The following is a 54,024-nucleotide window of genomic DNA, read 5'->3' on the forward strand; positions in this document are numbered from 1 at the left end:
TTTGGCTGATGTTATTATTACGTATTTACCTTTTATAATATAAAAAAAATATTTGTCGTGCAGCAATATGTATACTGCCTCCGTTACCTCTTTGTTGACAATGTTGATAGAAATCTTCTTATGCGTATCAACAACCTTCGGATTGTACGAAAACTCGACACCCGTCTGTTGGGTTATAAGTTTCATGGCCACACCTATTCTCTCATTCTGCAATTTTATGTTTACCATATTTTGAGAGCGCAAGCTAGCAGTGATAAGGATAAATAATGATATAAATATTATTCTTTTCATTCGACTTTAATTATGATCTTTCCCTATTCGATTGTATAGCCATCGCCTATGTGGTCTACTTTCAGGTTTAATGTAATAGCCACTACATCGAGTATGGTAGACAAATCTTCTTTTGTGAATGTTACTGTAATCGGAAGATCTTGGATACTTTTATCTTTTAGCTCTATCTGTTGCCCATAGAATGTATTTAGTTGGGTGATAACTTCGCCTAGAGGTGTTCCTTTAAACTGGAAATTACCTCTCATTGTTTCCGTATAGAATTTATTGTTTTTAGACAAGTAATATCCGCTTTGGTTCATCTTAAGATTTATGCCGGTGTTGTTGTCCGAATAAAACAATACTTCGCCTTCGGTAACACTCACAAAAACTGAGTCGGGAGTATTTGCTTCAACTGTAAACTTTGTACCGATATCTTTTACATATACATTCCCTGCTTTTACAATTTTGCTTTCTGCTTTTTCCGATTGCATTTCAAAAGAAGCCTTTCCTTTTAGATAAATAGTATCTCTTATTCCGTTTTTGCAAAAAGAGATTTCACCTTCTATCAAATTAATTTTAGTACTGTCGGAAAAAGAATACAACCCTTTCTCTGTAATGTTAGTAATTGGATTGTCTTGCTTGCTGTTGAAGATAAAAAATAGTATCGCTACAGCAGCAGCTGCACCGATTATCCAAGCTAGAGGCTTTCTTTTGTTCCTTTTGTGAGATACCGTCTTTAGAGAGGTTTTATTTATATGTTCCTCTAGTATTTCAATCGCTTTTTGTACATCGAAGGAAGGGTATTCGCCCGTTCCCATATTTTGATAAAGCGAAGTGAGCTCAAAGAAATAGTCTTCATGCTCCTGCGACTCGGCAAGCCACTTCTCCAAGCGTATTCTATCTTGAGGAGATAACTCTCCTGCAAAATATCGTGCTAATAATCTGTCAGTGTCATTCGTTACCATAGCCCAATCAGTTTTATTAAGTAATATAACACTACTACGGAAATAAATTCTTTCAGGTTTTCTCTCAAGATCTTCAGTGCTTTAGCTATTTGGTTTTCTACAGTATTTGGAGAGATTGCCAGTTCTTGAGCAATCTCCTTATAGCTCATCATTTCGAATCGGCTAAGTTCAAATACCTCTCTGCATCGGGGCGGTAATTGAGCTATCGCCATCGTGATTTTATAATTCAGTTCTTTTTCTACTATGCCTTCATATACCTCGTTATGCTCAACCGGTTCGTCTAAGGCTATTTGTTGATTGTGCTTCTGTTGCACCTTCATCTGTTTAATTCGGTTTAGACAGATATTATGCACAGCCATATACAGATAAAACTTTATCGACACGGTTATACTCGTATTGAGGCGGTCGTCCCATAGTTTAAAAAATACTTTCTGAACAGCATCTTCTGCCTCGAACTGATCTTTGAGAATACTATAAGCGTATTTACATAAAGGCTCATACCACCTTTTGAACAGGGCTTCGTGAGTTTCTTTATCTGTTAACCTCACTGTCTCTTGAATAAGCTCCACTTTTTTACACTGCTTTTGATAGGGTCGTTTCGGGTTAATTCGACTTCCCTATATGATATATGATAATTTTGTCCGGGTCTTCCACTATGTGAAAAGCAAATATATTCCTTTTTCTGATAAATACCTGCCTTTTTGTTGTTTGAATAGAATAAGATTATTAACATTGTTTGATATTCAATGCATAACGTTGTATATATCTAACTCACAGAACTAAAAATCTATTTTTGCATTCCGGGTATAAGTTTTCCTATAATTCGTATATTTGTGCTTCATTGTAAAATTGTATAAATAATATATTCGATTATGCCAAGTATCTCGCAACGAGGAATAGATATGCCAAATTCGCCAATCAGAAAATTGGCTCCCTTATCAGACTCTGCAAAGGCTAGAGGTCTAAAAGTTTACCATCTGAATATCGGACAACCCGACCTACCGACACCGGAAGAAGCTCTCGAAGCGATTCGGAATATAGACCGCACGATCTTAGAATATAGTCCAAGCGATGGTTACCGTTCTTATCGTGAAAAGTTGATAGGATATTACGCAAAATATAATATTAATGTATCTCCCGATGATATTATTATTACTACGGGTGGCTCAGAAGCGGTATTATTCGCTTTCTTGGCTTGTCTCGATCCGGGAGATGAAATCATAGTTCCCGAACCTGCTTATGCCAACTACATGGCGTTCGCAGCATCGGCAGGAGCAGTTATCCGTACGGTGTCTTCTACCATCGATGAGGGGTTTGCACTACCTCCTGTAGAGAAATTCGAAGAGCTTATTAATGAGCGGACTAAAGGTATCCTTATTTGTAACCCGAATAATCCGACTGGCTACCTGTATTCTCGTACAGAAATGAACCAGATAAAACATTTGGTTCAAAAATATGATCTCTATCTGTTTTCAGACGAAGTATATCGTGACTTTATATATACCAACTCACCTTATGTTTCGGCTTGTCACCTTGTTGGAATTGAGGAGAATGTCGTACTAATTGACTCTGTGTCGAAACGATATAGCGAATGTGGTATCCGCATCGGTGCTTTGATTACCAAGAACAAGGAACTTCGCAAAACTGTAATGAAGTTGTGTCAAGCTCGTCTTAGTCCGCCACTTATCGGTCAGATAGCAGCGGAAGCCTCTCTGGATGCTTCTTTGGAATATATCCGCGACATATACGAAGAGTATGTAGAGAGACGGAAATTCTTAATAGATAGGCTAAACCGTATTCCGGGAGTATATTCTCCTATACCTATGGGCGCATTCTATACTGTTGCCCGATTGCCGGTTGAAGATTCTGACGACTTTTGCGCATGGTGTTTGTCCGATTTCGAATACGAAGGACAAACTATATTCATGGCTCCCGCTTCAGGCTTTTACACTACACCGGGACTTGGGAAAAATGAAGTGCGTATTGCTTATGTACTTAATAAAGAAGATTTAGCGAAGGCGCTTACTGTATTAGAAAAAGCTTTAGAGGCCTATAATTCAAAAGATAAAAAATGAGAAGAAAATTAGTTTTTGCTACCAACAACAGCCATAAGCTCGAAGAAGTAAAAGCAGTTGTTGGAAGCAGTTTTGATATACTCAGCCTAAAAGATATCGGCTGCCACGAAGATATTGAAGAACCGGGAGAGGCATTACAGGAAAATGCTCTGATAAAAGCCCGCTACGTAAAAGATAAATACGGCTATGACTGCTTCGGAGATGATACAGGACTGGAAGTCGAAGCCTTGAACGGTGCTCCGGGAGTATACTCTGCCCGTTATGCGGGAGGAGATCATGACTCGAAGGCAAATATGAAAAAGCTGCTCAAAGAGCTTGATGGTACTACTAACAGGAAAGCGCAGTTCAGAACTGTGATCGCACTGATATTGGATGGTAAAGAATATCTGTTCGAAGGAAAGGTGAAGGGTAGTATTATCACCGAAGAAAGGGGAGACGCAGGATTTGGATATGACCCTGTTTTTCAACCTGATGGATACGATCAAACATTTGCCCAATTAGGGTCAGAGGTGAAGAATAGCGTAAGTCACAGAGCATTAGCTACAAAGGCTTTGTGTGAGTTCTTAAAAAATATTTGAACAATTAGATACTAAGTAGAACTGGCTGAAAGGAAGTAAATAACTTACTCTTCTTTGTCATCCTGAACGAAGCGAAACATCTCGTGTTTTAAAAGGTAAAATCCTTTCAGGCAGTTCTATTTATCCTTACTTACTTTTGTGCTCCTTTTTGAACAGTAGCCATTACCCTAAGGAAATTCCCTCCCCATATCTTAGCGATATCTTCATCCGTATAACCTTTCTCTAAAAGCTTCATCGTAATATTAATCATATCATTGCTACCATTGCACCCAATAAGCCCGCCACCGCCGTCAAAATCGGAAGCAATGCCTACATGATCTATTCCGGCGACCTTTACGGCATAATCGATATGCTCTATACCATCAGATAGGGATGCTTTTTTACGATCTTTATTCACAAAGAGATCAACCAAGCATATTTGCACAACTCCTCCGTTCTTGGCTAAAGCTTGCATTTGCTTGTCTGTAAGGTTTCGGTCATGGTAGCATAGTGCTTGTACCGACGAATGAGAAGCGATAACAGGATGAGTAGAGAGTTTGATAACATCCCAAAAAGTCTTTTCACTCGCATGTGATATGTCAATCATCACTCCCTGTCTGTTCATTTCTTTTATTACCTCTTTGCCAAAGGGGCTTAACCCATTCCATTCACGTGTAGTATCACTCGATGTATCACATATATCATTGTCTTTAGTATGGCAAAGCGTAATATAATTCACACCCATTTTCTTGAATCGGGCAATATTTTCAATATCTTTCCCTATTCCATAACCATTTTCTATTCCTATGAAAATAGCTTTTTTTCCTGCGTTTTTTATTCTAGCAAGATCATCTGTCGTATAAGCTATTTCGCAGATATCGTTATTTTTCTCTACCTGCGAATGGATACCCTTTATCAATCCGTATATTTTGTCGACGGCAGCCTGCGATGAAACTTTATCCCGTTTCCCTTGAGCCGTATAAGCAGCAAAGAAAATAGCATCTAGCATGCCTTCTTCCATCTTCGGAATATTCACCTGATTGTTTTCTCTTTTTCCGATATCGAATCCTGCTTTTTTGAATTCTAAAGGAGTGTCGCAATGGGTATCAATAGAAAATATATGTTTATGCAGTTCTTTTGCCTTTCTGAAAGTTTCGGCTTCAGAAACTATGAATTTAAAGAATTTCAGCATCGTAGTATCTCCCCCGGCCACATGTCCTTCGGGATGCCATTGTACACCGATTATTCTTCTGTCGGGATAGGCTTCTATCGCTTCCACAATGCCATCCTGTGCTGTTGCTGCCAATTTGAATCCGGGAGCCACATCTTTTACACCCTGATGATGGAAGCTGTTGACAAATACTTCTGTTTTTCCAAGTATCTTGCTCAACTGAGACTCTTCTGCAATAGAGACTTTATGTGTTCCGACTTCCTTAGGCTCACTTTGCCTATGTTTTACGCTTTTATTCTGATGCTGTGTGGGAATGTCTTGATAGAGTGTTCCTCCAAAAGCAACATTGATCGCCTGCTCTCCTCTACATATCCCCAACACAGGGATGTTGCGGTCTGTCGCTAACTTTAAAAGTACCAAATCGTAAATGTCACGGATAGAATCTATGTCATTCATATCCGGGATCGCCTGCTCTTTATAGTATAGCGGGTTGAAATCTTCACCGCCGGTCATTACTAATCCGTCAAGATCCTTTACAATATCTCTCAGTACTGTTCCTTTTGTCATCACAGGGATAATAAGAGGTCGTCCTCCGGCTTTGAGAATAGCTTCTATATATGTTCCGGGCACGCTCGATCCACCATTGCTTGTGCGGCTTGCAGAGACTCCGATCAATGGTTGCTGTTTTGCTCTCAGATCAACAAAGTGCGAGTCTGTATATTCATACAATTTTTGCAAATCGGGGACTATCGACTCTTGTCCTCTTAGCGAAAGGATATTCAGAAAGAATAATATAATGAGTATATTATATGTAGTTCTTTTCATTGTTGATCTCTTATTTTTTGTTAATCGTTCTAAGTGCCTTCTTGATTATATATTTCGTCTCCTTTGTCGGATTATTGCTTTCCCATTTGCTTGTAACTTCAATTACAAAATCGGGACGGGTTTTACTTGCGTCATTCAACCAGTTGCCTACGCTATCTTGTACATACTTTTCAGAGTCCGACTTCAACGCTTCTAGAATTGGCAAAGCAATTTCGGGCTGTTGCTTAAGTTTTTCGATATGTTTGCTCCATACCCCATTCGGACGTATAGCTTCTGATGCAAATCTGCGAATATTATGATCTTTGTCTCTAGTCCATCCTAATAATATTGGTATAGCATTTTCTATATTGCGATTCATATCTTCACGAACGGCCATCCATGCAATCTCTCTTACCCCAAAATTACCATCGGCTGCAAAATCTTTGATCGCTTCCAATTTATCGGCAAAAGATATTGATTTGTCTAGACCTATCATATAAGCAGCCCAACAGCGTACATTATCGGATATGTGACTTTTTAGTTCTTTCAACAGCTTCTTATCTGTTTCTTGAAGTGTTTCTCTCAAAAGCGTTTCTCCGATTCTGCGTATTGTTTGCATTGTGCTTGCTTTTTCCAACACTTCAAGGTCTGATAAACAGGCCGTCGCATATTTCTCCGGCAGAACGTTTTTCAAAAGCTCTTTTTGGTCAACAGCCAGCCACTCTGTCAGATTAACAGACTCTATCGTACCCAGATTCAGTTGTTGCAATACTTCGGCCGGTATATCTTTTAAGGATTTTGCTCCTTTTCTCTTAACTTCCATATATAAAATAAATTAAACAGAAAAAGTAACAAAAGTAACACTTTTAAGTATATTATTTGTTGTCACCTTTTTCTTTATTCAATAATGCTAACGATCTTTAATATAAGACAATTTAATAATTAGAAAATACAAGGTTCTGATATCTGTAGTCAAACGTCAGAGCTCAATGTTATTGCCTATAAATAAAAACAGAGGTCTCTTTGTAGGAAAACCTCTGTTGATTTATTCTTTAATATTGGATATGCTAATTTGCTATAAATTTAAACTCAGGAGTAATTTGATATTTCACAAAAGCAGTATCTGATTTTTCCACTTGGTCATCATCGTTGTCGCTATAGGTGAAATTTATAGTCTGAACAATAATCTCTTTGCTATTTATCTTTGATGATACTTCGCTGTAATACTCTACCATATCTTCGTAAGCGACAAGCAAATTATCTTGCAGGTTTCCGCTTTTGTCGTAGCTTAACAAATATTCGGTTATTTCACCATCTGTTATCACTAGGACGGTTAATATTTTACCATTCTCATTCGCCAGTAAAATGCGCCCCATCGATAAATCTTCGGCACTGTAACCTTCTAAACCTTTAACATTGAACAACTGCAGATCGGTATACTCTTTTTCAGTCAGTCTGGCGATATCCGTCAGATCCATGCTGTCTGCCTTATTGCTTAACTGGGTTTCTGAAAGCTCAACATTTAATGTATCCAACTGAGCTTGCTTATTTTCAGACTGTTTATTCTGACAGGATACGATTGTGACCAAAAATATAAAACTGAAAAGATAAATCTTTTTCATTTTAGTAGCTAGAATGTGATTGTAAATTAACTAAGTTCAAATAGATAACAATTCTTTGATGCAATTGTTTAAACTTTCTTCCCATTTAGGGATAGTAAGGTTGAATGTAGATTTTATCTTGGTTTTGTCCAGTACACTATATTTAGGTCTTGTGGCTTTTACCGGATATTGTTCGGTCGTTATAGGGTTCACCTTGCATGTATTGATACCCGCTTCTTTGTGGATTGCTAATGTGAAATCGTACCAGGTAGTAGCTCCCTCATTGGAGTAATGGTATATACCGGGTTTAAATCCGTTAGCTTCACTGAAATCAAGTATTTTTACAATTGTTTTGGCCAGATCTGTCCCATTGGTAGGTGTGCCGTTCTGATCGGCTACAACGTTTAGTGTTTCGCGCTCTTTGCCTAGCTTTATCATTGTCTTCACAAAGTTGTTCCCAAAAATGGAATACAACCATGCTGTTCGTATGATAATACTATCAGCACAAGCTTTCAATAATTCAGCTTCGCCTTCTTGCTTCGATTTGCCATATACAGACTGAGGGTTTACCGTATCAGTCTCAACATAAGGTTTGTTTGCTGTTCCATCATACACATAGTCTGTGGATATATGTATAACTTTAGCATTGTTGTTTGTTGCTGCCAATCCTAAATTGGCAACAGCATCACGGTTGATTCTATAACATAAATCTACATCATCCTCTGCTTTGTCCACAGCTGTATAAGCTGCGCAGTTGATAATATACTTTATATTATTTTCTTTTATAAAGGAATCTACAGCCCTAAGATCGGTGATATCAAGCTCCGCTACATCTGTAAAGAAGAAACGGAAGTTGTTTTCATGATTAGCCGATATTCGTCTTATCTCATTTCCCAACTGTCCGTTAGATCCTGTAACAAGAATATTTTTCTGAACGAGTTCGAACAGAAAAATATTCTTCGCTGTTTCATCTTGATCGTCGGCTTGTTTATTTCCTGAAAAAAAAGCCATTTTGATTTATTTTTTAAATGCAGCTAACCAATTGTTGCTTGCCTGTTGCAGATACCTGTGGTGCTATTTTCTTTACAAGACCTTGTAAAACATTACCCGGTCCAAGTTCCACAAATTCAACAGCTCCATCTGCAACCATATGTTCTACAGATTGAGTCCATTTTACAGGTGCTGTTAATTGTGCTATCAAATTGTCCTTTATAACGGCAGGATCTGTTTCTCCTACTGTAGACACATTCTGATATACAGGACATGTAGGGACTGTGATAATTGTATTGTTTATAGCTTCCGACAATTTTACTTTTGCAGGCTCCATCAATGGAGAGTGGAATGCTCCTCCTACTTTCAGCTTAAGAGCTCTTTTTGCTCCGGCAGCAAGTAACAATTCGCATGCAGCATCAATACCTGCATTAGAACCTGATATTACCACCTGTCCGGGACAATTATAATTAGCCGGTACAACTACTTCATTCTTGATAGATGCACATATTTCTTCTACTTTAGCGTCTGGCAATCCTAACACTGCTGCCATTGTAGAAGGATTCATTTCGCATGCTTCCTGCATAGCAAGAGCACGTTTATAAACAAGATTTAAACCATCTTCGAAAGACATGGCGCCGGCAGCAACCAAAGCAGAGAACTCTCCTAAAGAGTGACCCGCAACCATATCCGGCTTAAATTCATCGCCAATTGTTTTAGCCAATATTACCGAATGGAGGAAAATAGCCGGTTGAGTAACTTTAGTCTGACGGAGATCTTCGTCAGTACCGTTAAACATTAAATCTGTTATGCGGAAACCTAAAATCTCATTCGCTTTTTCGAACATTTCTTTAGCAACAGGAGATGTTTCGTAAAGGTCTTTACCCATTCCTACAAACTGAGCTCCCTGCCCTGGGAATACAAATGCTTTCATTTTCAATATTTATAATTTATATAAGCAATTCAATTCAGGGTGCAAAATTAGTAAAAAAATGAGATATAAGACACTGATAATGCACAAATAAAAAAAGTATGAGTTAAAAAGACATACTTTACTTCTTAATTCACTTTTCAATATTATTATTTTGGATTGATGTAGATAATGCTTTTGCTGCCTCTTGCAAAGGTTATAGAATTACTAAAAAGAAAGGCTAATGATCATATTCTATCATTAGCCTCTCATATATAATTGCATTTATTACTCTGCGCTTTCTTCTTCGTTTACCGGAGCTATCAGTTTGTAACCTTTACCGTGTATATTGATGATCTCAATACTTGGGTCAGGTTTCAATAGCTTACGTAATTTAGTGATGTAAACATCCATGCTACGAGCGTTGAAGTAGTTATCGTCCACCCAAATTTGCTTTAGGGCATGATTTCTTTCCAGAATGTCGTTGGCATGAGCACACAATAGAGCAAGAAGTTCTGCTTCTTTAGTTGTAAGTTTAGTGCTTTCTCCATTGATCGTCAAAATTTGTTTTTGAGTATCAAAGTTCATATTACCAAACTGATAAAGCTGTTGTTCTTTGCTTCTTTTACCTTTCACACGACGGAAGATTGCTTCGATACGAAGAACAAGTTCTTCCATGCTGAATGGTTTCGTGATATAATCATCTGCTCCGGCTTTGAATCCTTCCAGAATATCATCTTTCATATTTTTGGCTGTCAAGAATATGATAGGTATTTCTGTATTGATTGCTCTGATCTCTTTCACAAGAGTGATACCGTCTTTTTTAGGCATCATAACATCCAATATACACAAATCATACTTTTCTTTAACAAAGCCTTTGTATCCAACCTCACCATCGGTGTAGAGGTCTGTGTCGTACCCTTTGGCCTGAAGATATTCTCTTAGCAACATACCAAGATTTTCATCATCTTCACATAAAAACAGTTTCAATTTTTCTTCCATAACTTACTTATTTACAGTTTATTTTGCTTAACTAACTTTTACTCTTCATTATAGGCAGGCAAATTATAAATTTGGTGCCCTTCCCCAGCTCACTCTCGGCTTTTATTGTTCCTTTATGATCCTCTATTATTTTTTTTACGTATGCAAGTCCTAGTCCAAAACCTTTGACATCATGTCTGTTACCTGTTGATACCCGATAAAACCGTTCGAATATTTTCTTTACATATTCCTTTTTTATTCCGATACCATTGTCCTCTACAGCGATGTACAATTTATTATTGCTGTTCCACGTTCGAATCATCAGTTGCAAAGGAACATCTTCTTTTCTGTACTTCACGGCGTTATCGAGCAGATTGAACAATACATTTGTAATGTGCATCTTGTCTGCTTCGATTGCAGATTCGGTAGCCTCTAAATCGATATCGAGATTTCCTCCAAATTTTTCAACTTTGATTTGGAATGTGTTTGCAACCCCTACCACAATGTCATTGGCATCCAGTTCCTTGAGTTTTAGTGTAGCTCTTTGTTTTTCGAATAGCGACATCTGAAGAACTTTTTCTACCTGAAAACTCAATCGTTCCGTTTCGTCGTTTATTACCCCGGATATATGTTTAAATACCTCGGGTGATTTTGTAATAGCCCCGTCTTTTAACATCTGGGCGGCTAAAGATATAGTCGATACCGGTGTTTTCAATTCGTGGGTCATATTGTTCATAAAGTCATTCTTCATTTCCGATAAACGCTTTTGTCGGAATGTGATATATATTATTATTATAAATGTAACCAACAAGATAAAAGTAAATATTATGGCTGGATACAAGAATGATACCTCGCTTGATAGATAGTGCCCTTTATCGGGAAAGTAAACTTTCAGATAGGTAACTTTATTGGGCGGATCATTCGGAAATAGTACTTGTTGATATGCATATTTTTTGTCTCTATCCAGAAAACGTGGTTGCCTATAAACCGGCTTATCATTTTTATCTACAACTTCGTACTGGAAAAGTAACTCTATATTATTGTTTTTTAATTCATTCTTTATCTTAGTCTCCAGATCTTTAAAGTTTATCCTTTCTTCTATAGGCACATCACTTGCCGATTTGAAAATCCTGTTCAAGACATCATTCATGATATCTTTTTCATATAGGTATCTCTTTATCTGCTCTTCCTGTAGGTCGAAGAATGTTTTTGAGATCGCATTTGTGCCGCTTTTAGGCGACTGGAATACCTGTTTAGGCGGTGTTGTTTGTACCGTAGTCACATTGTGTTCCATATAAATGACTGTACCGTCGGGCGCGGTCATCTTTGTTCTTTGCTGCTGTGTAACAGTTTCTTCCTGTGGCTGATTTCTTAATGCCATAGAGCGATTGTAAGCCGCTGCATCCTTCTTCTGTGTTTCAATGAACGCTTCATCCAGATATTTTTTTGTTTGATCGAGTTCCAAATTTCTTGAAATTTGAGCCAAACTACGGTTTACCGCTTCATTAAACTGATCGCTCCTCAATCTTATTGATTCGCGTAAATAGGTTATTTGTAAATACAACAGACCAAAGAATGCTACAGCCATTATTGCTGCGAGTATCCAAATTGTCGATTTTTTCATTTTCTCTTAATATCCTCAGTCTTCTCTAGTCAATTAAATAATGCGATAATTATCAAACATTAACCTTTTGCACTGAACAACTATTTAACAATTGAGAGTAAGATATTGTTTAACATTTGAGGAAATAAACTTATATGATTTTTTTTTCTTATGCAAACTTATCAATATTTTTTATTGTACAAGTGTAAATTTTAAACTTATTCCAAAATTACTATTTGTTGTTGGATAAGAAGATGCTGAAATCAACGGTTTATTTAAAATCCTGTCATAGAATGCCCTTAGGGTGAGCGCACGGCTCAAAGTATAGTCGGCTGATATCTTTAATGTAAAAACTGTAACCCCACTGGTGGCTTGGGTAAAATATTCTTCTATTTTTCTCAACAAGGCTTCTGATGATTTGTAAGATACCTCTGTTTTTATATTCAGGTCGTTGTTGAAATTCTTCGGTGTTCTGGATGTTAATCCTATTACCCTATTAAATTCATTGATACGGTAACCGAATCCCAATACAAATTCTTTTTCGAGATATTCGATGATCTGATAAGACGACATGTTCAGCGTAAGTGTACGCCCACTATTGTACTGAGCGTTGATATTCATGTTGTTGTTGAGTATTCCTTCGGCTCCGATCAATGGTCTGAACAATTCCGTAATACCTACTGATGATATATTGTATGGCGATGATGGGATAGGGTTACCTCCGAGTACATCACGTATATACCCCAAGTCATCACCTCCGCCTATGGCTTGTTGCCAGCCGGAGAAAGAGCTGTAACTTCCTACCTGATAAAAGCAGCTATAGGAATGACTCAGCCTCAACGATCTGAACTTAGATTTAATAAGAGGTATATTGCTTAAGCCATCGTAGGTTATGTTCCAGTTCGGCAGGATAGACCATATAGATGGGAATGCCGACATGGAGATGTTGTTTACATCGCGCCCTGTATAGGCTGCTATAAAAGCAGGAATAAGTACGTCTCCCGAGTTTGCATTTACTGTTGCGGCATTTCCACTTGCCAAGCCATCGGGTAAGGTTACATTGTTGTACTGTTTTTGTAGCCTGTTTTTAATTATTTCCTTATAAGCTAAGAATTTGTCGAATGTATCGGATTGATAGTCATTTTTTGAGTTGCTGCCTCTAAGTGTTGTTTTTAAAGCAATAGTAGTCATAGAGAAGTTTCCGCCCAGTGTGCGTGGCATCCCTTTCGACATATATTGGATTTCAGTTCTCTTATTATTTTCGTAATTGGCATTAAGCTCTATTTTGAGATTCTTGATAGGTTCTATCTGAGCTCTTAGTTCCAACTTTTCGGCACTGTTATATACAGCAGGCGAGATATTCATAGTATCCATCACCAACCAATCTCTACTCAACGATTTGTTGATGAATTTTTCTCCACCTTCGAGACCGAATGCAAACCCCAGACCCGGAACAAGTCCGTACTCATTTGTGTCTTTCTGCCCAAACATGTCTCCAATGGTTGGAATAAATCCTGAAAGATGTGTTTCTCTTCGTTTCGAGTAATTAATATTCAGGGTGCGTAATGACATTAAGCCTCTAGCCGAATAATCTAAGATATCAGTCAGAAGCTGTGAGCTATTCGGATCATTGATCTTACTCTCGACGTTGATCAGGATATTTGCAGAGTCTTTATTCGTTATTAATATTGTATTTGTATCTGTCTTTTTGAATTTTACAGAATACGGTTTACCGTCTAGCTTTGCTGATACCTGTATATTTTTCGTATTCAGTCCGTGCCTTAGAGTATATGTTGTATCCTTTCGCAATGTAATATCCTGAGTAAAGCGCCTTCTTTCAGGCTGTCTCTTTTCTTGCTGTCTTTGAGTTGGAGACTGTCTTCTTCTCGAATCGAATCGATCGTTTACTTTTTTGAGAAATCCCCATTTATTGTATAGAGAAACCATGTCGATGCGATTGGTAAAGTCTAGGGTTACATTATTGCTTATGGTATTTCCTACCTCTATTCCTTCTACTTGTGCTCCTCGATCCCACTGATAGCCACTTGTGTAGCTGGCATTGGATGTGAGCCAGTCGGTAGCCGGAATGTTCTTGAATGGCAATTGATAAGTTACTCTGGCTATCTGGCGATAGGATAGGGGGCTGCCTAAGTTTCTGATACTGTGCATAACCGAATCTTTCCATATTTCGTAATGCTCTCGATTCAGCTTCTTATTCACCTGTAGGTATGGTTCTTCTATTTCGGCTCTGGTTCCCGATTGGAATGAGAATTTCAGATTTTTTGTAAAATCCCAATTGATATTAAAATCTCTGTCCCATAAGAAAGATTGGCTCCACGACAAGAACTCATTATTATTACTTCCGCCCAATGAGTAACTTTCTATGTCACGTAAGAGCGTCTCGCTATAATAACGGGTAATCCTTGAGTTGAGGGCAATGTTACTTGGCAGGTAGTTGAACCCGAGCGATTTGGCATACTTAGCCGCACCGGATTTACTTTTTGTATTCTTGAAAGGCTCCCACGTTTTCACTATCGGGCTATAATTGTAACCAAAAGTCAGATTGTAATTTTTGGTAACATCGTAGACTGTACTTGGATTTTTAATCTCAGTCTGATTAAATGAATATCCGATATTGAAATTGGCCGGGTCGTAAGGCATTGGTGTCTTACTTTGTATATTCACTTTTATATTGTTGAGGCTAATACTCTTTGTGGTAGACTTCTCTTGAGCAAGACTTTTTATCGAGTCTTTTTCGGCTTTAGTTTCTACCAAACTGAATGATTCTTTCAGCGTTACATCCTGATCGAACGGATCGTATTTAGGCGTTGTCGTCTGATTGGAGTATGAATAATATAGCGGCAAGCTAACCTTTGCCTTTTCGGGTAAAAAACGACCCAAATCTATGTTTGCAGCTATGCTGTATGTATGATAGTCATCTTGTCGTCTTTCCATCAGGCTTTGATCCAGAGCTCCGAATCCGGCCGTTTCCTTCCGTCCCGAAACACTGATGTTTCCGAGGTCCGAAAGAGCAACATTCAGACTTCCCTGAGCCGCCCATCCTCCTTCTTCGTCAAAATCGGTCAGGCGAAGCTCGTTGATCCATACCTCACCCGATTTGGTTAGTCTGGAGTTGTTGCGGACACCGATCATGATTACGTAAACATCAGATAAAGAGGGATTACCCATTACACTTACTTTATTGTTTGGCTTATCAGGGTCATACTCATGGTATAGGGTTGTATAAGAAACCGTTGAGCCCGACTTTCTTTTTTCTCTGTTTCTGTTCAGTTTTATATTTTTCAGTAACTCGAGAGGAAAATCAAACATATTATCTTTAGGCCATACCACAGCCCTGTCTCCGTTTCCATAATTGCCTTCGGGTGTTATTGTTAAAGGTATTTCATATTCATAGTAATTGTTCTTGTAGTCAGAACCTAAACGCATAAATACAGATATGTCTCCATTTGCCAACTCAGTTCTATTTATAAGATTTTCGGCATGTGTAAATAATTGTATGCGCTTATAGCGTCTCAGGTCGTAAGATGTATTCTTGTATATGGCTCGTGCATCTTCCGGATCGAGATTTGTCACGCGCATTGATAGCGATTGCTCGTTTTCTTTGGTCAATTGTGTTTGGTCAGGATCTAAAGATCTGCTTAGTCCTGGAGGCAATACATAATTTACGGGTTTTCTTTCAGAGTTTTCTTCGATATTTACTGTCGAAATATCAATAGACCCATTTCCCATCTTAGCCCCACTTGTTAAGTCCTGATCGTAAACACGCCAATCACCTCTAACAAGCTGTAAGGTTCCGAATCGCAGCACTGTCTGCTGTTCAAAATCAGTCAGGAACATTCTCATGAAACGGATGCTCTTGAAGTCGTTGATATTTCCAATTCGTTTTCCTTGGCGAATTGGAATTTTGAACTGATACCATCTTACCTTTTCTTCTTTTCCGTTTCGGAGTGGGACAGTAACCTCTCGTTCGTCTACAATATAGTTGCGGCCGACATTCATGCTGTCCGGCTTCAGCGATACCCTATATTGGTAATACGATTCATTTTCATTCAACGTGTAATCCTGATCTATATCTTCTACATCGGGAACTCCACGTGCTGCGGTAGAATACCTTTCTCCACTTTGATCTGTCGGTTTCGAATTTCCTTCTGTACCGTTATAGTATTTGTAGCGGTCGAGTATCCCTTTTCGCTCGCGGTCGTAGTCTGAGCCACGATAGAAATGGTATAAGTCTCTCGAAGGAGTATTGAGTGGAGAGAAAGGATCGTTTGCCATTTCATTCAGCGTGCTTTGAGGTAGCTTAGTCTTCAGATTGTCTAAGAAATCCTTATATACGCCGTATGTTTTTTCTTCCTCTTGATTCAATCCATTAAGCCCGACATCCTGTTTTTCGCGGGCAATAGCTCCCAAATTATCATCGAATGCATATACGGTAGATTGGCGTGTAGGTACTTTTCCCCACACAGTTTTTGTATATGCTGTAGGATCATCATTGACAGGTAGTCCGTTTTCGTAAAACTTTTTCCCATCTTTCAAAACATCCTCCGATATTTCTCCCAGATTGAAATAAAGGTCTCCTCCTTTGTGCGAGCTTGAAAAATCTTTAACAAATGGATCCATTAGCCAGAATTCAATGTATTCGATATTTGATGCTTCGAAGTCACGCACATCCATTTTACGTGTAATCCCCGCCCAGCGATCTCGTGGATTTAATAATTTCCCATCCGAATCTATTTTTTCTCCATCCAGATTGTAAGGCCCCCTTTCGTTAGGGTAGTACGATAAGTTTAATGTTGGTATTGTTGCCGATTCTGTTTGTCTGATATCCCGGTTCGGGTATATTTCGGTGATGCCAATTTCCCTGACATAGTGATCTGATAAAGAGTCACTATTTATATAACTTGGTGTAAGCGACGACCCTTTGCGTGTAAATAGCGGATCGATGGTAAACCAAGATAACATGGCTCTGTTTTTTGCATATTGGATACTGTCCGAAGGCTTATTCCCTGAAATTGTAGGTGGGTATAGAAATCTAGGCAGCTCTTTTGGTGTTGACGCAAGATTCCATGCATAAGGGCTTTTGAGCTCGATGCGTGATTGTGATGACTCAAAATCATCGAGATAAGAGAATCCTCCTGTATCTTTATTTTGGTAATGCCCCGGTATCATGTGTGCAAACTCTCCCATAAAACTGATTTGAGGAGGCTGTGTTGCATTTACAAATGGTATCTTGTCAATCAGGTTGGTGAGCCACATCGATTCGGTTTTATATGACGTATTCAATCCCCATAAGGTATTATTGACAGATTCTTCGCCGATAACTGTTTTAGTCGTAAGGGGCTTTTCGTATAGATGCATAATTGTACCGCCGATGTTGAAATTCTTTGAGATATCGTAGCTCAGATTCAGCCCCATCATTGTTTTTCGTTGCATACCTAGCGACCGTTCTTCTAACGAAGCCTGTATATTGGCATCAGAATCTATCAGGTTCTGATTTATGATAGTGACTATACCCGATGTGTAGTCAACTATATAGTCTGTTCCTTCGGTGAGGAGCATTCCATTGGCTGTAAGTTTGACTGATCCCTGTGGTATGTTTGTTGACATCAGGTCAATTTCAGCTTTGCTGTTCGATGATCCTCTGAATGAACCGTATATCTTGAATTTGTTTTTTTCTGCGATTTGTCTGGCTACGGTCAATGTCGAGTCATATAATTGCTGGTAAACATACTTTTCTGCAATAATAGGACTGCCTATTTTATTCGCCAGATGCTTTCCGAATGGTTCAACCACAGGGAATATAATGCGTCCGTTCTGAGACTGGACGGTATATCCTTCAAGATAGTCGAAAATACCATCGCCTTTTGTTCCGTCTTTTTGGGTAACTTCTTTATTCTGAGAGTTCAATCTGTCTAGGTTCATCACCTTTATCAGAAGTTGATTTTTAATGTTTCCCTCAGGCAGATAGTTTATGTATGTACCTAAAGTGTCTGATTGATAGGCTATGTTTAATCTAAAACGGTCTTGTTGTATATTACTTGCGCCAAGGGAATAAATGTTTTTCATCATCAAATCCCATGTATATGAGCGTGGAGACAGAGAGATGGGCTTTAATAACTTTACAAACAAAGCACCTGATTTGGGGTTGCTTGACTCATAATTGGCAGATATATCCGTTGATAGTTCTCCTACTTGATATGTAGTTCCATTTACTGTATACTGGTAAGCTACTGCAAGTACTTCGTCGGCTTGTAATGCAGAGTTTAGAGATAAGTACCCTAGTTGTGCGTTGTATGTATATTCCGAAGAACTAAGCATTCGCGCACTTTCTATTTTCTCATAGTCGAGTCCGCTTTCTATATAGCCATTAAACTCGCTGGTTACTTGAGAAATATCCCTAGCCCTGGTGTGTGCTGTGGTCATCGTACCATATAGGTTATTAGCGGCATTATATGGTGTCTTTACAGAGCCTGTCCCTATCCATTTTGGATTTTTAATATTGTCACGCTCTGCAATATCGGCAAAGGCAACAATATTTCTAGACTGCATAAAGTCGCTTCTCCTATTCGTAACCCACACTTCTATTTTAGTGATTGATACAGGTGAGTTGATATAAGGGATTCTACTCATTGCATTATCGTAACTATCACGGAAATAGTATCCCAAGAAGAAGTGTCTGTTTTCGTCGTATTGATCAGCCTTAAAAGAGAATTCGGTTGTTTGTATTCCTCCCTTTGTATTTACTGTCTGCGACTGAGACTCCTGTTGAGAGATAACTGTATTTATCCGTAGTTTTCCGAACTGAAGTTCTGCGTTGATCCCGAATAAGGCTGTTCCTCCGTTGATGAGCGAGTTTGTTGTACTCATGCTTACGTTTCCGGCCTCTATCTTCTTTATTATTTCGTCCTCCTTTCCATCGTACCCCAATTTCAGCTTTTTAGAGTCGAAATCAAATAAGGCCTTGGTGTCATAATTCATGCCGAAGTTGATTTTATCACCAACTGAGGCTGTTACGTTCATCTGAATATCTTCTTTGAACTGAAAGGTAGTGTGACTTCTGTTGCGTTCCGAGAGGGTAGGGTTGTCTGTACTACTTCGCTTAAAGCCCATTGTAGTTTCAACGTATCCTTGTGTTCTCACCTTTACTCCACCGGGTCCAAAAAGCCGCTCGGCCGGACCTAAGTTTAGTTTTATGTCTTTCAGCGAAAACTCATCTTTTTCGTCCTTCTTGTCGTATGCTTCTGCATTTTTAGATCTGAAATATCTACTCATGGATTGCTTGAGGGTGTAATCCATATATTCGTCAGAACTTAAAGAAAAAGGAGTGGATATTTCTTGGTCTCCGATTTTTGTACGGAAAATATACAGTCCGCTGGCCGGGTCATATTCTACAGACTTCTTTAGGTTGTCGGGATCTTTGAGGTCTGCCGGAGGATTAGCGTTGAGGTCTTTATAAGTTTCTATCTGAGTTTTCTTTACCGGAAAGAGAGGTACAGTATCATTTGTTTCTAGCAAAGAGCTTTCTTTTTGGGCAATATCGATTTCCTTTTTTCCGTAAATACCGGAAAATAAACTGATCGAGCTTACTAAAAGCGTGATAAAAAACAAATATTTTGTAAGTTTCTTCTTCAATCCGACAAGGTAAATATAAATAGAGTGAATGATCAGAGCATTTTTAGTGCCGTCTTTATTACTTGCTCAACAGTGCTGTCCGGTTTGTCCTTCAATATTTTGGATACTGCTTTCTGCGAAGCCTGCTGTGGAAAGCCTAACATTACCAGTGCTGCGATAGCTTCTTCTCCGGCCTGACTTGTTTTTGCAAACATCTCTACAGACTCAATTCCACTGACCTTGATTTTATCTTTCAGGTCAACAATTACACGTTGGGCGGTCTTAGTGCCTATGCCCTTCACGGTTTTTAGTATATCCGAATTGCCAGAGGCTATTACGTTTGTTAATTCCTGCACAGTCATCGACGATAGAATCATACGACCCGTGCTTGCTCCTATGCCCGAAACGCTTATCAATAAGATGAATAGCTCACGTTCTTGTTTTTCGGAGAAACCATATAGCTGGTAGGCGTCTTCTCTTATTGCCTCATATATGTATAATTTGGCACTCTTTTGTCCTGATATACTGGTATATGTATTTAAGCTTATGTTTATAAAATAACCTATACCATGTGTTTCGAGTGTAGCGGAAGTAGGGGTCAGTTCAGCGATATCCCCTTTTATATAATCTATCATAATCGGTTCGTAAATTTTACTAATTTATAACGTGTAAATATTAAAAAAAGTATATTTCAAGACGATTTAGAGGTTGTTTAACTTTTGTCTTATATAGTATACGCATAATAAATTAAGGATATTTGCTATCAAATCCAAATTCTTATATCACGCCTCTTTGCGTATGCCATTAAATAATAATCTAAAAATGAAAAATCAAATACTCTATCTTTCTTGTTCGTGTTTGCCATTCAGGCTTCTTATTTAATGGGCAAAGGTAAGATTTTTGTGTTACTTTTTGTACCTTTGTATGTTTCCATTGAATTATTTAATTTAAAACTATAACGATAAATAGAGTCCTAAATCAAGCAAATCATTTATATATCGGTAAAATTGATAATGGAAGTTAAATAAAGAGATAATTGATAACCTCAAATATTTGAATTATATGAAAAAAAAGTGTTTTTTCGTTTTATTATTAACAATAGCTATGACTACAATTCAAGCTCAAAACCCGTTTTTTTCGGCGTATAAAACGCCTTACGATACACCGCCGTTCAATAAAATCAAGAACGAGCATTACGAACCTGCTATAGAAAAAGGAATAGCAGAGCATCAGGCTGAAATAAACAAGATAGTAATGATCAGGGCGGTTCCTACCTTTGAGAATACAATCGTTCCTTTGGAAGAGTCCGGAAAGTTGCTAAGTAGAGTAACATCTGTGTTCTTTAACCTACTCAGCTCAGAGAGCAATGATGAGATGATGGAAATAGCACAGCGTATTCAACCAAAACTTTCGGAACATTCCAATTCAATAACATTGAATGAAGGTTTGTTTCAAAAAGTGAAGGCTGTTTATGATAAACGTCTGGAATCGAACCTTACACCCGAGCAAATCCGTTTGGTAGAAAAAACATACCGTGGCTTTGAAAATAGCGGGGCAACACTTGTAGGAAAAGATAGAGATACATACAAAGAACTTTCTACAAAGTTGAGCCAATTGACTTTAGATTTTGGACAGAATGCTTTGAAAGAAAGTAATAAATTTGAGATGCTTCTCACAGATGAGGCTGATTTGGCAGGATTGCCTCAGATGGTGAAAGATGCTGCGGCAGCCAAAGCAAAGGCTAAAGGAAAAGAGGGATATATCTTCGATCTTTCTGCGCCTAGCTATATCGCATTTATGAAATATTCTACTCGCCGTGACCTTCGTCAGAAACTGTATATGGCATATAATACAAAATGCGTAGCAGGTGGAGAGTTCGACAATCAGGAGAATGTGAAAGAAATAGCTAAAACCAGAATGCAAATAGCGAATCTTTTGGGTTATCCGGATTATGCTACTTATACATTACGTAACAAGATGGCAAAAGATAAGGAGCATGTTTACGGTTTGTTAGACGACCTGTTTAGTGCTTATGCGCAGGCGGCTCGTGAAGATGTGAAGATGGTAGAAGGCTTTGCAGTAGGGATGGAAGGAAAAGCAATTGACCTGCAACCTTGGGACTGGTCTTTCTATTCAGAAAAACTTAAAGATGCCAAATATAGTGTAAGCGATGAATTGGTGCGTCCTTACTTTGAATTGGAAAATGTAAAGAAAGGTGTTTTTGGTCTGGCAACAGATCTATATGGAATCACATTTAAAAAGAATACTAAAATACAGGTTTATCATCCCGAAGTAGAAGCTTTTGATGTGTTAGACGAGAATGGTAATTTTTTGGCTGTTCTGTATACAGACTTTCATCCACGTGAAGGAAAACGTCAAGGAGCATGGATGTCTGAGTTTAAGGGACAGTATGTAGAAAAAGGAAAAGACTCTCGTCCGTTTGTTACTATTGTGATGAACTTTACACGTCCAACAGAGACTGAACCGGCTTTACTTACTTTCGACGAGGTAGAAACATTCCTTCATGAGTTTGGACATGCTTTGCATGGTATGTTAACCAAATGTACTTACGAAACACTTTCAGGTACAAATGTTTTACATGATTTTGTAGAGCTGCCTTCTCAGATAATGGAAAACTGGTTAACAGAAAAAGAATATCTAGATAAGTTTGCCGTTCATTACAAAACAGGAGAAAAAATACCTGCTGATCTTGTCAAGAAACTTGTAGATGCCGCCAATTATAATGCAGGATATCTATGCTATCGTCAATTATCATTCGGATACCTTGATATGGCATGGCATACATTAGAGCAACCATATACAGGTGATGTGATCTCATTTGAGCGTAAGGCAATGGACAAAACAGCCTTGTTGCCAGTAGTAGAAGGCACTAATATGTCTACATCATTCAGCCATATATTTGCCGGAGGATATGCTGCCGGATATTATGGTTATAAATGGGCGGAGGTATTGGATGCAGATGCTTTTGCATTGTTCAAACAAACAGGTATTTTCAACAAAGATACAGCTCGTTCGTTCCGTGAAAACATTCTAGAGAAAGGGAATACCGAAGAACCAATGACTTTGTATGTTAAATTCAGAGGGCAAGAACCTACTGTAAATGCATTGCTGGAAAGAAATGGTATAAAGAAATAAAGCCAGAGAGAAATATTACAAAAAGAGTCGTCGGGGTTTTCCGATGACTCTTTTTTTTATGGAAGGGTTGAATCTTATTGCATCAATAAAAAAGGAGTTGTCATTGAAAAGGACAACTCCAATTATAGACTTAATGTATTACAAACTTTCTGAGTTTTTTATTTTAACCTTAATGTGTTAATCGATATGCTTTATTCTATACTTTACTGTTTAATAGTGTTTTATGTTTAAAGCTTCCAGTAAATAAGGCTGGTGCGTATAGCACTATTTGAACTTAATCCCTGTCTTAATGTCCAGTTCGATAAATCGGGTCTAAGCATGCTGATAATAACCTTATCTCCTGCATTAAATGTTCCTCCTAATGTTACGCTATAACTATAGTCTTGTTGGTTAGTTGGTAGCCCTAAAACTACTACGTCAATTTCAGCAGCATCCATAAGTGTAGATTTGTCATTCTTTTGAAGATATATATAGAATGGTAAACGGTTCTGGGAGGTTGTTCCAATTCGTCCGTAAAGTCGCAGGGAGAATGCATAGCTTCCCGATTCCGTTATTGTTATATCTCCGAATGGAAGTTGATTTGCCTGAGAATGATCGCCACTTACACTATTATAAGTTGTGCTGATAGTAATATCACTGGTTAAGTTTTTTAGGTTTATACCGATCATACCGTCACCGATTTTTATACTACTACAGCTCTGACCCAAAAAATCGATAGAAGGTATAATTGTTGCTGTTGGTGATGATACTGTCGGTGTCCCAAATATTCGGTACATAACTTCTCCTCCTCCGTAGGCGAGTTTGCCCCCAATTCGTTCCATCGACAGGCCGTTACCTATTGATGCCGCAACAGTTCCTGAGTATGATCCTCCATTTCCTCCTAAATAAGGTACTTTTAGTATTCCTTCAAAAGGAACATTTGCCGTGTAGGTATTAGGCGTCATTTGAGAACCACTACATATTAGTGATGTAATTTGAGGTTGTATTACAGGGCTGTCGTCTATTTTTCTCCATTCTGTACCGGTCCATGTGTGTACGCCACTTACGAAATCGCCGGTGTTTGTTACATTGAATACTGTCATTCCGACATGCGTTCTCTTTAAATCCGCTTTGTTGCTTGTGTATTCAGCCACCTCTGAATTTGTAGAAGTATTCCAATACATCGGGTATAGCTCATTTTTATTTGTAAGTAGAACACGAGGGAGAACTACACCTTTGTCTGATGTTTGGTTTTCACTTTTGGGGGTGAATTCCTTGATGTCTAAAACGGAACCTCCCTCCGGTGATACATTCGAACCTATTGTTACTTGTGCCGTAGCATTACTTGCGATCATAAAGCAAGCAAAGGTCATGCATAGGTAAGCGAAACTTTTGGTTTTCCTTGTTTTTGTCTTTTCCTTTAATCCGTTAAGGTGAATTAAAAAGTAATTAAGTAAATTGTTTGTTGTCATAAATGTAAAAGTTAATTGTTTGTGTATTTAAGTCTGAAATTCCTGACATTTCATTATGATATGTTTGTGTGTATGGTATGCCCAAAATGCTTTGTGCAAACAAATTACAAAATAGATAAAAGAGTAATATTTTATTATCTATTAGTATTAAAGACTATAATTTGATTTTCTCTGGGTATTAATTTTGTAAAATTTCCTTATATCGAACGGTTTAATTTTTGTTTTATAAAGTTTGTTATGTTAAATGAGTTCGTGTCAAAGTTTGTTTGCAAATGTAATGTTTATTTTTTATAAATACAATATTCAAATTTAATAAAAGAATATTGATTGTTGTTGAATAAGTCTTCGATCTTTTTTGGAAAGTGATTTTGTTATTGTATTGAATGAGAGTCAATCACGGATTAAAGAGGAAGTATTCCAAGTTTGGATATATATAATAAAAAAAAGAAACTGTTTATTTAACAGTTTCTTTTCTAGGGTGGAAGACGGGGCTCGAACCCGCGACCTTCGGAACCACAATCCGACGCTCTAACCAACTGAGCTACAACCACCGTTTTGCAATTGCGGTGCAAATATATGCATTTTTCTTGTATTAGCAAGGGGTATGATGAAAAATCTTAATCTTTTTTATTTAGACTCTTCGCTTATAAAATCTATGTTCTTTTAATACAGATATTTCGAAATGAAAGTGTATTTTTGTCGACTTATATAAGAGTTTGATTAATGAATGTTTTGAAGAACTACGCATTTACGATCTTTTTGCTTCTCGGTATTCTGATTGGTGGTATTTGCGGTATTATTTTTGGAGAAGGGGCTAGCGTTGTAAAGCCTGTGGGGGATATTTTTCTCAATTTGATGTTTGTGCTCATCGTGCCGCTTGTTTTCTTTAGTGTAGCGTCATCTATTTACAACATGCGCGACTCTAACATGGTCGGTAAAGTGATAGGAAGCATTGTTTTTGTATTTCTTTTTACCGGGGTTGTGGCTGCTGCGGTATCCTATCTTTTTACGCTCTTGTATAATCCTCTAGGTGGAGTTAATCAGTCGGAATTCTTATTAGGGCTGCCCCAACAAACTGTAAAACAATTGACTTCTGCCGAAATATTTGTGAATATTTTTACTGTTTCCGATTTTCAGCAGCTATTTACAAAAGCGAATCTGCTGCCTCTTATTATATTCTCTATCTTCTTTGGCTTGGCTACCTCTTTTTCGGGTACGAAAGGAAAAATAGTGGCAGACTTTTTAAATGCTTCCACTCATGTAATTATGAAAATGATGGATATAATAATGAAAGCGGCTCCTATCGGACTAGGCTGTTACTTTGCCGATACGGTTGGGAATCTGGGTGGACAGATACTGAATGGGTATATGCATGTTTTCATTCTTTTCCTTATCCTTACAGGAATTAGCTTTTTCGGGCTCAACTCTATATATGTGTTTTGGGCGGGAGGTAAAAAAGGCTTTGTTTCATTTTGGCAGAATATATTGACTCCATTACTTACGGCGATTGCCACATCTTCCAGCGCAGCGTGTATTCCTGTCAATATAGAAGCTTCTAAGCGAATGGGTATTCCTTCGCGTATTGCCGAAACAGTGATTCCGTTAGGTACAAATATGCACAAGGATGGTTCTATCATAGGCGGTGTTTTGAAGATCATATTTCTATTTACTATTTTCGGGCAAGAGATAACATCTTCTTCCAATATGTTTATGATTATAGGTGTTGCCGTACTATCTGCTGCGGTTGTAGGTGCTATCCCAAGCGGAGGCATGACGGGCGAATTGTTGATTTGTTCTATCTTTGGATTTTCACCACAGTTTGCAGCCACATTGATGATTATAAGTACTATAATCGATGTTCCGGCTACACTGCTCAACTCTACGGGTAATGTGGTTTGTGCAATGATGGTAACCCGTTTGGCGGAGGGAAAGGATTGGGTAAAGAGACAGTTTATCGATGCATCATAAATTTATCTCTTAATAAAGTATAGGGTTTTTACATCCGAAATAAAAAGTGACATCAAAAAACAGATACGAATCTGTTACTTTTGTTACTTTTTTTGTTTTTATTCTTTGGCATGAGTTTTGTATTTATTTGCAATCAGTCGTGATCATTGTGAATTATCTTTTTTTACCTTATTATATTAACTAACGTAAAATCGTACACTATACCGTATAGATTTTTTCATTATATTTGTCCTCAATTTTTTAAGCAGGTTATTTTACATTATGAGTAAACAATTTTCAGAATATAATCGATTTAACTTATCTGATGTCAATAAAGAGATATTAGAAAAATGGGATAAAGAAGGCATATTCCAAAAGAGCTTGGAAATACGCACCGGAGCGCCATCATTTGTTTTCTATGAAGGACCTCCGTCGGCTAATGGTATGCCCGGTATTCACCATGTTATGGCTAGATCGGTTAAGGATATTTTCTGTCGTTACAAGACTATGAAAGGTTTTCTTGTAAACCGTAAGGCTGGATGGGATACTCATGGCTTGCCTGTGGAGCTTGCTGTAGAAAAGAAACTGGGTATAACCAAAGAAGATATCGGCAAGAAAATAACAGTAGAAGAGTATAACGACGCCTGTCGTAAAGAGGTAATGAAATATACCGGGGAATGGGAAAACCTTACCCGTATAATGGGATATTGGGTGGATATGAACGACCCATATATCACATACGACAATCGTTATATAGAAACACTTTGGTTCTTACTGAAAGAACTATATAACAAAGGCTATCTTTATAAAGGTTATACAATACAACCATATTCGCCCGCTGCCGGAACAGGACTTAGTACACACGAATTGAATATGCCGGGTGCATATCGTGATGTGAAAGATACAACCTGTGTTGCGCAGTTTAAGATAAAGTCTCCGAAACCTGAAATGTCTGAGTTTGGAGAGGCTTTCTTTTTAGCTTGGACTACAACCCCTTGGACTCTTCCGTCCAATACGGCTTTAGCTGTAGGGCCCGAGATAACCTATGTAGCGGTACAATCTTACAATCCGTATACAGGAAATAAGATAACTACCGTAATGGCACAGTCTCTTGTGTTCAGTATGTTCAACGAGAAAGCCAAAGACATAGCTCTTGATGATTATAAGGTAGGAGATAAGCTTATACCTTATAAGATTGTAGGAGAATGGAAGGGTAAAGACTTGGCAGGAATGGAATATGAACAACTTATCCCATGGGTTAATCCGGGAGAAGGTGCATTTAAAGTTCTTGCAGGAGACTTCGTAACCACAGAAGATGGTACAGGGATTGTACATATAGCTCCTACATTTGGTGCGGATGATGCCCGTGTAGCAAAAGCAAATAATGTACCTGCATTACTTCTGTTGGACAAAGACGAGAATCAACGTCCGATGGTAGATCTCACCGGGAAGTATTTCAACTTAGAGGATTTAGATCCTAGCTTTGTTAGTGATAATGTAAATGTTGAGTTATATAAGGAATATGCCGGTCGTTATGTGAAAAACGAATACGACGATACGCTTCCTGCTGATGCAACAACTTTAGATATCGATCTTTGCGTGATGTTGAAACAACAAAATCGCGCATTCAAAATAGAACGTCATGTACACAACTATCCGCACTGTTGGCGTACCGACAAACCAGTGCTGTATTATCCGCTCGATAGCTGGTTTATACGTACCACTGCTTGTCGCGAACGTTTGATAGAACTCAATAAGACAATAAACTGGAAGCCGGAATCGACAGGTACAGGCCGTTTTGGAAAATGGCTCGAAAACCTGCAGGACTGGAATCTCAGCCGTAGCCGCTATTGGGGAACGCCTCTTCCTATATGGAGAACAGAGGATGGAAAAGAAGAAAAATGCATCGGTTCGATGAAAGAGCTTTATGCCGAAATGCAAAAAGCCGTAGATGCCGGTGTGATGAAAGAAATACCTTGGACAGGTTTCGAAGTAGGGAATCTGGATAAGGCAAACTATGAGAAAATAGATCTTCACCGTCCGTATGTTGATGATATAATACTTGTATCCGATTCGGGACAACCAATGACACGTGAGAAAGATTTGATCGATGTTTGGTTTGATTCGGGGGCAATGCCTTTTGCTCAGGTATTTTATCCGAATATCAGCGAAGATGAGTTCTCAAAAGTATACCCGGCTGATTTTATAGCTGAGGGTGTAGATCAGACCCGTGGATGGTTCTTTACTCTACATGCTATATCTACAATGTTCAAGGACAGCATATCGTTTAAAAATGTTGTTTCCAACGGACTTGTATTGGATAAGAACGGACAAAAGATGTCGAAACGCTTAGGCAATGCTATCGATCCTTTTGAGACAATAGATAAATATGGCTCAGACCCTTTGCGCTGGTATATGATAACCAATGCATCGCCGTGGGATAACCTTAAGTTTGACATTGAGGGAGTAGAAGAGGTGCGCCGTAAATTTTTCGGAACACTTTATAATACTTATTCATTCTTTGCTCTGTATGCAAACGTGGATAACTTCTCCTTTAAGGAAGACTTGATACCTGTTTCGGAAAGACCGGAGATCGATCGTTGGGTAATATCGTTACTCAATACCCTAGTCAAGGATGTGGATGAGTATTATAATACATACGAACCAACAAAGGCCGGACGTGCCATCTCTGATTTCGTAAATGATAATCTCAGCAACTGGTATGTGCGCCTCAACAGAAAACGTTTCTGGGGAGGAGAAATGACAAAAGATAAATTATCTGCATATCAGACCTTATATACATGTTTGGAGACAATAGCCAAACTTATGGCTCCGATATCTCCATTCTATGCCGATAAACTTTTCTGTGATTTGATTGTTGTAACAGAGCATGAAAAAGTAGCGTCGGTGCACCTTTCGGATTTCCCTACTTATGATGCATCAGTAGTAGATAAGAATCTGGAAGAACGTATGCAGATAGCACAAGATATATCTTCCGCTGTTTTAGCTTTGCGCCGTAAGACCAATATCAAGGTACGTCAGCCATTGACGCAAATCATGATACCTGTGTTGAATGATCAGCAAGGAAAAGATTTGGATGCTGTGCGCGAACTGATATTGAATGAAGTAAACGTCAAAGAACTTAAGCATGTAGATAATGCTGCGGGTATCTTGGTGAAGAAAGTAAAACCCGATTTCAAAAAACTTGGGCCTCGTTATGGTAAGATCATGAAACAGCTTGCCGCAGAAGTGCAGGGAATGAGTCAGGAAGCTATCGCTACATTCGAAAAAGAAGAAAAATATACATTCGATATTGATGGACAAGCAGCTACTATAGAATTGGCTGACGTTGAAATCATATCTGAAGATATACCGGGATGGTTGGTTGCTAATGCAGGAAAACTGACTGTTGCACTTGATGTGACAATAACAGACGATCTGAGAAAAGAAGGTATAGCCCGCGAGCTGGTAAACCGTATACAAAATATACGTAAATCCAGTGGACTGGAAATAACTGACAGAATAAATATAAAATTGACAGACTTGGAGCAGATAAGAGAGACTGTCTCGGAATATAATAATTACATAGCGTCACAGGTACTTGCTGACAAAATAGAACTGTTGGAGTCTGTAGATGGGCAAAATATTGATATGGATGATTATATTTTACAGATATCTGTTGAAAAAGTCTGAAAATGTATTATCTTTAAGTAAAATAAGAAACAGGAATTATAAAACTAACGGTTATGGCAGAAAAAACAAGATATTCTGATGAGGAATTAAATGAATTCCGCGATATTATTCTTGAGAAGCTAAATAAAGCTAAAGGAGAATATGAAGAGTTGAGAGCGGCTATAACAAATGCCGATGGGAATGATGTTACTGACACTTCACCGACATTCAAAGTCCTGGAAGAAGGTGCATCTACATTGTCGAAAGAAGAAGCCGGCCGTTTGGCTCAACGCCAGATGAAATTTATCCAAAATCTTCAATCGGCTCTTATTCGTATCGAAAATAAGACATACGGTGTTTGTCGCGAAACAGGTAAATTGATACCGAAAGAAAGGTTGCGTGCTGTTCCTCATGCTACATTAAGTATTGAGGCTAAGAACAGCGGAGTAAAATAAGTAGTAATTAAATAAAAAAAGCATAGAAGAAAGGAAGAAAAAGCAAGGGGGAATTATGCCTGTTTTTTCTTCGCTTTCTTTACAGGAATCAGCTGATATATGGAGAAAAAGAATCAAGGACTGATAGCAATCCTAGTAATAGTACTCGTTCTTGTAATAGATCAAGCATCTAAAATCTGGGTGAAGACCCACATGTCTCTCTTTGAGAGTCTTGAAATAACAAGCTGGTTCAAGATATATTTTGTAGAAAACAACGGAATGGCTTTTGGGATGGAATTCATCGGTAAGATGTTTCTTTCTATATTCCGCATCGTAGCTATCGGTTTTATTGGCTATTATTTATACAAGCTGATTAATGGCGAATACAAAACAGGATATATTATCTGTATATCGCTTATATTAGCCGGAGCATTTGGTAATATCATAGACAGTGTGTTCTACGGCGAAATATTTTCAGCTAGCTACTCAGGTCATGTCGCATCCTTTGTTTCTTTGGGAGACGGATATTCGAGCTGGCTGCATGGCAAAGTTGTAGACATGTTGTACTTCCCTTTGATTGAAAGCACTTTCCCTTCATGGGTGCCTGTATGGGGCGGACAACCATTTGTTTTCTTCAGTGCCATATTCAATATCGCTGATTCAGCTATTACTGTTGGTATTTTCATCCTTCTTCTTTTCTATCGTAAGACTCTTGCATTATCTTTAGAAAAAAACGGCAAAGCATAATTATGCAACGATCTGTTATTTATATCATTATTTCTATCCTTATTCTGTTTAGCTCTTGCGGAAGAAGACCGGGATATGTAATTTCTCCCGATAAGATGACAGATGTCTTATATGATATAAGGCTAGCTCAATCTATTTTCAATGACGATCCTCAATTCAGGTCTGATGACATGAAAGATGCGTTAGTGGCCGGAGTGCTTAAAAAGCATAATATAACTCAAGCCGAACTAGATACATCTCTTTTGTGGTACTCGGATAATATACAATATTATGCAGCAATAAATGATACTGTAGCCGCACGTCTCAAGTTTAGAAATGAATCGCTTCTAAATTCAAGATCTGCGATGCTAAGTAGGGGATCACGCAGTAATTTGATAATACCTACATTTTACTATCTGAATAGTTATACTCCAACTCTTTCTTTCAATATAGATACATTGAAGATGAAGAGTATAAAGAATATCTCCGATTTTCACCTAGAATTTGATATACAAGGATTGAGTGCTAAGCAAAAAGCTGAGGCTGCAATTTATTTCAATTATAAGGACACCTTAGTTAAAACACGGATTCCTATCCAAAGTAATAGTCATTATTCAATAAGTAAACCTTCGTTGCCTGATAGCTTACTGAACAGCATATCAGGATATATACACCTTAAAAATAATACAAGTAGTGGATCAAATGTCTTGATACATAATATAAGCTATATAGATTCAGTAGCTGTTACAAGACATAAAGACGGTCTTTCTAAAAGGCAACCGAACCGATCAACAGATAATATCCGTAAGGAAAGTATAGGTCGTCCGGAACCTAATTAAAAACTCGAAATTCCTATACCATCAAAGTATTGAAATGAAACGCTATTATTCGCATTATACCTTTATATATCCGAATATATATCTGAAAAATTATATTATAGAGGTAAATGATAAAGGGCAGATAACTAATGCTTTCCCATTTAGTCGTGAGATTGAGAAAACGGAATTTTATTCGGGATTGCTACTCTTCCATCCGGAGGGTATAGAGGTAAATTTACGGGATCGATTTAAAAGTGATTTATTTATCAAAGCCAACAAAACGTTCGTATTTTCCTGCGAGAAATATAATATAACAAATATAGAAGACTTAACATCTTATATCTATTAACTTCAAATAGTATTCATGAATAATAACGACTTTTCTATCACACTTATCATATCAACATATAATTGGCCTGAAGCTCTTAAGGTTTCATTGCTTAGTGTTACCAATCAGACATATTTACCAATAGAGGTAATCGTAGCGGATGATGGTTCAAGAGATGATACAAGAGAACTAATAGAAGAGATGCAAAAGTCTTTCCCATGCAAACTTATCCACGTATGGCATGAAGACAATGGTTTCAGGTTGTCTGAGATAAGAAATAAAGCTATAATGAAAGCTTCGGGTGATTATATTATTCAAATAGATGGGGATATCATTTTAGAAAAACATTTTGTCGAAGATCATTACTATTTTGCTCAAAAAGGTTACTTCACATCAGGAAGTAGAGTGAAGTTATCGCCAAAATCTAGTGCGGAAATCTTAAGGAATGGCACGGTGGATATTCCTTTTTCATGGTCATCATTCTTTCAACCAAATAGATTAAGGTCAAAGTTCTTGCAAAACTATTTTCGGTTCAGATACAAAGCCGATCATCCTTACTTCGTTCGTGGTTGCAATGCCGCTTTCTGGAAAGAAGATTTGCTAAAGGTAAATGGATATAACGAAGATATTATAGGTTGGGGATACGAAGATACTGAAATAGCTGCACGCCTTACTTTTGCCGGAATAAAAAGACAATTCTTAAAGATGGGTGCTGTAGAATATCATATTGATCATCCTGTGAATAGTAGAGATAAAGCCAATCAAAATCACAAAACCTTCTTGGAAACTATTAATAGCGAAGGAACCTATTGTAAAAATGGGTTAGATAAATATTAATAGATGCTTCAATAACTATTTAGTAGTTAGTTTTATATGGTGATGATCCCGGGTGCTTTTTTGTGAAATTATCCCAAAATCTTTTTCTGTAGTATAACGTTCGTTTAAGACAATCTTCTACATCAAAGTTTCTGCTTTGGGCATATTCTTTAATAAATAAGAAAATCATATCATCGCTTCCCCATAATCGTCTAAAGTTAAAACAAGCTGTATCCATGCTGATGGGTTTATCAAACTCCATTCTATTAAGGTCTACCAGATAAAAGATATAATCGTCTCCTTCCTTTTTATATAAGACATTCCCTGAAGAGTAGTCTAAATGAAGTATTTGCTGTTCATGCAGGCCGGCTGTATATCTCGCAAACTGCTTTATCAGCTCTTCCTTTTCTGATAGGAGCGATGTTTTTAGTTCACGCATTGTGCCATCAAAAGGCTCATGCTTTGATATATAGAAGCTGTTTTTAAGCAACCCGAATTTAGTCTCTTTTATATACGCTATCGGGTCGGGGGTGTGAAGTCCTTTCTCCTTTAGCTTAAAGGCATATTCGTATGATCGTCGAGCTTTAGACTTTCTAAATGTCCTGTATACTATCTGATTGATAAAAATAGGCTTTTTAAAGAACTTTACATTTACTTTAAACCCATCTACATCAAATAGTTTTATAATATTCCGAGCGGCATATAGTGTTTCACCTTCATAAGCAAAAGAGGCAGGAAGATTTTCTACAAAACCTTCCAGATATTTATATTCGGGATTAATAACAATATCTACCATCTTAAAACTCAGAAGTGAAATGGAATTTTATATCCTTGAAATCTTGTTGAGCCATCATCAATACATAGTTAGAGTCTGCAAGGAATACATCTCGTCCTTCTTTATCCACTGCCATATATTGAGCCTTACGCTTTTTAAAGTCAGCTAGTTGTTCCTTGTTGTCACTTTCTATCCAACAAGCTTTATACAAGTTGATTGCTTCCCATCTACACTGAGCACCATATTCATGTAATAGACGATATTGGATTACTTCAAATTGCAGCTGACCAACTGTCCCAATAATTTTGCGTCCGTTAAACTGGTTTGTAAACAACTGGGCAACTCCTTCGTCCATCAATTGGTCTATTCCCTTCTGAAGCTGTTTCGACTTCATCGGGTCAGCATTTTCGATATACTTAAACATTTCAGGAGAGAAGCTAGGTAAACCTTTGAAATGCAAGTCTTCTCCCGATGTGAGTGTATCACCGATCTTAAAGTTTCCGGTATCAGGCAAACCGACAATGTCGCCTGCATAAGCCTCATCTACGGTCTCTTTCTTTTGGGCCATGAAGGCAGTAGGAGAGGAAAACTTCATCGAACGGTTCAATCGCATATGTTTATAGTTTACATTCCGTTCAAACTTTCCCGAGCATATCTTAACAAAGGCAATACATGAGCGGTGATTTGGGTCCATATTGGCATGTATCTTAAATATGAATCCTGTAAAAGCCTGTTCGTCAGGTTTTACTTCACGCTCAATTGCTTCTACCGGCCGTGGAGATGGTGCTATCTTTACAAAGCAATCCAACAGTTCTTTTACTCCGAAATTGTTGAGAGCCGACCCAAAGAATACAGGTGCAATTTGTCCTTTGAGGTATGTATCCATATCCAGTTCGGAATATACTCCGTCAATCAACTCGATGTCATCTCTCAGCTTTGCAGCCAAAGGTACACCAATGTATGTCTCCAGCTCTGGGCTGTTTATATCTTTAAATCCTATCGACTCTGTAACAGTTTGTTTACTTGGAGTGTATAGGTCTAATTTTTCCTGGTATATATTATAAACTCCTTTGAACCGTTGCCCGCTATCAATTGGCCAACTCAAAGGACGAACACCGATTTGTAATTCGGCTTCCAATTCGTCTAGTAATTCAAATGGATCTCTACCTTCTCTATCCATCTTGTTGACGAATATCATGACAGGAGTATGACGCATGCGGCAGACTTCCATCAGCTTGCGTGTTTGTGCTTCAACTCCTTTCGCAGAATCGACAACAATGATCACACTGTCGACTGCAGTCAGGGTACGATAAGTGTCTTCGGCAAAATCCTGGTGACCGGGAGTATCGAGTATGTTGATCTTATAACCATCGTATTCGAATCCCATAACGGAGGTGGCAACAGAAATACCACGTTGCTTTTCTATCTCCATCCAGTCCGATGTAGCAGTTTTCTTTATCTTATTTGATTTTACTGCTCCGGCAACATGTATTGCTCCTCCAAATAGTAATAACTTTTCTGTAAGGGTTGTTTTACCCGCATCGGGGTGACTTATAATAGCAAAAGTGCGTCTTTTTTGTATTTCTTTCTTAAATTCGCTCATTGATTTTTCCGTAATAAGTTGCAAAAGTACTAAAAAAAGCGGATATAATATGCCTATTCCAGCAAGCAATAGAGAACTGTATGTTAGTTAAAAAAGTGACAAAATATAAATGTTTCGTTAAGTATTAGTAAACAATGAAATAACTAACAAAAGGTGACAAAAGTAACACCTCTTTGATCTGTTTTTATCGTCACCTTTTCTCTGTTACAAAAAGTGTCTGTATTTTATTTCTTTGTTACTATAACTACCTTTATATAAGATAATTTTATCGAAATCATTTGTATCATAGTTTGTCTTTCTAGTGTTATTTAGTGTTATCACTATTTTTTGTTTCTAAGCTATTGTTTACATTTGCTTTATCGATAATGAATTCATGTATGAAGTTCAGATTTAAATCCATAGCGATCGTCATTTTTAGTTTGTTAATTCTGGTTTGCTCTTATCAGGCTTATTGGTTGGTCAATTTCTATAACCAGCAATATGAGAAGTTAGAAACAGTAATAAACAATACGGCAGAAAGCAGTTCCTTCAAAGAATTGGCAATCAGAATGTCTTCCATATCTACCAAGGATGAAGAGGAGGGAGAAGCAAAAGATGATATTCCTGCTTCTGTAGAAACAAAGACTTATAACTCCGGCAAAGGCAAGACGACGATTAGTATGAGTTTCTCCAAAGAACGAGGAGGCGAAAAAAGTAGCTCTGATTCTATTTACGCAGACTTGCAAGAGGTAACGATACTAATCAAGAAAGGACTTTTGTCTGCTATTGGAGAAATAACCCCACTCGACTTAGTACGTTTGGATAGTATTATGAGTGCCGATTTGTCTGCACAAGGATTCGATATACCTCATGTTATACAGTGTAGAACATCTACTGGCGACACATTGGTGGCTCAAACGCCTAAAGGAACTTTCGATTTTAAGAATAGTAAGGAATATGTTTTAGAAGGTCTCAAAACCGAGATACATAATTATTATTTATATATGGATAATCCTAAGTGGTATATCTTTAAAGATATGTGGGGGTTGACTTCGGTTTCTGTATTGATGGTTATTTTACTTATTATCACTTTTATATATTTGCTTAAAATCATATTAAGGCAAAAAACAATAGATGAAATAAAGACTGACTTTGTAAATAATATGACACATGAACTTAAAACGCCGATATCAGTTACTTACGCTGCAGTAGATTCCCTCCAGAACTTTGGTTTTGGAGATGACCCTATAAAAAGAAAAGAGTACCTTGATATTTCTCGTGAGCAGTTAATGTATCTGAATAGCCTTGTGGAACAGATACTAACGATGTCGGTAGAGGAGCGAAAAAACCTCAAACTCAATTTAGAAAATATAGAAGTGGGCAGCATATTTGAGAGTCATAAAAATAAGTTTCTGCTGAACACTGTAAAACCAACTTCATTTGTAATAGATATACAACCTGAAGGATTGAGTATCGAAGCCGATCGATTGCATTTTGGTAATGTAGTAAGTAATCTGATTGAAAACGCAATCAAGTATTCCAACGATTCGGTAGAGGTTCGTTTGTCGGCACGTAAGTCGGGAAACAAAATTGTTTTATCTGTATGTGATAACGGAATCGGTATCCCGGACGGTTGTTTGGATAAGATATTCGATAAGTTTTACCGTGTTCATACTGGTAATGTTCACGATGTTAAAGGATATGGCTTAGGGCTTTTTTATGTAAAGACAATTGTTGTTAAGCATGGCTGGAATATTAAAGCGAAAAGTGTAGAAGGTAAAGGAACTTGTTTCGAAATAATGATAGGATGAATAAGATAAATGTATTATTAGTAGAGGACGAACCGGCCTTGTCTATGATCATTAAAGATGCTTTAGAGAAAAAGGAGTTTGTTGTTGATATAGCAGTTAATGGGGAAAAAGGACTCGAGCTTTTTCATCGGTTGAAGCCCGATATCGTCGTGGCAGACATAATGATGCCAAAGATGGATGGTTTCACAATGGCTCAGTTGATACGTAAAAGTGACAAGAAAACTCCAATCTTATTCTTAAGTGCTAAGTCGAGGACGGACGATGTGGTTCAGGGGTTTGAAATAGGAGGTAACGATTACTTGAAAAAGCCCTTCGGAATGGATGAGCTTATTGTGCGTATCAAGGCTTTGCTGAACAGAGCGCAAACGGAGATCCCTCAAGATAAAACATATGAGATAGGAAAATATACATTCGATCCTTTGATGCAGAAATTGGTTCACTCTCAACGTACTGAAATCCTCTCTCACCGTGAAGCTGCTATATTGGAGCGTCTTTGTTCTAATCAGAATAATATCGTAGAGAATAAAGCTAACTTCTTACGCAGCTTTACGATAAACACATGCAGGCTGCGTGTATTAAAGAAACTATCATCGCCCCAAAGCTGCGTAAGAAGTTAGCTTTAGACCCTACAATTCAAATTATAAATATTCGGGGAATAGGCTATAAAATGATTTTCTGATTACACCGGCAGATAGTTTCTATTTCTCAAACTTCTCTTTTATGTCTTCATATTTTTTTTCTCCTACATAACGCTCACGAGGAACAAAATGAGTGGAGAATATGCTCTTCGAGTCATCGTAATCAACATAGTTTATTCCTGCCAGATCGGATACCGAATAAATAAAGTCTGCTGATGAATAAACTCTGTTTTTGTCAAAGACAAGATCTTTCCTGAATTTTCTGTATGACGGCGATAGCCATACAAGAAAAGGGACTTCGCTCATCGTTGGTGATACTTTTTCATAGGCATGCCCTGCAAAATCTCTGTAATCGTACATTTCCTCTCCGTGGTCGGATAAGTAGATCATGGCAGCATCCTGATGCTGTAATTTTTTTAGTGAGCCGATAATGCTGTTTACTATATAGTCGTTATAGAGAACAGAATTGTCGTAAGCATCTATCGCTTTTTTTGCCTTTTCGTCTCTGTATGGAGCATCTTTCACCAAGCCATCTTTTTGGTTGTTGAAGACGATGTATTCTTTTGGATATCTGAATTCATAGGCCATGTGGTTTCCTATGAGATGTATGATAATCAATTTATCTTTCTTGTCATTCTTCTCCAGTATTTTATTCAGTATGGGAAGGACAATATCATCGTGTTGCCTGTAAGATGCCAGATTGTATCTTTTTTTCGCAAGCGATAGCAGTATGTCGTAGCTTGCCCGCATTTCGTCATTAAATCTCTGATTGCTTATGAGGTATGTTTCGTATCCCGCACGGTTGAATAATTCGTACATAGATGGTTTCTCTGTGAAGTATTCCGAATGATCTACTTCGTTCATCGATAATAAAGAACGAACCACAGGAATCGTATGCACATGTGGAGCTACTACATCATTATATACAACAAGGCTGTCTCCGTATTGTGACAACAAGGGATTTGTATTTCTTGGATAGCCGTAGAGAGACATGTGATGTTTGTTTAGTGATTCGCCAATCACTAATACCATGATTTGAGGGATAGAGTCCTTATGATTGGTTTTTACTTCATAATCTAAGCTTTGACGTGCTTGTATCTCTTTTACCTCATGGGTTGTACGGATTTTGTAGCTGATAAATGTTCTGTAGAAATTGATGAAATATACAGATCGTGATACCCTGCCTATGCCAACAATGGCTATTATTGTTATTATACTCAATATAAACAGCGTTTTATATTCTTTTATTTTGAGCTTTCTGAACGATCGCATTTTACAGATCATCACGATAGGTATCGCAGCATATACGACAACTCCGGCTATAACCCACATGCTCAGATAATGCGCTATAAATTCTTTACTCTCTTCGGGATTGGTTTCGAAAAGACTAGTCACACTATTTTGCTCAAGCATAACGTGCGCAAACAGTAAGTAGGCCAGATAGATTGATCCCGGAATAATTGAGACAGCCAACATGATGGAGTATATGATCTTTTCAGATCTGGAACTGATAAATAGCGATAAGATCCAGATAGCAGCAAAGAATAAACCACACACCAAGAAAACAGCAACTTTGTCTAAAAAAGTAAAATTTTGGGCTAAAGGGCACAGTATAGGCAGTAGAAGTAGTATATAAAATAAGAAAAAGAATTGCATTTTCTTTTTCTTTAATATGCTGTATATTTCGTTCATTGGTTACATCACAAGTGTTAATAATTTATCGTCAGTAAATCTGCCTTAGTTTAAATAATACGGATTTAGAGTCGACAAATATAGTATTTTATTCTTACTTTTGATATTGTTTAATATCACTCAAAACATAATTTTGCAGTATGAGTAAACGAACCACCAGAAAATCGAAGAATAAGGTTTCACGAAACAATTATCTATTAACCAAACCCGTATATCTTGGCGATAAGGATATACCGATGGCTATTGAACTCGTTCAATATGATACGACACGTTTGGAGGTTAGGAATATTCAATTGCAAGAATCTATTAAGGATAAGATAGATACAACGAAGGTAAATTGGATAAAGATAGTAGGGATATCTGATGCTAATACTGTATACCGAATTTGTAAAGAGCTTGGACTACACGGTTTTGATATTAAAGACCTTCTGGGAAACAGACAAGTTGTAAAGGCTGTTGGGTATGAAACTATCTCATTTGTTCTGATGTCTCTCTTTTATCAGGTAAAAGATACTACAGATATTGACGATATGCAGATCGGGTTTATTCTTGGAAAGAACTTTGTAGTCAGTTTTCAGGAGGCAGCAATCCCTGTTTTTGATGATGTAAAAAGAAATATAGAAGAGAATAATGTTGTGGTGCGTCAGAAAGGAGCTGACTTTCTTCTATACATTTTGATGAGCGCCGTGAATCAGGCGAATGTGAATACCGTAATGGATATTGAAGACAGGCTGGCTGATGTAGAAGATCATTTGATAGAAGGCAAAGGGTCTATCGATATCCTGCGTTTGATGCACGAATGCCGTGTCGATTATATGCATATAAAGCGTACTATCACTTCTCTGCGTGAGGAATTTGTCAATCTCTTGCATAACACCAATAAGTTGATAGAAGAGGAAAATATTGTTTATTATAATGATTTTGATGATCGTATGCGTTCTATTTTGGGCAACTTGGCTTCTTTCCATGAGTCGCTGACTTCCCTTCTGGACTTGTATTATAATAACAATAACCTTAAAATGAATGATATTATAAAGCGATTGACGATAGTGTCTACCATATTTATTCCAATGACATTTATGGTAGGTGTTTGGGGTATGAATTTCAAGCTGATGCCCGAAATGGATTGGAAATATGGTTATCTCGGAGCTTGGATAACTCTTATATTGATTGCGGTTCTTTCTTACCTTTGGATAAGAAGACAGAAATGGTTTTAAGAAAAATAAAGAAAATTAAGTATGAAAAAGAGTATTGTTAAGTTGTTCTTTATCTCGTTTCTAATGTGCTTTTCGGTACAGTCATTGCTCTCTGCACAGCTACAAGTCGTAAAACCAACAGAGGATATAAAATCATTGTTTGATAAAGGACTTTATCGAGAGGTTGTAGAACAATATGCCGCTCAGCCACGCAGCCTTTCGGCCGATAATCTTGCTTATGTAGCAGAGGCTTATTTTTACTTGGACGATCTGATCAATGCGTCGCGATATATAGACTTATCTGTACAGAAAAGTGCGAAATGTGCCCGAGCTTATTATGTGAAAGGATTAGTTCAGAATGCAAATGGCAGTGCAGATGATGCAAAAAGTAGTTTTGAAAAGGCTATTGCTATTTCTCCTAATTTTGCAGACGCATACGTGGGATTGGGTGATGTGTTTTTAGCAAAAGAAGATACCGATAAAGCCTTGGAGAACTATAAGAAGGCTACATCATTTAATCCTCCTTCAGAGAAAGCGTTTTACATGATAGGGGTAATATATGCAAGCCGAGACGATCTGTCTGATGCATTGAATGTATTTTATACTGCCAAAGACAAAATAGAGAAGGATAAGGAATTGTTGGTTACAGTTCTTTATAATATAGCACGAATAGAATATGATTTTGGTAGATATACAAAAGCTGCAGAAGCCTATGAGGAATTAGTCGGCTATCTTCCTGACGATTATTATTCGTATGAAAAACTGGTTCATTGTTATGTTAAGCTTGGGGAGTATAACAAGGCGGCTACATCTAAGACTAAGCTATATAATGCATATAAAGAAGGCCAGTTGGCTTCGACTTCCATCTCTGATAATTTTTGTATAGATCAGTTTAAAGTTGGTTCTTTTGATGTATATGCATATGAGCGTTATGAAGAGAGCTCATCTCAGCCTTTCGTTAAAAATATATTCTATGTGATGAATGACTCGGGAGAAGTGGACTCTTCTATTTTCGTTGAATACACACCATCTATTGATAATCAGTCTGGAGGGGAATATAAAATTTCTAAAATAAAAGGAGTAACACGTTATACTTATGGACATACTTTTTCTAAGGATGCAGATTATGCCTCTCTACGTTCATATATAGAGGATATCATTTCGGGAAAGGAAGTTCCTGTAAGTTCTAACTAATTGTTTTTTCCAGAGCTTGCCAAAGGGTATCTTTAGGTAGAGGGGCAGTGACCTCGATCAGTTCCTTTGAAACCGGGTGTAGGAAAGATACTTTACGTGCATGAAGGCTGATGCCTCCATCGGGGTTAGACCTGTCGAAGCCGTATTTCAGATCACCTTTTATAGGGCATCCCATTTTAGACAGTTGTACACGTATTTGGTGGTGGCGGCCTGTTTCAAGGTCAACTTCAAGTAAATTATATCTGTCGGATCGTGCTATCAACTTATAGTGCAGTATGGCTAGCTTCGAATTTGGCTTTTCCACATCGTAAGCATACGATTTGTTTTGCTTTTCATTTCTAACCAGATAGTTTCTAAGTGTTCCTTCCGCTTCTTTCGGCATGTTTTTTACTATTGCCCAGTAGGTTTTGTCTATCTGTTTGTTTTTGAACATTTCATTCAATCGGCTAAGGGCTTTGCTTGTCTTCGCAAAGATAACAATGCCGCTTACCGGCCTGTCGAGACGGTGTGTTACCCCGCAAAATACATTTCCAGGTTTGTTGTATTTCTCTTTTAGATATTCTTTTACAATTTCTGAAAGTGGCTTATCTCCGGTTTTGTCTCCTTGTACAATCTCAGATACTGTTTTATTGATGATGATGATATGGTTGTCCTCGTATAATACAGTCATTTTTCTCGATGCCTTTGTTATATTTCGATCTAAATAAAGAAAGCTCAAAGGTAAGAACTTTTCATCGTTTTTGTATCTATTGTCATCTTTATCCCGTGCTGCTCTACTATGGTTCACTTAATTGGATTATTAGCTGGTTGTTTTACGATTGGTTTATAAAGACTATTATTCTATAAAATTTCTATAATTATATATTTGATCTTGTCTGATTTGATATAAAAATATATCTTTGTTGAATGATTGTTCAATTATGGTGTCAGAAGAATTAATATTAGAAAGAACATTTGAGCTATTGCTCTTGAAAGGCTTTGATGCTGTGTCAATATCTGATATACAGCAAGCGACAGGTCTGTCCAGAGGTCTTCTGTATCATTATTACAAGAATAAAGAGGATCTGTTTATACAGGTTACTGAAAAGTATTTTATAAGAATATTTGATTTTGAAGTTCGACGCACGGCAAATTACACAGTTTTCGAATTTGTAGATTTTATTTGTAAGCGTTTTAAGAAGATCGCTAGAATAGTCTCTGATATTGTTGGAGGTGCATCTAAGAATACAAATGTGTCGATGCTAAACTATCATTTTCTCTTCTATCAAGTGATGCAACGTGATGCCATATTTAGAAATAAATATCAGGCTACAATCGAAAAAGAGAAAATCGGGTGGGAGAGTGCGCTGAGCAATAGTGTATCGAAGAAAGAGATAAAGGAGGATACCGATATTGAAGTTTCGGCGATGCAATTATTCACTCTGACTGATGGTATTTGGTTTCAAAGTATTTTCAGTACAGATGGCAATTCGATCGTTCAGAATCTGGAAAAGGCTTTATTGCATTATATTTTTTTATTGGAGTAGTATTATTTTTTTAATATATTGAACGTTTGTTCAGTGAGTGTATAGTATTATGGGATGGATTTATTTATTATTAGCGAGTTTGTTTGAGGTTGGGTTTACATTTTGCATATCAAAAGCAAAAGAGGCAATTGCTCCTCATTCATACTACTGGTATATTGGTTTTGGTATTTGTCTTACCTTGGGTATGTATTTGTTGATAAAAGCCGTTCAGACAATACCAATGGGTACCGCTTACGCTATATTTACAGGCATTGGTGCCGTTGGTACTGTATTGTTAGGAATTTTGGTTTTTAAGGAACCTTCCAGCTTTTGGCGATTATTTTTTATTTTTACGCTTGTCTGTTCAATTATTGGATTGAAAGTAGTATCGAATTAAGACCGATATTTTTGTTTTTATGTAAAGCGAATCAGCTTTCGTGCCTGAATACGATTTGATATGAAAAATATCACCTGTTTTTTTTAATATTTTTCAGCCGATTTTATTTAGTCTATACATTCTGATAATGAGGGTGGAATGCTCAATAATTAGGCTGGTTGCAGCTTATAGGGTTCTATGAATTGTAAAAATATTCTCAAATTAGTTTGTATATTTTTTGGAGAATATAAATTATGTACTATCTTTGCACACGCAAAACGGTTAAGGTGCCATAGCTCAGTTGGTAGAGCAAAGGACTGAAAATCCTTGTGTCCCCGGTTCGATTCCTGGTGGCACCACTTTTAAAAGTAAGAAAATAAAGCTAAGTAACAGTAAAATAGTTGTTTAGCTTTTTTGTTTATATCTGAGTGTGTACGTATGTGTGTACGTAAGTAAAAAAAAGCCCTCTAATTATTACTTTTCCGCTACTATTTTATAGCTTTGAGGATAGTTAAATTAAAGTTTATGAAAAACAATAATTCTTTCTCTATAATAGCTCTTGGTCTATCCGGTGTATCTTTATTGGTTAGTGTTTATATTATTTGCTCAGAGAATAGATTTAATACCGATTGGTACGCAATAGTTGTAGGCATATTAGCATTACTTGTAACTGTGTTGATTGGTTGGAATATATATACGGTGATTGATTTTAGGAGAGAAACCGAAACCGTAAAAGATACTATACAGTATATAACTAAAGAATTTCACGAGCAATCGGCGGGGGTCATGTTGCCGATGATGGAATTTTACATGAAAAAGAAAAACGAGATAGAACCGTTTTATAGATATGGGTTAGGGTTGTTAATACACCAATCTATTATAGAAGACATTACAGCTTGTAATACCACAGTCAAAGTATTGATAGAGTGCACGCCTAAAGATTTAACATTACGGAAAATAGATAAGACCCGGATTGTTAGCCTTTCTCATAAGATTTATCATCCTGAAAAAATAACAGGGTTTCTTCATTTTCGCGATCTTCTTTTAAACGCTCAAGTAGTAGATTAAGCCTGTCAATTATGCACTCTCTATATATAGCGTTAAATTCTTTTAGTCTATTATCCATCGTTTTTATTAAATATACTAAAATTCCCCTATAATTACAACCGTCTCTATCTATCCCAGACAAAGACGGCTATTTGGCGAAAAAAATGTAAAACTAAATATCTATTTTGGGTTGGAACGGTTTTCTCCTAGCTCTATACAATACCTGATTAGTTCTTTTAGCTGGTCAGGTTTAAACCAGATCATTTCTATCTCTTTGCACTCCCATTGGCGGATAGGCTTCCAATCTGTACAAATGCCCTCTGCGTACTCCATAGCGTTATTAACTGCTTTTGTTGTTTCTCTTTTTTCCATAGTAGTATTAATTTGATTGTTTGCTTGTCTTTAGAGTATTCCCAAAGAACGGTATATCGGGGTGGTCTTTCTTCCAATCGCTGATAAGGTCGAGTCCTTCATCAGTTCCGAGATAGTCCCTGAAACTGCCATCAAAGCCCAGCGCCTGTATTGCTTGATCTGCATTGATATGTACTTCGTCTGTAAGCTTGTTCTTACTGAATGTTATTGGCTGTCCTTGATAATAGGCTGTGAAATATTCGTTTGTATTGTCCTCGCCTGTCTTTATTAAATCTTTGTTCATTTGATTGTTATTTGATAAGTTGAATACTCGTATATCTGACCTACTTCGAGAATGTTAAGAAGGTCGTATGTATGCGATACGGTTGCTTCTTGTATGTCGGTTGCTTTAATGCCTAACGCTTCTGCTATATCCGCTCTGGTTAGGTTCGGGTCTTTTACTGTAAATATCTTTTTCTCCATATATCATACTGTTAGTTATCTCCGCCCAGCCTCATTAAATAATCTGGCTTTTTTCTGTCCTCGCTGGTTATTACAGATAGAAACATTTCCGATAGGCAAGAAAGCATATAAACAATGTCTTTTATTTCTGTGTCGGCATTATTAGCAACTAGATCAAGTAAATAATTTATCTGCGAAATGGCAAGTGTAGCCTCAATGGCACTAAGATTATTAACCGCTTTTAATTTCGCTTCGTTTGTCAATAGATCAAATGTGTTGTCTCTCATACTGTTATTTGTTTTAAATGTTTATTTTTTACCCCTCGCCAATTGTAGGGCATTATTCTTTGTCTTTTTCCGTTTGAGCCTCTAAAGCCATTCCGATAGAGGATGTACACAGAATCAATGTCTACAAACATTATTTCGTGTTGTTTATCTTGCTCGTCTACTATCCAAACAGATACATAACTAACATGGGATATGTACCCAGTTATACCATTTACACAAACGGCTTCTTCTATCGCAAAATGATCGGACGGATAGGCATTATACCTTCTCCCCTGATATAGAATTTCCATAATCAAATATTTTAAAGTGTTTATTTTCTTTTAATTGTATTAGCCCTCCTTGCTTCTGCTTTTACCCAAGCGTCAACAGTAGATCTTTCATACATTATTCTTCCCATAAGATTCAGACTTGCTAATCTTCCCTTTTGTCTAGCTTCTCTTATTTTATCACGACCCAAAGAAACATATATCATTAATTCGTTCTCATTTAGCCATGTTTTTAGGGAGATATCGCAGGTAACTTTAATTTTGTCATCCAAATTCATAATCTTAATATTTTGGTTTATAGGTATTATTTAATCTTATTAATTGTGCCTTTGATACTAGCTTAGGCGAGTTAGTAGCACCCCCCTTTTGCTCTCTTTTTAGCCCGGCATAAGTAACTAATTCGTAAAATCTTGCTTTAGTCACTATTTTAAAGGCTTCATTGGTTGTAATTAGATCGATGTTATCACGCTTTATTTTCTTAGATCTAGCTTCTTTAAAACCTTCAATAATGCCTTCTTTGACGGCTCGTTTTATTTCTTCGAAAAACTGTTCATTAAATCCTTCCATGTGTTTAATATTTTAATTGGTTAATCTCCGTTATATCTATCTGATTGATAGTAGTCGTATATTCCGCCTGTTTTATTCCAATCGGCGTTTCTCATTTCCTGTGTGTATATTCCTTTTGGCTTGCGTACTTCGACGATTAAATAAAATTCGTCTCGTCTCGCTTTGCTCCATGCGATCGTTAAAGCCTGTGACATAGTATAGCCTTCGTACTTTCTAAGATGGTGAGCTAACTTCATTATTTTTGATTTGTTGTAACGTGTCATAATGTTTAACATTTGTTTTATGAGACAAACATAATATATATTATTTGTTCTGGCAACATTAAGCATAATATTTAACATTTATTTTTACGTAAAAACATAACCTTTAATGTTTGTTTTATTCAAAGTTACGATATATCTTTGCCATAGAAACATAAATTATACATTATGGAATTAAGAATAAAAGAAGTATGTAAAGAAAAAGGTATCTTGCAAAAAGATTTAGCCGAAAAATTAGGAATAACGGATATTGCTCTACGTGCATCTCTAAAAGGTAATCCAACTATAGGAACACTAGAGAAGGTCGCATCAGTCTTAAAAGTTCCCTTTACTGATCTATTCGAGCAACCTCAACAAAATATAATCACCTGCCCACACTGTAACGGCAAAATAAAAGTGAGCAAAGATGAATAGCACCCTAACTATTAGTTAGTCAGCTTTCAACCTAAACTAAGAATACTTGATACTAGATACAACAAGGGCACTAGCTTAAACAACTAATGCCCTTTATTATTTATTATCAGCCTGTTAAAACTTCCTTTTCAGTATTTCGGGGCTATCAGGTTCGTGTATATTGGTTAGCATCAGTTTATCTAAGCCAATAGACGAGTATTCTAATGTATCAGGATTGAAAAATACTGTATTGTCATCGGTATAATGCCCTCTCATCCTCTGTGTACCAGACATAGTAGGATAGTTGTAGGCGAATGCTAAAGCATGGTATCTAAACAACTCATTTTTAGCCTCTACATACGTATTTAAAAGCTCCATATACTTATAATGATAGTCTTTAGCCTCTAGCATACATAACGGCTTTATCTTGTCTGTATAGCCTTTAATTAAGCCTACTTGCTTACTCTCATCGTTCAATGTGAATAGATTGAGCGGGAATAGTTCAGACTTGTCAAATAATTCTCGTCTGACTAGATCGGCTTTCTTCTCATATTCCCTAAAGAACTTAGTGTATTTATCTTTGACGGCTTCTTTATCAGAGGTTAGCAATACCCGGCTTTGCGCTTCCTGTATAACCTTGTCAGTAAGGGTTATTATGCCCTGCTTGCCATCTTTGATAATCGACATAGCAATATCAAATGTAAGGAAGTCGCCTAGCCCTTCTTTTTTCAGATCGCTATAAATGGCATTGATGTAATTAACTGCATTTCCTACAGCACGTACGAAACTGTCTAGTTTTACCTGATCGCAAATGTTAAAACTGTTTTTATTTACTTTATTTTCCATGTTTATATTTTGTTTAGTTATTGTTTACTTTTTTACCTTCTAAGAGGGTGTTTCTATTTACTTTAATCAGCTCAAAAACACCCTAAAAGACACATTTTGTTAGTTTATTTTTGATAGCACATTATAGATATTTTCTATCAAAGTGTCAGAATTGATATAGTTACAAATGCAACTACTTTTGTATTACCGAAACGATATTTTTAAAATTGTTTTTCGGAGGTTATCCATTCTCTGCATATTAGATAAAATCTATAGTAGTGGAATTTATATAAATATATTCGATTTATCATTATTCCGTGCTATCTCATCTTGCTTATCCTTTAGCCAGTCTTTAACTTCTTTAGACATTTCTTCTTTAGCCTCTGCATTTGCCTCTGTGAACATCTGTTTTACCTCATCGGATAGTTTGTTATATTCCGATTCGGGGATAGTGTAATAGTAGTTTTTCATTTCTTTTATTAGTTTGTATTGTATTTGTTAGTCTCTATTGAATTGATTTTCAATATTGTACTTCTTTTTCTTCTTATCATAGTATTTTCTTTGAAATTCAAGTAGTTTGTACTTTCTTTTAAATAAAAAGATTGTATCTGGATCGGTTCGCAATTGGTAGTATTTCCCGACATCGGGCGACACTATCCCCGCTTTTTTTAATTGGTCTTTGATTTCTTGTGCATCGAACGGTATTAATCGTAGGTCGCCATCGTGATAAGCCATTGTGTTTGCGTTAGTTTCAGTATATAAGATACAAAGAAAACTAGACGTACACAAGGGATGAAAATGCGTTAAACCTGCACTAAATCAAAGGTTTTAATCAGATTGAGTAATGCCGGATTAAGTGATACCATATCTTTTACAGTGGGTGAAAGTTCATCTATATAAGTGTCCTTCATTGGTTCTGATATAATTTCTTCTTTCTCTATGGCTTTGGGTTTAACTAAATGGTTATGTAACAAATCGCCTATGTCATACCCTTGTTCTTTTTGCTCCTGTGTGCACCTTTTCTCAAGCATTGTCGATACAGAAATATTATAGCCTTTAGCTTTGTATTTATTGGCTATTTGCTGCCATTTAGCGAACGTTTCGCCCGTCTTAGATGTATCGGGATATAAAACGATCTTCCTGCCTTTGATTGGCTCTAAACTATGCTCGTTGAACCAGTCCTTTGCGCCTGTAGCCATCCAAATATACTCAGGCATAACCCCCGAAGCTATAACCGCCGATTTTTCGCCCTCGACAATATAGATTGTTTTTCCTTTGCTGTATTTCGCTCTGATCTGGTGCATGCCGAACAAACAGCCTTTGTAATTGAAATTGTCATTGCCCGATAACACTTTGTGCAATAGATAGCTATTTTCTATCTTTGAGCGTTTGCCTGTCTCCTTGTCATATTGCTGACGCTTTAATGATCTTAATTTTCCGTTCTCATCAATATAAGGATATGTTATCGCACCATCAGTAAAACTACCTATAAAGAATATATCTTGCAGGTACTTGACCGTCCACCAGTCGAATAAATCTAGGAGATAATAGTTTAAATTATTATTCCGTGATGCGCTATACTCATGTAAACCACCATTTAAAGCATAGCTACCAGATTCAATAAATTTAGTATCAAGAAAGTCTGTTGGTCTTGGTGGTGCTGGTGGTATCGGCTTATATTCTCTTATCTCAGTGTTATCTACAAATTCTCGTGGTGGGTTATGGCATCCGCAATTATCCGATCTATCACAACGTCCGCAATTCTCATTAATATGATTATTACTTGCATCTACATATCTGACAAAGGTTCTTTTACCGCATGAAGGACAGGTATATTTACGGCTGGTTTTATCGAGTTGGAATATATATGTCATGATTTTATATTTTTACATTGCTATATATCAATAGAAATAGTTTCGTAAGTAGTGCGTACAAGTGCGTACCTTGCGTACCTCTACGCATAGTACGCACCCCTACGCATTTGTTAAAACTTTACTTGTTATCTTCGTATTTCTTTAATATATCCCGCACTCTTTTTTCACTAATACCAACTTTTTCAGCAATTTTTCTTCCGGATAAACCTTGATTTTTTAATGAAACTATTTCAAGGTTACGATCTTCTATATCTTTCTCCGTCTGTTCTTTGACTAACTCAACCTCCGCACATGATTTATTATATTTAAAATGCAGAAATGAATTTTCTTTAACAACGTCATAGACTGATACATTTTCTCTATTATATATTGCTTCATCAGTTCTACACTTCAATTGAACAACATATCTCTGATTCGGGTCGAATGAGTTTCTTCCAATCGAGAATATTGCATCGGCGAAATTAGTTTTCATCTTCGAGCCTTGTAGATCAGTCAATTGGATTGGCCTATGAGGGTCGGTTTTTTTATTATGCTCTAATAATAACAATGACAATTCTTTTTCAAACTTTAGATTATTAAGTTTATCCATTAACGGTTTTGCTGATTGTGCTTTATCTGTATCACCTGATATAAGCCTAGTCATATTATCCACTATTACAATTTTAGCCCCGGTACCATCTATTAAAGAGACTAGAGACTGCATGAAATAGTCGTCATAACTAACTCCATTAGGAACAAAAAAGGGACGTTGAAACTCGACACGAAGAAAATTCGAGTTAAAATGGTAATGTTCCCGATAATCATTGCTGTACCGCTTCTCAAACTGTTTCTTTGATAACTCTAAGTCTAAGTAAAGAACTTTGTCTGTTTTGCTTATATACTCAGCCATTTGATAAGCGAAAATACTTTTACCTATCCCTGTATCGGCAAACAATATTGTTATTTCTCCCTCATTCATCAAACCAAAATATAAATCCCTAGGTATGGGTTCTTTGTTAGCTTCCATTAGATCGTTATACGCTGTGTTTACTCTAAAAAAACCAAAAGGATGAGTACTTACATCATGTTTATTGTCTGTTAGTATACTATCAGGCGTAACAACCTCGTTGCTCAATCTTTCAGCATCAGCCTTTAAACTCTCAAACGATAATAAAGGCGTTTGTTTATCTGCCTTAAATTCGCTATCTTTACTACTGTTAATCAATAATGTATCTCCCTCTGGTTTTTCATTTTGCCCTGCACTCCCTGCGGGGCTTTGTTTTTCTGTAATCATGCTGTTTGTGTTTGTGGTTTCCCTGTTAGTACTTCTAGTTCGTTCGCTAACGTTTGCTCATTGAATAGCACTTTTTTTCGGCTAATTTTGATTGATGAGATTTTGCCGTTTTGCCTCCACCTAAATAAGGTTGATCTATCTACACGGTACTTACTTGCAGCCTCATCGACTGTTAAAAACTTGATTTGTTTATCCATTAATTAAATAAGGATGCGACTATATGACAAAGGAGGGTATCTATATGCTTCGTAAATATTAACAATTATAATTGTATGTGATATCTTATAATTATTATATTTGCAAATACAAATAGCCTCAGTCACATAGACAGGTTATTATTAATTACATTTGGTTTGAACGGTGGTAACTTTGGCGAGGTAGCACCGTTTTTGTCATTTACCCCTAAATGACAATATATAAATATAAGTAAAGTTTTTATTTCCACAAAACGCACTATATTTCATACAAAACATAGGTCAAATATCAGTAATAAATTTTATCTTTGCCGATAAAAACGCAGCATTGCTATATTTTACAAAAAAAAGTCAGTTATGAAGGTGAAAGATAGATTAAGACAAATGCTCAAAATATATAATGGGTCTGGTTATGAAATTAAACAATCTGATTTTTGTAGTAAGATAGGTGTGTCTTCTGGGTATTTTAGCTCAATAAGAAACGGATTATCTTTTGATAAATTGCGAAAGATAATAGAACACTATCCATACTTTGATATAAAATGTCTAATTACAGGAAAGGCAACGCCAGAACACGAGATATATCAGAATGGAGGAAAAGTTATATATCATTATGAATCATTTATTGACTTCGATAAATTAATGCAAGAATTAGAGGATAGCAAAAAAAGAATTGAGGAGTTAAAGCTTATCATAAAACAACAGCAAAAAAAGATTAAAGAAGTCGAAGATATTTCTATTAAGTAGAATTTTTCAGAAAAAATTTTTTTCAAACAGCCCAGAGACACCACCACGAACGTATCAGGGGCGGGTACAGGGGTATAGATATTATAATGAGTCTATTGTCTTGTTTTGAGTGTTGCTTATTTTCTCTAACTTCTCTGCTATCCTTTCGGCTCTTTCATTATCGGACAAGCATATATAACCGTTAAAAGCTTTTTCGGTCTTATGCCCTGATAAGAACATTAAATCTGATACATCTAATAAGCCATTTTTGAAAAAGTTCGTTATTGCTGATCGTCTAGCTGTGTGAGATGACACACAATCACACTTATCTTTTGTTTCTACTATTATCTTACCGCCCCTCATTGTTTCGGTCGTAAATGGCTCAATTATGCCAGCCATTCGGCAAATAGTCTTTATATGTCTATTTATTAGCGTTGCTGTACTTTCGATACCTCCCATGCTTGGAAGGTTAAAGTTCCACTTATTTAATATACTTACGGCATTGCCGTTTAGAAATGGTACGGTTACTTTATGTTTTGTCTTTGTCTGGTATGCTGAAAACGCTTTGTATCCGTTCTTTAGGTCTACTATCTTATCTTTTGTGATAGAGGCGTAGTCTGATACTCTTTGAGCTGTATAACAGCCTATTAAAAACAGATCTCGAACTTTATCTAACATTTCGTCCGTTAATTTCAGATTATATATAGACTCTATTTCTGCATCCGTTAAGTATACTCTCACTCCTTCTGCTGTCTTTATCTGCTTTGAGAAGTGAGGTAATGTATAATCTCTATTCGTATGCAGCTTGTCCATATAAGCGTAGTTCATTATGGCTTTAAGTGTTGTTATATGCTTTCTTTGGGTGTCGGCTGTGAAATCTTGTTCGTTAAAATAATCTATCAACTTATTATATATTGATACAGATATATCCCCAAATGATATATTACGCTCTATATATCCATCTTGGAATCGCTGCCAATTCTTCCAGAATACACCCCATGATTTAATAGTGCCTTTTGCATAATTTCCACCTGATGGTAGCTTTCGTTCTCCTGTTTTCATTTGCTCTATAACAAACGGTATATACTCATTCATGCGGAAAGGAATAGTATTTGCTATTTTGTCCTGAAACGTATCTTTTACTATATCCTTAACATCTGATGTTTTTATGTCGGGGTTTTTAGCTATAAATAATTCTATCTTATCTCTAATCAATTCTGTTTGTTTCTTGGCAATATTCATACGAGACACAACATCACTACTATGATGATAATAATTTTTAATCGCACCCTTTTTGTTATCCCATAAATCAGACGGTATAGATATTCCTGTACTTAACCTTATTAGGGTGTTCGTGTCTCGAACAAGAACGCTTATTACTATATCAGAATCTTTTTTGATTATAGATCTTGTATAAAAACTAACTGATGCCATAATAGGTAATTTTTATCAAAGATAATTAAATATTTTAGTGTGTACGTATATGTGTACGTAAAAATGCATATATTTGCACTATATAGAATTCTATAATAACTATAATTCTCTATTATAAAGGATTTATAAAATACATTGCACTATATAGGATTATAAAGTTGAGGTGCTGGTGGCACCACGTTAAAAAAGACAGTTACAATTATGTAGCTGTCTTTTTTTATTGTCAAAAAGGTGTTTTTTTAAGGGTGTAAGTTAAACCAAGAATAGGCCATCAATCCTAAAAGTTGGTTGATAATTTATTTTATGCAAAAATCTTAGTCAACCTAAATATGAAGAATGGTATATCTCTTACTCCTCTAAATTGACTTCTAAAAGCCTTCACTTTTGCA

General features: G+C 36.9%; 50 protein-coding genes, 2 tRNA genes and 2 pseudogenes. 20 read left to right on the forward strand and 34 right to left on the reverse strand.

All coding sequences use genetic code 11. From position 1 onward, the window contains the following. The 3 genes from LDB17_RS01325 to LDB17_RS01335 form a co-directional block, all read right to left on the reverse strand. A partial coding sequence (locus LDB17_RS01325) for an STN domain-containing protein (RefSeq protein WP_393924845.1) occupies positions 1-291 on the reverse strand: 291 nt, incomplete at its 3' end. Between the two features lie 23 nt (positions 292-314). After that, on the reverse strand, positions 315-1,235 hold the full coding sequence (locus tag LDB17_RS01330; RefSeq protein ID WP_252638933.1) for a FecR domain-containing protein: 921 nt from the start codon (positions 1,233-1,235) through the stop codon (positions 315-317). Continuing rightward, a complete protein-coding gene (locus tag LDB17_RS01335) occupies positions 1,229-1,804 on the reverse strand; it encodes an RNA polymerase sigma-70 factor (protein ID WP_252638935.1) in 576 nt (191 codons plus the stop codon). Before LDB17_RS01335 ends, LDB17_RS01330 begins: the two co-directional genes overlap by 7 nt. Positions 1,805-2,107: 303 nt before the next feature. Here LDB17_RS01335 and LDB17_RS01340 point away from each other — a divergent pair, with 303 nt between their 5' ends. Continuing rightward, positions 2,108-3,310 carry a pyridoxal phosphate-dependent aminotransferase gene (locus tag LDB17_RS01340; RefSeq protein WP_006842951.1) on the forward strand — a complete coding sequence of 401 codons (1,203 nt, stop codon included), beginning with the start codon at positions 2,108-2,110 and terminating at the stop codon, positions 3,308-3,310. Beyond that, complete coding sequence (locus tag LDB17_RS01345) at positions 3,307-3,888, forward strand: non-canonical purine NTP diphosphatase (protein ID WP_252638944.1); 582 nt, start codon at positions 3,307-3,309, stop codon at positions 3,886-3,888. The genes LDB17_RS01340 and LDB17_RS01345 overlap by 4 nt, the downstream gene beginning before the upstream one ends. A gap of 130 nt (positions 3,889-4,018) precedes the next feature. Here the strand turns inward: LDB17_RS01345 and LDB17_RS01350 are convergent, their stop codons facing one another. The 9 genes from LDB17_RS01350 to ruvA form a co-directional block, all read right to left on the reverse strand. Next, positions 4,019-5,863 (reverse strand): membrane dipeptidase, encoded by a 1,845-nt coding sequence (locus LDB17_RS01350; RefSeq protein ID WP_252638946.1) that lies wholly within the window; start codon positions 5,861-5,863, stop codon positions 4,019-4,021. A gap of 10 nt (positions 5,864-5,873) precedes the next feature. Continuing rightward, on the reverse strand, positions 5,874-6,665 hold the full coding sequence (locus LDB17_RS01355; protein WP_252638948.1) for a DNA alkylation repair protein: 792 nt from the start codon (positions 6,663-6,665) through the stop codon (positions 5,874-5,876). A 244-nt stretch (positions 6,666-6,909) separates the two neighbouring features. Next, on the reverse strand, positions 6,910-7,464 hold the full coding sequence (locus LDB17_RS01360) for a hypothetical protein (protein WP_135105115.1): 555 nt from the start codon (positions 7,462-7,464) through the stop codon (positions 6,910-6,912). 36 nt (positions 7,465-7,500) lie between these two features. Then, on the reverse strand, positions 7,501-8,454 hold the full coding sequence (gene rfbD / locus LDB17_RS01365; protein WP_252638949.1) for a dTDP-4-dehydrorhamnose reductase: 954 nt from the start codon (positions 8,452-8,454) through the stop codon (positions 7,501-7,503). Positions 8,455-8,467: 13 nt separating this feature from the next. Then, positions 8,468-9,367 (reverse strand): ACP S-malonyltransferase, encoded by a 900-nt coding sequence (gene fabD, locus LDB17_RS01370; protein ID WP_252638950.1) that lies wholly within the window; start codon positions 9,365-9,367, stop codon positions 8,468-8,470. A gap of 264 nt (positions 9,368-9,631) precedes the next feature. Next, the gene (locus tag LDB17_RS01375) at positions 9,632-10,345 is read right to left on the reverse strand and encodes a response regulator transcription factor (RefSeq protein WP_006842944.1); all 714 of its coding nucleotides are present in this window, start codon (positions 10,343-10,345) and stop codon (positions 9,632-9,634) included. 31 nt (positions 10,346-10,376) lie between these two features. Next, positions 10,377-11,948 carry a cell wall metabolism sensor histidine kinase WalK gene (locus LDB17_RS01380; protein WP_252638951.1) on the reverse strand — a complete coding sequence of 524 codons (1,572 nt, stop codon included), beginning with the start codon at positions 11,946-11,948 and terminating at the stop codon, positions 10,377-10,379. A 171-nt stretch (positions 11,949-12,119) separates the two neighbouring features. Further along, positions 12,120-19,580, reverse strand: a complete 7,461-nt coding sequence (gene sprA / locus LDB17_RS01385) for a cell surface protein SprA (RefSeq protein ID WP_393924846.1) — start codon at positions 19,578-19,580, stop codon at positions 12,120-12,122. Positions 19,581-19,612: 32 nt separating this feature from the next. Continuing rightward, a complete protein-coding gene (ruvA, locus tag LDB17_RS01390) occupies positions 19,613-20,194 on the reverse strand; it encodes a Holliday junction branch migration protein RuvA (protein ID WP_006842941.1) in 582 nt (193 codons plus the stop codon). A gap of 469 nt (positions 20,195-20,663) precedes the next feature. Between ruvA and LDB17_RS01395 the strand changes: the two genes are divergently transcribed. After that, complete coding sequence (locus LDB17_RS01395) at positions 20,664-22,715, forward strand: M3 family metallopeptidase (protein WP_393924847.1); 2,052 nt, start codon at positions 20,664-20,666, stop codon at positions 22,713-22,715. Between the two features lie 227 nt (positions 22,716-22,942). Here the strand turns inward: LDB17_RS01395 and LDB17_RS01400 are convergent, their stop codons facing one another. Both LDB17_RS01400 and LDB17_RS01405 read right to left on the reverse strand, forming a co-directional pair. Beyond that, the gene (locus LDB17_RS01400) at positions 22,943-24,049 is read right to left on the reverse strand and encodes a hypothetical protein (RefSeq protein WP_252638956.1); all 1,107 of its coding nucleotides are present in this window, start codon (positions 24,047-24,049) and stop codon (positions 22,943-22,945) included. Between the two features lie 593 nt (positions 24,050-24,642). After that, a tRNA-His gene (locus LDB17_RS01405) sits at positions 24,643-24,718 on the reverse strand. A 171-nt stretch (positions 24,719-24,889) separates the two neighbouring features. Here LDB17_RS01405 and LDB17_RS01410 point away from each other — a divergent pair. From LDB17_RS01410 to LDB17_RS01440, 7 genes are all read left to right on the forward strand, one after another. Beyond that, a complete protein-coding gene (locus LDB17_RS01410) occupies positions 24,890-26,134 on the forward strand; it encodes a dicarboxylate/amino acid:cation symporter (protein WP_252638958.1) in 1,245 nt (414 codons plus the stop codon). 261 nt (positions 26,135-26,395) lie between these two features. After that, the gene (ileS, locus tag LDB17_RS01415; protein ID WP_252638959.1) at positions 26,396-29,806 is read left to right on the forward strand and encodes an isoleucine--tRNA ligase; all 3,411 of its coding nucleotides are present in this window, start codon (positions 26,396-26,398) and stop codon (positions 29,804-29,806) included. Between the two features lie 53 nt (positions 29,807-29,859). After that, complete coding sequence (locus LDB17_RS01420) at positions 29,860-30,240, forward strand: TraR/DksA C4-type zinc finger protein (RefSeq protein ID WP_006842933.1); 381 nt, start codon at positions 29,860-29,862, stop codon at positions 30,238-30,240. 99 nt (positions 30,241-30,339) lie between these two features. Further along, complete coding sequence (locus tag LDB17_RS01425; RefSeq protein WP_252638962.1) at positions 30,340-30,966, forward strand: lipoprotein signal peptidase; 627 nt, start codon at positions 30,340-30,342, stop codon at positions 30,964-30,966. 2 nt (positions 30,967-30,968) lie between these two features. Then, positions 30,969-31,784, forward strand: coding sequence for a DUF4296 domain-containing protein (locus LDB17_RS01430; protein ID WP_252638963.1), 816 nt, complete (start codon positions 30,969-30,971; stop codon positions 31,782-31,784). Positions 31,785-31,818: 34 nt separating this feature from the next. Beyond that, positions 31,819-32,112, forward strand: coding sequence for a hypothetical protein (locus tag LDB17_RS01435; RefSeq protein ID WP_252638964.1), 294 nt, complete (start codon positions 31,819-31,821; stop codon positions 32,110-32,112). A 15-nt stretch (positions 32,113-32,127) separates the two neighbouring features. Further along, on the forward strand, positions 32,128-32,928 hold the full coding sequence (locus tag LDB17_RS01440; RefSeq protein ID WP_252638966.1) for a glycosyltransferase family 2 protein: 801 nt from the start codon (positions 32,128-32,130) through the stop codon (positions 32,926-32,928). A gap of 19 nt (positions 32,929-32,947) precedes the next feature. Here the strand turns inward: LDB17_RS01440 and LDB17_RS01445 are convergent, their stop codons facing one another. Beyond that, the gene (locus tag LDB17_RS01445; RefSeq protein ID WP_252638973.1) at positions 32,948-33,703 is read right to left on the reverse strand and encodes a lipopolysaccharide kinase InaA family protein; all 756 of its coding nucleotides are present in this window, start codon (positions 33,701-33,703) and stop codon (positions 32,948-32,950) included. Between the two features lies 1 nt (position 33,704). Beyond that, positions 33,705-35,285 (reverse strand): peptide chain release factor 3, encoded by a 1,581-nt coding sequence (locus LDB17_RS01450; RefSeq protein ID WP_252638975.1) that lies wholly within the window; start codon positions 35,283-35,285, stop codon positions 33,705-33,707. 377 nt (positions 35,286-35,662) lie between these two features. Between LDB17_RS01450 and LDB17_RS01455 the strand changes: the two genes are divergently transcribed. Together LDB17_RS01455 and LDB17_RS01460 are read left to right on the forward strand one after the other, a co-directional pair. After that, complete coding sequence (locus LDB17_RS01455; RefSeq protein WP_252638977.1) at positions 35,663-37,075, forward strand: sensor histidine kinase KdpD; 1,413 nt, start codon at positions 35,663-35,665, stop codon at positions 37,073-37,075. A 44-nt stretch (positions 37,076-37,119) separates the two neighbouring features. Then, positions 37,120-37,356 (forward strand): annotated as a pseudogene (locus LDB17_RS01460) (response regulator); the annotation flags it as partial. Between the two features lie 221 nt (positions 37,357-37,577). On the opposite strand, the pseudogene LDB17_RS01465 reads toward LDB17_RS01460, so the two are convergent. Beyond that, a pseudogene (locus LDB17_RS01465) lies at positions 37,578-37,649 on the reverse strand (hypothetical protein); the annotation flags it as partial. A gap of 124 nt (positions 37,650-37,773) precedes the next feature. After that, positions 37,774-39,405: a sulfatase-like hydrolase/transferase gene (locus LDB17_RS01470; RefSeq protein ID WP_252638980.1), complete on the reverse strand. Its 1,632-nt coding sequence runs from the start codon at positions 39,403-39,405 to the stop codon at positions 37,774-37,776. Between the two features lie 140 nt (positions 39,406-39,545). On the opposite strand from LDB17_RS01470, the gene corA reads away from it, so the two are divergent. Beyond that, a complete protein-coding gene (gene corA / locus LDB17_RS01475) occupies positions 39,546-40,622 on the forward strand; it encodes a magnesium/cobalt transporter CorA (RefSeq protein ID WP_006842923.1) in 1,077 nt (358 codons plus the stop codon). A gap of 21 nt (positions 40,623-40,643) precedes the next feature. Next, on the forward strand, positions 40,644-41,795 hold the full coding sequence (locus tag LDB17_RS01480; RefSeq protein ID WP_393924848.1) for a tetratricopeptide repeat protein: 1,152 nt from the start codon (positions 40,644-40,646) through the stop codon (positions 41,793-41,795). Here LDB17_RS01480 and LDB17_RS01485 read toward each other — a convergent pair. Further along, complete coding sequence (locus tag LDB17_RS01485; RefSeq protein ID WP_252639018.1) at positions 41,788-42,465, reverse strand: RluA family pseudouridine synthase; 678 nt, start codon at positions 42,463-42,465, stop codon at positions 41,788-41,790. The two genes, LDB17_RS01480 and LDB17_RS01485, sit on opposite strands and share 8 nt — an antisense overlap. A gap of 250 nt (positions 42,466-42,715) precedes the next feature. Between LDB17_RS01485 and LDB17_RS01490 the strand changes: the two genes are divergently transcribed. From LDB17_RS01490 to LDB17_RS01505, 4 genes are all read left to right on the forward strand, one after another. After that, positions 42,716-43,321 carry a TetR/AcrR family transcriptional regulator gene (locus LDB17_RS01490; protein WP_252638983.1) on the forward strand — a complete coding sequence of 202 codons (606 nt, stop codon included), beginning with the start codon at positions 42,716-42,718 and terminating at the stop codon, positions 43,319-43,321. A 49-nt stretch (positions 43,322-43,370) separates the two neighbouring features. After that, positions 43,371-43,697 (forward strand): multidrug efflux SMR transporter, encoded by a 327-nt coding sequence (locus tag LDB17_RS01495; RefSeq protein WP_006842919.1) that lies wholly within the window; start codon positions 43,371-43,373, stop codon positions 43,695-43,697. A gap of 265 nt (positions 43,698-43,962) precedes the next feature. Continuing rightward, a tRNA-Phe gene (locus LDB17_RS01500) sits at positions 43,963-44,035 on the forward strand. Positions 44,036-44,201: 166 nt separating this feature from the next. After that, positions 44,202-44,744 carry a hypothetical protein gene (locus tag LDB17_RS01505; RefSeq protein WP_252638986.1) on the forward strand — a complete coding sequence of 181 codons (543 nt, stop codon included), beginning with the start codon at positions 44,202-44,204 and terminating at the stop codon, positions 44,742-44,744. A gap of 159 nt (positions 44,745-44,903) precedes the next feature. Here the strand turns inward: LDB17_RS01505 and LDB17_RS01510 are convergent, their stop codons facing one another. From LDB17_RS01510 to LDB17_RS01545, 8 genes are read right to left on the reverse strand one after another with little or no spacing between them, the layout of a single operon-like run. Beyond that, positions 44,904-45,056, reverse strand: coding sequence for a hypothetical protein (locus tag LDB17_RS01510; protein ID WP_252638988.1), 153 nt, complete (start codon positions 45,054-45,056; stop codon positions 44,904-44,906). 46 nt (positions 45,057-45,102) lie between these two features. After that, positions 45,103-45,378 carry a hypothetical protein gene (locus LDB17_RS01515; RefSeq protein WP_252638990.1) on the reverse strand — a complete coding sequence of 92 codons (276 nt, stop codon included), beginning with the start codon at positions 45,376-45,378 and terminating at the stop codon, positions 45,103-45,105. After that, the gene (locus LDB17_RS01520; RefSeq protein WP_252638991.1) at positions 45,375-45,557 is read right to left on the reverse strand and encodes a hypothetical protein; all 183 of its coding nucleotides are present in this window, start codon (positions 45,555-45,557) and stop codon (positions 45,375-45,377) included. The genes LDB17_RS01515 and LDB17_RS01520 overlap by 4 nt, the downstream gene beginning before the upstream one ends. Positions 45,558-45,568: 11 nt before the next feature. Then, positions 45,569-45,823: a hypothetical protein gene (locus tag LDB17_RS01525; RefSeq protein ID WP_252638993.1), complete on the reverse strand. Its 255-nt coding sequence runs from the start codon at positions 45,821-45,823 to the stop codon at positions 45,569-45,571. Further along, positions 45,820-46,113, reverse strand: a complete 294-nt coding sequence (locus LDB17_RS01530; RefSeq protein WP_252638995.1) for a hypothetical protein — start codon at positions 46,111-46,113, stop codon at positions 45,820-45,822. The genes LDB17_RS01525 and LDB17_RS01530 overlap by 4 nt, the downstream gene beginning before the upstream one ends. Before the next feature lie 20 nt (positions 46,114-46,133). Beyond that, positions 46,134-46,367: a hypothetical protein gene (locus tag LDB17_RS01535; RefSeq protein ID WP_252638997.1), complete on the reverse strand. Its 234-nt coding sequence runs from the start codon at positions 46,365-46,367 to the stop codon at positions 46,134-46,136. Positions 46,368-46,371: 4 nt separating this feature from the next. Continuing rightward, positions 46,372-46,656 carry a hypothetical protein gene (locus LDB17_RS01540; protein WP_252638998.1) on the reverse strand — a complete coding sequence of 95 codons (285 nt, stop codon included), beginning with the start codon at positions 46,654-46,656 and terminating at the stop codon, positions 46,372-46,374. 20 nt (positions 46,657-46,676) lie between these two features. Continuing rightward, the gene (locus tag LDB17_RS01545; RefSeq protein WP_252639000.1) at positions 46,677-46,892 is read right to left on the reverse strand and encodes a hypothetical protein; all 216 of its coding nucleotides are present in this window, start codon (positions 46,890-46,892) and stop codon (positions 46,677-46,679) included. 192 nt (positions 46,893-47,084) lie between these two features. Here LDB17_RS01545 and LDB17_RS01550 point away from each other — a divergent pair, with 192 nt between their 5' ends. Continuing rightward, positions 47,085-47,330 (forward strand): helix-turn-helix transcriptional regulator, encoded by a 246-nt coding sequence (locus LDB17_RS01550; protein ID WP_252639001.1) that lies wholly within the window; start codon positions 47,085-47,087, stop codon positions 47,328-47,330. 114 nt (positions 47,331-47,444) lie between these two features. Here LDB17_RS01550 and LDB17_RS01555 read toward each other — a convergent pair whose 3' ends face one another. The 6 genes from LDB17_RS01555 to LDB17_RS01580 form a co-directional block, all read right to left on the reverse strand. Further along, complete coding sequence (locus tag LDB17_RS01555; protein WP_252639003.1) at positions 47,445-48,155, reverse strand: hypothetical protein; 711 nt, start codon at positions 48,153-48,155, stop codon at positions 47,445-47,447. A gap of 264 nt (positions 48,156-48,419) precedes the next feature. After that, positions 48,420-48,605 (reverse strand): hypothetical protein, encoded by a 186-nt coding sequence (locus LDB17_RS01560; protein WP_252639004.1) that lies wholly within the window; start codon positions 48,603-48,605, stop codon positions 48,420-48,422. Between the two features lie 27 nt (positions 48,606-48,632). Further along, on the reverse strand, positions 48,633-48,869 hold the full coding sequence (locus LDB17_RS01565; RefSeq protein WP_252639009.1) for a hypothetical protein: 237 nt from the start codon (positions 48,867-48,869) through the stop codon (positions 48,633-48,635). Positions 48,870-48,937: 68 nt separating this feature from the next. Beyond that, a complete protein-coding gene (locus LDB17_RS01570; RefSeq protein ID WP_252639011.1) occupies positions 48,938-50,008 on the reverse strand; it encodes a DUF6371 domain-containing protein in 1,071 nt (356 codons plus the stop codon). A 118-nt stretch (positions 50,009-50,126) separates the two neighbouring features. Further along, positions 50,127-51,281, reverse strand: coding sequence for an AAA family ATPase (locus tag LDB17_RS01575; protein ID WP_252639012.1), 1,155 nt, complete (start codon positions 51,279-51,281; stop codon positions 50,127-50,129). Then, positions 51,278-51,478, reverse strand: a complete 201-nt coding sequence (locus tag LDB17_RS01580; protein ID WP_353846910.1) for a helix-turn-helix domain-containing protein — start codon at positions 51,476-51,478, stop codon at positions 51,278-51,280. The genes LDB17_RS01575 and LDB17_RS01580 overlap by 4 nt, the downstream gene beginning before the upstream one ends. A gap of 354 nt (positions 51,479-51,832) precedes the next feature. Here LDB17_RS01580 and LDB17_RS01585 point away from each other — a divergent pair, with 354 nt between their 5' ends. After that, positions 51,833-52,222, forward strand: a complete 390-nt coding sequence (locus tag LDB17_RS01585) for a hypothetical protein (RefSeq protein ID WP_252639014.1) — start codon at positions 51,833-51,835, stop codon at positions 52,220-52,222. 81 nt (positions 52,223-52,303) lie between these two features. Here LDB17_RS01585 and LDB17_RS01590 read toward each other — a convergent pair whose 3' ends face one another. Continuing rightward, positions 52,304-53,635, reverse strand: coding sequence for a phage integrase SAM-like domain-containing protein (locus LDB17_RS01590; protein WP_252639016.1), 1,332 nt, complete (start codon positions 53,633-53,635; stop codon positions 52,304-52,306). Between the last annotated feature and the right edge of the window lie 389 nt (positions 53,636-54,024).

Source organism: Dysgonomonas sp. Shenzhen-Wh21, from assembly GCF_043392705.1.
In the GTDB taxonomy this organism is placed as follows: Bacteria; Bacteroidota; Bacteroidia; order Bacteroidales; family Dysgonomonadaceae; genus Dysgonomonas.

What these genes read in the sequence shown, in the direction of transcription:
- LDB17_RS01540 (WP_252638998.1), bottom strand. Translation starts at nt 46,656, where the DNA reads ATGGAAGGATTTAATGAACAGTTTTTCGAAGAAATAAAACGAGCCGTC.
- LDB17_RS01580 (WP_353846910.1), bottom strand. Translation starts at nt 51,478, where the DNA reads ATGGATAAACAAATCAAGTTTTTAACAGTCGATGAGGCTGCAAGTAAG.
- LDB17_RS01435 (WP_252638964.1), top strand. Translation starts at nt 31,819, where the DNA reads ATGAAACGCTATTATTCGCATTATACCTTTATATATCCGAATATATAT.
- LDB17_RS01520 (WP_252638991.1), bottom strand. Translation starts at nt 45,557, where the DNA reads ATGGAGAAAAAGATATTTACAGTAAAAGACCCGAACCTAACCAGAGCG.
- LDB17_RS01565 (WP_252639009.1), bottom strand. Translation starts at nt 48,869, where the DNA reads ATGGCTTATCACGATGGCGACCTACGATTAATACCGTTCGATGCACAA.
- LDB17_RS01505 (WP_252638986.1), top strand. Translation starts at nt 44,202, where the DNA reads ATGAAAAACAATAATTCTTTCTCTATAATAGCTCTTGGTCTATCCGGT.
- LDB17_RS01450 (WP_252638975.1), bottom strand. Translation starts at nt 35,285, where the DNA reads ATGAGCGAATTTAAGAAAGAAATACAAAAAAGACGCACTTTTGCTATT.
- LDB17_RS01470 (WP_252638980.1), bottom strand. Translation starts at nt 39,405, where the DNA reads ATGAACGAAATATACAGCATATTAAAGAAAAAGAAAATGCAATTCTTT.
- LDB17_RS01570 (WP_252639011.1), bottom strand. Translation starts at nt 50,008, where the DNA reads ATGACATATATATTCCAACTCGATAAAACCAGCCGTAAATATACCTGT.
- LDB17_RS01355 (WP_252638948.1), bottom strand. Translation starts at nt 6,665, where the DNA reads ATGGAAGTTAAGAGAAAAGGAGCAAAATCCTTAAAAGATATACCGGCC.
- LDB17_RS01395 (WP_393924847.1), top strand. Translation starts at nt 20,664, where the DNA reads ATGACTACAATTCAAGCTCAAAACCCGTTTTTTTCGGCGTATAAAACG.
- LDB17_RS01510 (WP_252638988.1), bottom strand. Translation starts at nt 45,056, where the DNA reads ATGGAGTACGCAGAGGGCATTTGTACAGATTGGAAGCCTATCCGCCAA.
- LDB17_RS01350 (WP_252638946.1), bottom strand. Translation starts at nt 5,863, where the DNA reads ATGAAAAGAACTACATATAATATACTCATTATATTATTCTTTCTGAAT.
- LDB17_RS01445 (WP_252638973.1), bottom strand. Translation starts at nt 33,703, where the DNA reads ATGGTAGATATTGTTATTAATCCCGAATATAAATATCTGGAAGGTTTT.
- LDB17_RS01495 (WP_006842919.1), top strand. Translation starts at nt 43,371, where the DNA reads ATGGGATGGATTTATTTATTATTAGCGAGTTTGTTTGAGGTTGGGTTT.
- LDB17_RS01330 (WP_252638933.1), bottom strand. Translation starts at nt 1,235, where the DNA reads ATGGTAACGAATGACACTGACAGATTATTAGCACGATATTTTGCAGGA.
- LDB17_RS01585 (WP_252639014.1), top strand. Translation starts at nt 51,833, where the DNA reads ATGAAGGTGAAAGATAGATTAAGACAAATGCTCAAAATATATAATGGG.
- LDB17_RS01345 (WP_252638944.1), top strand. Translation starts at nt 3,307, where the DNA reads ATGAGAAGAAAATTAGTTTTTGCTACCAACAACAGCCATAAGCTCGAA.
- LDB17_RS01430 (WP_252638963.1), top strand. Translation starts at nt 30,969, where the DNA reads ATGCAACGATCTGTTATTTATATCATTATTTCTATCCTTATTCTGTTT.
- ileS (WP_252638959.1), top strand. Translation starts at nt 26,396, where the DNA reads ATGAGTAAACAATTTTCAGAATATAATCGATTTAACTTATCTGATGTC.
- LDB17_RS01490 (WP_252638983.1), top strand. Translation starts at nt 42,716, where the DNA reads ATGGTGTCAGAAGAATTAATATTAGAAAGAACATTTGAGCTATTGCTC.
- LDB17_RS01545 (WP_252639000.1), bottom strand. Translation starts at nt 46,892, where the DNA reads ATGAAGTTAGCTCACCATCTTAGAAAGTACGAAGGCTATACTATGTCA.
- LDB17_RS01425 (WP_252638962.1), top strand. Translation starts at nt 30,340, where the DNA reads ATGGAGAAAAAGAATCAAGGACTGATAGCAATCCTAGTAATAGTACTC.
- ruvA (WP_006842941.1), bottom strand. Translation starts at nt 20,194, where the DNA reads ATGATAGATTATATAAAAGGGGATATCGCTGAACTGACCCCTACTTCC.
- rfbD (WP_252638949.1), bottom strand. Translation starts at nt 8,454, where the DNA reads ATGGCTTTTTTTTCAGGAAATAAACAAGCCGACGATCAAGATGAAACA.
- LDB17_RS01340 (WP_006842951.1), top strand. Translation starts at nt 2,108, where the DNA reads ATGCCAAGTATCTCGCAACGAGGAATAGATATGCCAAATTCGCCAATC.
- LDB17_RS01440 (WP_252638966.1), top strand. Translation starts at nt 32,128, where the DNA reads ATGAATAATAACGACTTTTCTATCACACTTATCATATCAACATATAAT.
- LDB17_RS01530 (WP_252638995.1), bottom strand. Translation starts at nt 46,113, where the DNA reads ATGGAAATTCTATATCAGGGGAGAAGGTATAATGCCTATCCGTCCGAT.
- LDB17_RS01375 (WP_006842944.1), bottom strand. Translation starts at nt 10,345, where the DNA reads ATGGAAGAAAAATTGAAACTGTTTTTATGTGAAGATGATGAAAATCTT.
- LDB17_RS01420 (WP_006842933.1), top strand. Translation starts at nt 29,860, where the DNA reads ATGGCAGAAAAAACAAGATATTCTGATGAGGAATTAAATGAATTCCGC.
- LDB17_RS01380 (WP_252638951.1), bottom strand. Translation starts at nt 11,948, where the DNA reads ATGAAAAAATCGACAATTTGGATACTCGCAGCAATAATGGCTGTAGCA.
- LDB17_RS01590 (WP_252639016.1), bottom strand. Translation starts at nt 53,635, where the DNA reads ATGGCATCAGTTAGTTTTTATACAAGATCTATAATCAAAAAAGATTCT.
- LDB17_RS01550 (WP_252639001.1), top strand. Translation starts at nt 47,085, where the DNA reads ATGGAATTAAGAATAAAAGAAGTATGTAAAGAAAAAGGTATCTTGCAA.
- LDB17_RS01410 (WP_252638958.1), top strand. Translation starts at nt 24,890, where the DNA reads ATGAATGTTTTGAAGAACTACGCATTTACGATCTTTTTGCTTCTCGGT.
- LDB17_RS01515 (WP_252638990.1), bottom strand. Translation starts at nt 45,378, where the DNA reads ATGAACAAAGATTTAATAAAGACAGGCGAGGACAATACAAACGAATAT.
- LDB17_RS01525 (WP_252638993.1), bottom strand. Translation starts at nt 45,823, where the DNA reads ATGAGAGACAACACATTTGATCTATTGACAAACGAAGCGAAATTAAAA.
- LDB17_RS01455 (WP_252638977.1), top strand. Translation starts at nt 35,663, where the DNA reads ATGAAGTTCAGATTTAAATCCATAGCGATCGTCATTTTTAGTTTGTTA.
- LDB17_RS01485 (WP_252639018.1), bottom strand. Translation starts at nt 42,465, where the DNA reads ATGACTGTATTATACGAGGACAACCATATCATCATCATCAATAAAACA.
- fabD (WP_252638950.1), bottom strand. Translation starts at nt 9,367, where the DNA reads ATGAAAGCATTTGTATTCCCAGGGCAGGGAGCTCAGTTTGTAGGAATG.
- LDB17_RS01480 (WP_393924848.1), top strand. Translation starts at nt 40,644, where the DNA reads ATGAAAAAGAGTATTGTTAAGTTGTTCTTTATCTCGTTTCTAATGTGC.
- LDB17_RS01535 (WP_252638997.1), bottom strand. Translation starts at nt 46,367, where the DNA reads ATGAATTTGGATGACAAAATTAAAGTTACCTGCGATATCTCCCTAAAA.
- LDB17_RS01575 (WP_252639012.1), bottom strand. Translation starts at nt 51,281, where the DNA reads ATGATTACAGAAAAACAAAGCCCCGCAGGGAGTGCAGGGCAAAATGAA.
- LDB17_RS01560 (WP_252639004.1), bottom strand. Translation starts at nt 48,605, where the DNA reads ATGAAAAACTACTATTACACTATCCCCGAATCGGAATATAACAAACTA.
- LDB17_RS01400 (WP_252638956.1), bottom strand. Translation starts at nt 24,049, where the DNA reads ATGATCGCAAGTAATGCTACGGCACAAGTAACAATAGGTTCGAATGTA.
- LDB17_RS01555 (WP_252639003.1), bottom strand. Translation starts at nt 48,155, where the DNA reads ATGGAAAATAAAGTAAATAAAAACAGTTTTAACATTTGCGATCAGGTA.
- LDB17_RS01360 (WP_135105115.1), bottom strand. Translation starts at nt 7,464, where the DNA reads ATGAAAAAGATTTATCTTTTCAGTTTTATATTTTTGGTCACAATCGTA.
- corA (WP_006842923.1), top strand. Translation starts at nt 39,546, where the DNA reads ATGAGTAAACGAACCACCAGAAAATCGAAGAATAAGGTTTCACGAAAC.